At 63.1% G+C, this 55340-nt stretch carries 41 protein-coding genes and 1 pseudogene; 25 read left to right on the top strand and 17 right to left on the bottom strand.

The window, feature by feature from the left end:
* The 5 genes from O1Q03_RS32080 to tssF all read right to left on the bottom strand — a co-directional run.
* Positions 1 to 562: type VI lipase adapter Tla3 domain-containing protein (locus tag O1Q03_RS32080; protein ID WP_269508528.1), on the bottom strand; the 562-nt coding region annotated here is incomplete at its 3' end.
* Positions 559 to 2877, bottom strand: a complete 2319-nt coding sequence (locus tag O1Q03_RS32075; RefSeq protein ID WP_269508526.1) for a T6SS effector phospholipase Tle3 domain-containing protein — start codon at positions 2875 to 2877, stop codon at positions 559 to 561. The genes O1Q03_RS32075 and O1Q03_RS32080, both read right to left, overlap by 4 nt.
* Positions 2878 to 3135: 258 nt before the next feature.
* Positions 3136 to 3663: a hypothetical protein gene (locus tag O1Q03_RS32070; protein WP_269508525.1), complete on the bottom strand. Its 528-nt coding sequence runs from the start codon at positions 3661 to 3663 to the stop codon at positions 3136 to 3138.
* 3 nt (positions 3664 to 3666) lie between these two features.
* Positions 3667 to 6723 carry a type VI secretion system Vgr family protein gene (locus O1Q03_RS32065; protein ID WP_269508522.1) on the bottom strand — a complete coding sequence of 1019 codons (3057 nt, stop codon included), beginning with the start codon at positions 6721 to 6723 and terminating at the stop codon, positions 3667 to 3669.
* A gap of 91 nt (positions 6724 to 6814) precedes the next feature.
* On the bottom strand, positions 6815 to 8590 hold the full coding sequence (tssF, locus tag O1Q03_RS32060) for a type VI secretion system baseplate subunit TssF (RefSeq protein WP_269508520.1): 1776 nt from the start codon (positions 8588 to 8590) through the stop codon (positions 6815 to 6817).
* Between the two features lie 274 nt (positions 8591 to 8864).
* On the opposite strand from tssF, the gene O1Q03_RS40025 reads away from it, so the two are divergent.
* The 3 genes from O1Q03_RS40025 to O1Q03_RS32045 all read left to right on the top strand — a co-directional run bounded on the left by O1Q03_RS40025 (position 8865) and on the right by O1Q03_RS32045 (position 10878).
* A complete protein-coding gene (locus O1Q03_RS40025; RefSeq protein ID WP_332112561.1) occupies positions 8865 to 9542 on the top strand; it encodes a hypothetical protein in 678 nt (225 codons plus the stop codon).
* 104 nt (positions 9543 to 9646) lie between these two features.
* Complete coding sequence (locus O1Q03_RS32050) at positions 9647 to 10534, top strand: LysR family transcriptional regulator (protein ID WP_269508516.1); 888 nt, start codon at positions 9647 to 9649, stop codon at positions 10532 to 10534.
* 59 nt (positions 10535 to 10593) lie between these two features.
* On the top strand, positions 10594 to 10878 hold the full coding sequence (locus O1Q03_RS32045; protein ID WP_269508514.1) for a transcriptional regulator: 285 nt from the start codon (positions 10594 to 10596) through the stop codon (positions 10876 to 10878).
* 112 nt (positions 10879 to 10990) lie between these two features.
* On the opposite strand, the pseudogene O1Q03_RS32040 reads toward O1Q03_RS32045, so the two are convergent.
* From O1Q03_RS32040 to O1Q03_RS32025, 4 genes and pseudogenes are all read right to left on the bottom strand, one after another.
* Positions 10991 to 11107, bottom strand: a pseudogene (locus tag O1Q03_RS32040) (transporter); the annotation flags it as partial.
* Positions 11108 to 11174: 67 nt separating this feature from the next.
* Positions 11175 to 13943, bottom strand: coding sequence for a magnesium-translocating P-type ATPase (mgtA, locus tag O1Q03_RS32035; RefSeq protein ID WP_269508511.1), 2769 nt, complete (start codon positions 13941 to 13943; stop codon positions 11175 to 11177).
* 47 nt (positions 13944 to 13990) lie between these two features.
* Positions 13991 to 14149 (bottom strand): hypothetical protein, encoded by a 159-nt coding sequence (locus O1Q03_RS32030; RefSeq protein ID WP_269508508.1) that lies wholly within the window; start codon positions 14147 to 14149, stop codon positions 13991 to 13993.
* Between the two features lie 534 nt (positions 14150 to 14683).
* Positions 14684 to 16354 carry a S8 family peptidase gene (locus tag O1Q03_RS32025; protein ID WP_269508506.1) on the bottom strand — a complete coding sequence of 557 codons (1671 nt, stop codon included), beginning with the start codon at positions 16352 to 16354 and terminating at the stop codon, positions 14684 to 14686.
* 435 nt (positions 16355 to 16789) lie between these two features.
* Here O1Q03_RS32025 and O1Q03_RS32020 point away from each other — a divergent pair, with 435 nt between their 5' ends.
* Entirely contained in the window at positions 16790 to 17692 is a 903-nt protein-coding gene (locus tag O1Q03_RS32020) for a glutamate/aspartate ABC transporter substrate-binding protein (RefSeq protein WP_269508503.1), read from the top strand.
* 333 nt (positions 17693 to 18025) lie between these two features.
* Here the strand turns inward: O1Q03_RS32020 and O1Q03_RS32015 are convergent, their stop codons facing one another.
* Complete coding sequence (locus O1Q03_RS32015) at positions 18026 to 18163, bottom strand: hypothetical protein (RefSeq protein ID WP_269508501.1); 138 nt, start codon at positions 18161 to 18163, stop codon at positions 18026 to 18028.
* On the opposite strand from O1Q03_RS32015, the gene O1Q03_RS32010 reads away from it, so the two are divergent.
* The 4 genes from O1Q03_RS32010 (at position 18162) to O1Q03_RS31995 (ending at position 22409) form a co-directional block, all read left to right on the top strand.
* Positions 18162 to 19004 carry an ABC transporter substrate-binding protein gene (locus O1Q03_RS32010; RefSeq protein WP_269508499.1) on the top strand — a complete coding sequence of 281 codons (843 nt, stop codon included), beginning with the start codon at positions 18162 to 18164 and terminating at the stop codon, positions 19002 to 19004. The genes O1Q03_RS32015 and O1Q03_RS32010 overlap by 2 nt on opposite strands.
* Positions 19005 to 19082: 78 nt before the next feature.
* Complete coding sequence (locus tag O1Q03_RS32005; protein WP_269508497.1) at positions 19083 to 20585, top strand: amino acid ABC transporter permease/ATP-binding protein; 1503 nt, start codon at positions 19083 to 19085, stop codon at positions 20583 to 20585.
* A 23-nt stretch (positions 20586 to 20608) separates the two neighbouring features.
* Entirely contained in the window at positions 20609 to 21949 is a 1341-nt protein-coding gene (locus O1Q03_RS32000) for an amidase family protein (protein WP_269508495.1), read from the top strand.
* Positions 21950 to 22010: 61 nt separating this feature from the next.
* Positions 22011 to 22409 carry an ectoine synthase gene (locus tag O1Q03_RS31995; protein ID WP_269508493.1) on the top strand — a complete coding sequence of 133 codons (399 nt, stop codon included), beginning with the start codon at positions 22011 to 22013 and terminating at the stop codon, positions 22407 to 22409.
* 80 nt (positions 22410 to 22489) lie between these two features.
* Here the strand turns inward: O1Q03_RS31995 and O1Q03_RS31990 are convergent, their stop codons facing one another.
* From O1Q03_RS31990 to O1Q03_RS31980, 3 genes are all read right to left on the bottom strand, one after another.
* Positions 22490 to 23164 (bottom strand): GntR family transcriptional regulator, encoded by a 675-nt coding sequence (locus O1Q03_RS31990; RefSeq protein WP_269508491.1) that lies wholly within the window; start codon positions 23162 to 23164, stop codon positions 22490 to 22492.
* An 85-nt stretch (positions 23165 to 23249) separates the two neighbouring features.
* Complete coding sequence (locus O1Q03_RS31985; RefSeq protein WP_269508489.1) at positions 23250 to 24110, bottom strand: urea carboxylase-associated family protein; 861 nt, start codon at positions 24108 to 24110, stop codon at positions 23250 to 23252.
* Positions 24111 to 24441: 331 nt separating this feature from the next.
* Positions 24442 to 24960, bottom strand: a complete 519-nt coding sequence (locus O1Q03_RS31980; RefSeq protein ID WP_269508487.1) for a hypothetical protein — start codon at positions 24958 to 24960, stop codon at positions 24442 to 24444.
* A gap of 350 nt (positions 24961 to 25310) precedes the next feature.
* Between O1Q03_RS31980 and O1Q03_RS31975 the strand changes: the two genes are divergently transcribed.
* On the top strand, positions 25311 to 26558 hold the full coding sequence (locus O1Q03_RS31975) for a multidrug effflux MFS transporter (protein ID WP_269508485.1): 1248 nt from the start codon (positions 25311 to 25313) through the stop codon (positions 26556 to 26558).
* A gap of 3 nt (positions 26559 to 26561) precedes the next feature.
* On the opposite strand, the gene O1Q03_RS31970 is transcribed toward O1Q03_RS31975, so the two are convergent.
* The 3 genes from O1Q03_RS31970 to O1Q03_RS31960 all read right to left on the bottom strand — a co-directional run bounded on the left by O1Q03_RS31970 (position 26562) and on the right by O1Q03_RS31960 (position 35699).
* Positions 26562 to 27254, bottom strand: a complete 693-nt coding sequence (locus O1Q03_RS31970; protein ID WP_269508483.1) for a hypothetical protein — start codon at positions 27252 to 27254, stop codon at positions 26562 to 26564.
* Between the two features lie 146 nt (positions 27255 to 27400).
* Positions 27401 to 29650 carry a penicillin-binding protein 1C gene (pbpC, locus tag O1Q03_RS31965; protein ID WP_269508481.1) on the bottom strand — a complete coding sequence of 750 codons (2250 nt, stop codon included), beginning with the start codon at positions 29648 to 29650 and terminating at the stop codon, positions 27401 to 27403.
* A 7-nt stretch (positions 29651 to 29657) separates the two neighbouring features.
* On the bottom strand, positions 29658 to 35699 hold the full coding sequence (locus O1Q03_RS31960; protein WP_269508479.1) for an alpha-2-macroglobulin family protein: 6042 nt from the start codon (positions 35697 to 35699) through the stop codon (positions 29658 to 29660).
* A 303-nt stretch (positions 35700 to 36002) separates the two neighbouring features.
* On the opposite strand from O1Q03_RS31960, the gene O1Q03_RS31955 reads away from it, so the two are divergent.
* From O1Q03_RS31955 to O1Q03_RS31880, 15 genes are all read left to right on the top strand, one after another.
* On the top strand, positions 36003 to 36509 hold the full coding sequence (locus O1Q03_RS31955; protein WP_269508477.1) for a sugar dehydrogenase complex small subunit: 507 nt from the start codon (positions 36003 to 36005) through the stop codon (positions 36507 to 36509).
* The gene (locus O1Q03_RS31950) at positions 36509 to 38128 is read left to right on the top strand and encodes a GMC family oxidoreductase (protein WP_269508475.1); all 1620 of its coding nucleotides are present in this window, start codon (positions 36509 to 36511) and stop codon (positions 38126 to 38128) included. Before O1Q03_RS31955 ends, O1Q03_RS31950 begins: the two co-directional genes overlap by 1 nt.
* 2 nt (positions 38129 to 38130) lie before the next feature.
* Positions 38131 to 39408: a cytochrome c gene (locus tag O1Q03_RS31945; protein ID WP_269508473.1), complete on the top strand. Its 1278-nt coding sequence runs from the start codon at positions 38131 to 38133 to the stop codon at positions 39406 to 39408.
* A 173-nt stretch (positions 39409 to 39581) separates the two neighbouring features.
* Positions 39582 to 40001, top strand: a complete 420-nt coding sequence (locus O1Q03_RS31940; protein WP_269508471.1) for a DoxX family protein — start codon at positions 39582 to 39584, stop codon at positions 39999 to 40001.
* 63 nt (positions 40002 to 40064) lie between these two features.
* On the top strand, positions 40065 to 41171 hold the full coding sequence (locus tag O1Q03_RS31935) for a porin (protein ID WP_269508469.1): 1107 nt from the start codon (positions 40065 to 40067) through the stop codon (positions 41169 to 41171).
* A 763-nt stretch (positions 41172 to 41934) separates the two neighbouring features.
* Complete coding sequence (locus tag O1Q03_RS31930; RefSeq protein ID WP_269508467.1) at positions 41935 to 44439, top strand: type VI secretion system Vgr family protein; 2505 nt, start codon at positions 41935 to 41937, stop codon at positions 44437 to 44439.
* 61 nt (positions 44440 to 44500) lie between these two features.
* Complete coding sequence (locus tag O1Q03_RS31925; protein ID WP_269508465.1) at positions 44501 to 47503, top strand: glycoside hydrolase family 19 protein; 3003 nt, start codon at positions 44501 to 44503, stop codon at positions 47501 to 47503.
* The gene (locus tag O1Q03_RS31920; RefSeq protein ID WP_269508463.1) at positions 47496 to 48275 is read left to right on the top strand and encodes a hypothetical protein; all 780 of its coding nucleotides are present in this window, start codon (positions 47496 to 47498) and stop codon (positions 48273 to 48275) included. The genes O1Q03_RS31925 and O1Q03_RS31920 overlap by 8 nt, the downstream gene beginning before the upstream one ends.
* Positions 48276 to 48476: 201 nt before the next feature.
* On the top strand, positions 48477 to 49352 hold the full coding sequence (locus O1Q03_RS31910; protein WP_269508461.1) for a tetratricopeptide repeat protein: 876 nt from the start codon (positions 48477 to 48479) through the stop codon (positions 49350 to 49352).
* Positions 49353 to 49632: 280 nt separating this feature from the next.
* Complete coding sequence (locus O1Q03_RS31905) at positions 49633 to 50220, top strand: hypothetical protein (RefSeq protein ID WP_269508459.1); 588 nt, start codon at positions 49633 to 49635, stop codon at positions 50218 to 50220.
* Between the two features lie 104 nt (positions 50221 to 50324).
* Complete coding sequence (locus O1Q03_RS31900) at positions 50325 to 50546, top strand: PAAR domain-containing protein (protein ID WP_269508531.1); 222 nt, start codon at positions 50325 to 50327, stop codon at positions 50544 to 50546.
* A 288-nt stretch (positions 50547 to 50834) separates the two neighbouring features.
* Positions 50835 to 51704, top strand: a complete 870-nt coding sequence (locus O1Q03_RS31895; RefSeq protein WP_269508457.1) for a hypothetical protein — start codon at positions 50835 to 50837, stop codon at positions 51702 to 51704.
* 182 nt (positions 51705 to 51886) lie between these two features.
* The gene (locus O1Q03_RS31890; RefSeq protein WP_269508456.1) at positions 51887 to 52462 is read left to right on the top strand and encodes a lysozyme inhibitor LprI family protein; all 576 of its coding nucleotides are present in this window, start codon (positions 51887 to 51889) and stop codon (positions 52460 to 52462) included.
* 255 nt (positions 52463 to 52717) lie between these two features.
* Entirely contained in the window at positions 52718 to 53551 is an 834-nt protein-coding gene (locus tag O1Q03_RS31885) for a tetratricopeptide repeat protein (RefSeq protein WP_269508454.1), read from the top strand.
* Positions 53541 to 53795 (top strand): PAAR domain-containing protein, encoded by a 255-nt coding sequence (locus tag O1Q03_RS31880; RefSeq protein ID WP_269508452.1) that lies wholly within the window; start codon positions 53541 to 53543, stop codon positions 53793 to 53795. Before O1Q03_RS31885 ends, O1Q03_RS31880 begins: the two co-directional genes overlap by 11 nt.
* Positions 53796 to 53797: 2 nt before the next feature.
* On the opposite strand, the gene O1Q03_RS31875 is transcribed toward O1Q03_RS31880, so the two are convergent.
* Positions 53798 to 54772 (bottom strand): type VI secretion system baseplate subunit TssF, encoded by a 975-nt coding sequence (locus O1Q03_RS31875; RefSeq protein WP_269508450.1) that lies wholly within the window; start codon positions 54770 to 54772, stop codon positions 53798 to 53800.
* 28 nt (positions 54773 to 54800) lie between these two features.
* On the opposite strand from O1Q03_RS31875, the gene O1Q03_RS31870 reads away from it, so the two are divergent.
* A partial coding sequence (locus O1Q03_RS31870; RefSeq protein ID WP_269506794.1) for an IS30 family transposase occupies positions 54801 to 55340 on the top strand: 540 nt, incomplete at its 3' end.

Genomic DNA, 55340 nt, shown 5'->3' with positions numbered 1-55340 from the left:
GTGTATTGGCCATTCTATTCAACGATGTGGCAACCATGTCGGCTGGCGTACGCAGATTCTGGGCCTTGGGGTTATAGCTCCTCACGACTGACACCGTGGGAATCGGCCAGCGCTCAGGGAAGCCCTGCAAAGCCAATTCGAGCGCATTAGCCATGCGCTGCTCCCATGCCATGTCCTTGTCATCGGCATTCGTCGGGTAGTCCTTCGGGTCCATCGGTAAGGCTGTACCGACGTGCAACGAATTGTTTTGCAGCGCGTTCTGTTGTTGCAGCCGTGCCCACGCTTGGCCTTGGCGATACACGTCCAAGCTCAAGCCAACACGGACGATATCCAAGGTTGTCAGTTTGGGAGCGTTGGCGGCTGTTTGCTTTGAAGCGGACATGGATGTACCTGCTGCAGGAAGATCGTTCGGTGTAGGTGGCAGTGTGCGGATCAATTCGATGTTTGACAGTGGGCAGGCAAGTCGGCTCAACGGATCGTCGTCCGTCGGCGCCGCCATCGCAGGCATACTGACCGACATCCACATGGCCAGGCCGCTCAAGGCGATCCGAATTCGTTTCATCGTGCCCCCTTCACACCCGATTGCACTGGAATACCGTCACGGCGACCGGCAACAGTTTGATAGCGCACTGTGGTGAGCGGCTGGCTATGTGCATTCTTCGTGACCTCGGGAAGCACGCCCGAACCGATGTAGACATCGGTGGCGTCAATGAGGTCTACGTGTTCCTCGGCTTCAGCCTTGTACCATTGCATGATGGCCGGATCGGTTTCCTCTTTTGACTTGCGATCGGCTTCGCCTCGTTTGCCGACATATAGATCCCACCGCAACCGCCAATCCGCCACCCGACACAGATACGCGTAATAACTCTCATCATCGATGCTCTTCGCCTGCCCGATCGCGAGGTCATACGCCAGCGCCCGGCGGCTATGCTCCACGCTCATCGGAATGGCCGAATGGAACGAGATCGCCTCGTTCTCACCCAGCGGGGCACGCACCAGGCGCTCGCGCGCTTCATTCGGACTTTCCTCGAACGCCACCAGCAGCCCGGGCATCTGACGGTTCTCCGTCCAGCGGGCGACGCGATGCCAGGCCGCCGCCCACGCGTTGTTGCTGCCATCGAGATAGGGATTGCGCTGCGGGTCGTTGAGATCGGTCGCCGCCTCCTCCAGCGCGCGCTTCATCGCCGCGCCCGACACGCCGGGCGGCCGCTCCATCGCGCGCACCTCCTTGACCCGAATCGCGCCGTTGGTGATCGAGATCGACGCGTCGATCGGGTCGGTGCGGTGCCACACCGGCTTGATCCCGCTCGACCCCGGCCGGCCCAGCGTGCTGCCGCCTTCGCCGACGAAATCCGGGACGAACGGCACGGGCAACGCGGGCGCCTTGATCGTGACGGTTTGTTTTCTCGACAGGCCGGCATTGGCCGCGATCTTGCGGCTCCTGTCCATGTCGGTGCCTTCCCAGGTGGATTCGCCGGGGGCGCGCATCATGTAGTCGTAGCTCGGTGGCTTGCCCACGAGTTCGCCTTCGCCGTCACGCTCGCGCATCGCGAAGACTCGCTGCGCGTACTGGCCGCCAAGCGCGGACAAGGCCGGCAACGTAACGGTGCGGTGGGGCACCTGCCTCGCGGCGAACGGCGACGCGGTCGTCATGTTCCCGGAGGCCGGCTGAGGGTCCGGGCTCGAGTAGCTCACGGTGTCCGCCACGCCTTGCCAGCCGATGCCCTGTACGTTCCTCATGCCGACAGTCTGGTCCTGCGGCGAGAAATACAGGAAGGTACAGCCGCGGTTGTCGCGCTCGGCGAACTGCACGGTGTTTCCATCGATGGTGGTTTCGCAGGCCTCGCCGGTCCAGCGCAGGCCACCGATGCAGGTCGAGGCTTGGCTGGCGTCGGCGGTGTCGGCCAGCGACGGCGTGCTGTTTCGTCCCTCGCTGATGAACTGCGCGATATTGGCGAGTGTTTCGAGGCGGGCGGACGTGGTTTGCTGCGCGTTGCGCAACTCCATCCATTCGAACGTACTCTCCTCCAGGCTGTAGGGCGAGTGCATCATTACGAAGCCGTCGACGGGGCGCTGCCCTTCGTCGGCGAGCATGGCGTTCGCGAGCAGGGTGATCACGGTGCCCTGGCTGTGGCCCACCACGTTGATCGTGTCGTGTTCGCCGGTGGCGATGACCTGGCCGTCCACGACTTTCCGGTAGCGACGGATGATCTTGACCAGCATCGCCAGGCGTTGCGCGGCCAGCACCATGTAGGTGCGCTCGGGGCCCTTGAACAACGGATGGTCGGGGGAACCGAACAGCGGATTGGCCGGCAGGCCCATGACCTTGCCGGAGAAGCCGCTGCCGAACATGTCGGGGACGGTGGTGGTGGCGTTCGCGAATACGCCGCCTTCCTTGGTGCCGGCCTTGTCCAGCCGGTTGCCGTAGCGGTCCAGCCATTCTCCGTGCGGCGTGTTCTTCTGAATGCCTTTCTTCCCGGCGGGGTCTGCCTGTTCGGTTTCGCGGAACCCCCAGTAGAACGGAATCACCACGCTGCGCGACGCACCGCCGCGCTTGCCTGCGGTGGCGCGGCGGCGGTAATAGATCGCGTCGGGGTTCGGTTCGCTTGCACTGTCTTCGTCGGGCACGGAATAGGTGGCGGGGTTCAACGCGGCGGTGTTGGGTCGGCCGCGCTTCGTCGTCAACGGCTGGTCGAGGCGTTCGTTCAAGCCCTGGCAGATGCCGTCCTCCTGGACGGCATAGCTGCCGGCCAGATCGTTGACGCCGTGGATCAGGATCACGATGCAGGGTTTGGGCTGCTGTATTTGCGCGTAGGCGTCGCTGGCGCCGGGTGCGAGGACCGCTTTGGTCTGCCCGGTCAGCTTTATCGTGGACATGCGTTGCCCTCCATGATGGCCGGCTTGAACGGTCGGATGTTATTTCGGGGTCCTGCCGACTGTACCGGGCGACAAGACGCGGGTGTTGGCGGGAAGGGTTCTGTCGAAGCAGGCCCGGATGCTTTGATAAACGTCTTCATCGTGATCCCTCGGTCGGAAACAAGTGCATGGCTGCCGTACCGGCTTGGTGCGGTCGGCGCCTTGTTGCGATCGGTCGCTGGCGAGGCAGGCTGCCTTCGCCACCACGTTCGCGGCCGCTCATTGGCTGACTCCGGCATCATGCTTGGGGATGGCTTGCCGTTGCAGCCGATCCTCGCTGACTCGGCGCGCGGCGCATGCTGCCGGGGGCTGGAGATGCAGCCCGCCACCGGCCTGTACCAGGCAAAACTCGGTCACCGTGTTGTCTACCGTTTGCGCCTTCCGCCGGCCCCGTTCATGGAAATTCACGTAGAGCGCGTAGCTGCCGCCGGCGTACAGCGCCGAAGGGTTGTTTTTCAGGACCACTGCCTCGGGGGGCGCGGCATGGAATAGCGTCAGTTCTTGCCCCTGCCATCCGGAAGGAAGCCGGATGACCCAGACGTCCTCCACACATCGGCTGCCCGATTGTCGGCATACGGCAATCTTCGTGATCTCGCCGTCATTCGTTTCGCCAAGAAGGTTTCGAAAAGAAAAGACGATCTTTCCATCGGCAACGGAGACCTGTATCTCGGGAGGCACCTTCGAGGTCGCCCAGGATGACGCGCAAAGCACGAACGCCAATAGGCCCGCCAATACGTGTTTCTTCATGGGTCAGTAGCTCACTGGAAAGTTGCCAAGCACTGCTTTGAGTTTCTCGATCTCTGAACGATCCGCACGCTGTTTGGCCGCGAAGTAGTCTTTCGCGATATCTGCCTGCTGCTCGAGGTTGTAGTCCCCGAGCACTTTTCCGGGTTGCAGTTGATAGTTGTATTGGCCGCCGATGGTGAATTCCTTGACTTGTGTGTAGGCGCCTCTTGCAAGGACATTGATGCCCTGCTGGTGTTGCCAGACATGCATCATTTCGTGGATGAAATGAAGTTGCAGGTTACGATCCGCCGCCGTGGCAAAGTCGGGAATGCCGCGAAGTTGCTTGCCGAGGTACAGATGACCATTCGGCGTGATGGTGTAACTGTCGCCCTGCCAAGGCAGGAAGTTCTCTTCTCTGATGCGGACCTTCTGGTAGTCGATGGAGTCGGCGTAAATGATTTTCGCCAATTCAACCTCGTTGTCCGTTAAAGGCCGGCCGGCCGATGGGTCGGGCGGCAGCACGAGATTCCTCGCCAGCCCGATCGATGAGCCGGCCGCCACCGCCGCCGCTCCTGCGCCGGCCAGCTTCGTCACCAATGGCAGCAGTTCGAACGAGGCCATGTGCATCCCGTTTTCCTGCATCATCTGCGTGGCGCCTTGCTCATCGGTAACGCCAGCTACCTGCTGGCCATTGCTCAACGTAATTTTGTACGGGTGATTGGCCGCCGGGCGCTCGCCATCGGGCAGAGTCAGAACGAACCGCCGCTGGGTATCGCCCACGTCGAATTGCGGCAGCGTGGCCGCCTCGCTCGCGGCCCCCAGCCAGTTGTAGCCGCCTGCGTTGAAGGTCATGTCGCCCGGGCAGCCGAACTCGATCTTGCCGTCATGCAGCTTGATATAGGCCCCTTGGCAAAGCAGCGTGACGTGCTTGTCGGCCATGACGAGCACATGCTCGTTGCTTGCGCTGACTTCGACACTCTTGTCGGCCTGGATGCGAACCGTATCGTGCTGCGCCTGGACCAGCACCTGCCCTTGGTGGGCGATGTGTCGCAGGTCCCCGCCGTGCGCAAACTGGCTGATGCCTTGCCCGGCATTCATGACGATGGCCTGCCCGGCCGTGAGATGCTGGTTCTGCTCGGCCACGGCGTCCAGATGCTGGCCGGCGGCCAGGGTGATGGCGCGTGGGGTGCCGGCCGCGATGCCGGCGGGGCTGCTGATGGCGATCAGCGGCTGGCCGCCGCTCCCGGCGGGCTCGTCGTTTGCACCGTGCCCCAGATCCCGAACGGCTTCGGACAAGGTGGTTTGGGGCCCTGCGTCGTGCGACAGGTTCTGATGTTGCTCCGCGTAGCGCCCCAGGTTCCTGGCCAGTTCAAGCGCGCTTTCGAGGCATTGAATCAACGCTGCCCGGGAAAGCTGGCCTCCCTGGGCCTGCGGCTGCTCATCCGTGCTGAGCAGCAAGCCCTGCGCCGCGCGCAGCGCACCGTGCAGGTCGGTGCGCAGCTCGAAGCCTTCGCCGCGGGGTTGGCCGCCATCCGGGCGCGGATGGGTGAGGTAGCCCAGGTGCAAATGGCTGGCGCCGTGATCGTTCATCAGGGCCGCGCTGATTTCGGCGGTGGTGTCGTCCAGGCGCAATTCGCTGGCGCGCTGCCCTTTGTGCTCCTTGGTCTTGAGGGTGCTGAGCGTCTGGAATTTGGGCAGCTCGTAAGGGGCGGGGTTCGTCACCCGGTACATCCGGGACGCGATGAACGGCTGGTCCGGATCGCCATTCACGAAATCGACGATGACCTCCTGGCCGATGCGCGGCAGCGTGATGTGCCCCCAGCGCGTGCCGGCCAGGCTGCTGGCAGGGCGAATCCAGCACGTGTCCTGCGCGCTGTTGCGCCCCTCGCGTATCCAGGCAAACCGGACGCGGACCCGGCCGTGCTCGTCGACGTGATATTCCTCGTTCTCCGGCCCGACGACCGTGGCCTCCTGGGGGCCGGGGATGACCGGCCGCGGCCGCGGCTCCGGGCGCCACTCGATGTGGTCCGGGATGATCTCCGCGGTATAGCGGTAGTGCGTGCCTTGCCGCGCGGTGGCGCTCTCTTCGGCCTGGCTGGTGTACTGCGTGCCGTGATGTTCGATGCGGATCGGCCGCCACCCGTGGTTCCAGTTTTCACGGGGATGGTCGACGAGGTCGAACGCCACGCCGGGTACGAGGCGCGGGTCGTCGCCTTCGACCACAGCCATGCTTGCATCCCGGCGCAGGCCTCTCAGGCGATCGCGCGTGAAGGGGAGGCCCGCGGCGTCTTCCTTGTAGCGGCCCGGGTAGTCGTAGCGCTCATAACCGGGGCTCTGCCCCATGCCGTCGCCCGTCTGGAGGTGCTCCTGCTGATAGCGCGGATGTTTGAAGGTGTAGTCGCGCTGAGTCAGGCGGCTGGTGCGGACCTGCTCGCCATAGGTGAAGCGGCGCAGGCACGGTTCGGGCTGGTCGCCGCCCGGGGCGGGGTTGTAGCGTACCGGGCCGCCGTCGATTTCCCCGTGGATGTAGAGGCGATCGCCGTGAATGAGGGTGCTGCCTTCCGCGCTATGGTCGAAGCGATGGAAGATCCCTTCTTCGGCAGCCAGGCGCAGGACGAAATCCAGATCGGATTCCCCGGCCTGGACGCAATACTCGCGAGAGAGGTGGGGTTCGGTCAGACGCTGCTCGTAGTGGCGCAGGCCATGCGTGTCGAGCACGGTTTGCAGGATTTCGGGAACCGATTGCTGCTGGAAAATGCGCCAGTCCGAACACAGCGCGAGCCGGGCCAGCAGCGGTTCGACGACTGCGCGGTAGCGGGTCCGGCGGAAGCCGGTTTCCCCTTGAAAGAACGAGCTGATGCGGCCGGTGACATAGCGCATCGGCCGCTCGCGATGCCAGAGGGTGAAGCGTGCCGGCTGATCGACGACCCGCTCGAAATCCACGGCAGGGTTGCGACTGGCAAGCTCCAGTTCGAGACGGAAGGTTTCGGACAGCGCCTCGGTGAGATGGAATTCGACGACGTCGAATTCCTCGCCGCCTATCACGCCAAAGGTGAAACGCACGTGGGTTTGATGGCTCATCGGGCGTGCCTCTTGTCTCCGGGAGCGAAGCAAGCGGTGCAGGGGGCCGGCTCCTGCGCCGGGTGGGTGTCGGCACGCACCGTATCGCGGGCTACATCACGGGCTGCGCGCCAAATCGAATGGGCCATTCTTCGGGTTCCTGATTGGGGCCGGTGCTAACCGACAGGATGTGAAACGATTGCGTACTCGGGAACAGCGCCATGACATGGCTGAGCACGTTGAGGAACAGATACATCTCGCCCTCGCTGCCGAACCCGTCCGGGTCCAGCACCAGATGGCTCTTGCTCCCTCGCACCGGCATGTCACGGAACATGCGGTCGACCGGAACGGTGGTGATCGAGCGCATCGCATCCAGCTTGCGTTGCGTGGCCCGGGCCAGTGGGAGGTTGTGCAGGCCCGGTATGTCATACGCTCGCAGGAAGCTGGCGAGCGCGGCCGTGCTGTCGAGAATGAGCGGGTTGGGCGACAGGTTGGAGATCCATTGCCAGTGGACGCCGCCGTCCAGCACGGGCGGATAGGTCGGGCTGGGCATCGTGAGGTTGGTGAATTCGGCCGCACGGGTCGTGGTGCCCGTGGGGTGGCAGATATCTCCCGGCCGCAGCGCAAGCGGCAGCGCGCCCTGGGTGCAGGTCAGGCGCACCTGCGCGACTTCGTCGGCCGCCACGTAGGGCGTGCCATCGCCGTGCAGAAAGGCGAGGCGGTGAGCCACGCCTTCGGGTACCCATTGATTTTCGAGATGGTGAACATAGAACCCGACGCCGGCTTCGTTGGCGAGCGCGCCGCCCCGTCCGGCGGCGGCGCTATACGGGCGGAAGGCCTGGACGGGCTGGATACCCTCGCGGGAGACGGTGCGCCGGGAGCAGGAGACGGCATCGACGCTGAAGATGTCGCGGGGTTCGCCGCGAGCGTGCGAGGCGGGTGCGAGCGCGACGCTGGCTGTTTCATTGTCCAGGCTGATGGGGCCGGCCGTGTCCGGCAACAGATTGACCGCTGGCGTGCAGAACAACGACAGGTCACCCGTTTGAATGGACGTGCCCGGCGGCATCGGATGACGGAACCGCAGCGTGAGCCGGGCGCGTTGGCAGGGAGCGGGTGGCCAGGCTTGCCGCAGGCCGGTCACGCGAAAGAAGTGGAAGCGAGCCGGGTAGACGAAGTATTCCTGCAGGATGCGATAGCCGTCGAGTTTTTCCGCGGGTTGCGGAAGCAGGGCGTCGCCCGGGCTGAAACCGGAAAACTGAATGCAGGGGCGCGGCAGATCGCGAACCCGCTCGCCATGATGCAGCCGTGCCTGTTGCAGATAGCGTCCGAGCCAACAGTACAGCGTGAGCGCCGTGTGTTCGTCGCAACTCAGGTGGAATTCGAGGCTGTCGCAATCCAGCTCGTGCAGAGACGTACCCGATGCGGCCGCCAGATTCAGGTGGATGAGGGATTCCTGTTGGCTATGGCTGTCGCTGATGGACTCGATGGTCAACGGCAGCAAGGTGACATCGGTACAGGTGCGGAATTGGCAGCGCACGCCGTGCACCGGGCGCGACTGAACGACCGTCCCCTGCGGCAAATGCTGCGGCGCCGAGAGGCTCCCCTCCATCGGCGCGAAGCGCATGATGGTCATGCCGGGCGTGGGCCGAAGGCAGCTCGGGTCCAAGGCTTGCAGCAGCGGCTGAGTAAGTTCCGGAAAATCGTCCTCGATCTTCAGGCGCAACTTGGCGGTGAGGAACGCGAAGCCTTCCCGCAAGCGCTCTACGCCCGGATCGACGGCGGAGTCGCCGAGGAATCGCTCCAGGCCGGGGTTACTGCGGGCAAAGATCCCGCCCAACCGGCGCAGGTACTGGAGTTCCTCGACGAATTTATCTCTGAGCGACGCCACAACACTCCTCTGGTTGACGAGGTGCGCTCTGGCCGGCGAGGCGGGAGCCGAAGGCGTGACGCTACAACGGTGGCAAGCAGTGGGCGTCGGCAGAACGAACCTCTGTGATTCTCTGCGTGCGCCGGTATCAAGGGAAATAGGACCTGTATGAAAATCGGGTGCGCGGGTGGGCGATCGCGAACGAAAATGAGGTGTGCGGCTCTGCGCCCAGGGCAATCGCACGACACGTCGCAAACGGAGAGCGGTGGCGCGGTCGACATCGCTGGCGCCAGCCTTGCCGTCGATTCTTGAGGCCGGCGTGGGTAGCGGCATTCGGTTTGACGCACGCGGCAGGCAGATGCGTCGCACGATCGCAAAGTTCGGTGCGGCGTGTGAGTGGCGCGAGCCCGGCCTTGGTCTTGCTTCGCGAGCGCGCGCAGGACGGGCTGTCGCCTTGCGGTTCGACGGTGCCGCGGGTTCGGTGCGCGGGCGGCGGCGCATGACCACCGCGCCGTCAAGCCGCGCACGCATGAACGACGGCCGGCCCGGTCGTTCAGCCGCGTTGCGGCGGCGCGAAATGCGTGGGCGGTCAGCGGGTGCGGCATATTACAAGGTCGATCGCGCGGCGATGACGATGGATGCGCATGAAATCACGCGCGATATGACCGGATCCCTGAGTTTCTTTGCGGACGATCGAACGAGATCAGGCCGACGGAAGGGGGTCTGCGCCGCCACTCAGCGCGGCCAGTTCCGCCGCGACACGACCGCGAAACTGATCGCGATCGATCCCGTTGCCGGGCGCGACGGCGGATCGTTCAGCGCGTCGTCGAGCGCATCGCCGAAGCGCGGGCGGCGACCGCGTCCATCGGCGCGCGCGGCACGGCGCGCGGGCGTCGCTGTTTCGGGCACGGCAACGCAATCGTCGGCGACGATCGTGTCGCGCGACGTGTCGGACAGGCATTCGGACGCGTAATCGACGCACATGACAGTCAGTTCCGGGAGGGCGATATCCGTATTGAACGTCACGTCGTTCGATCAGTAAAATGAATGTTTTGATCGTTACGATTCCTTTGAAGAATGGAACTGAAACTGCTGCGAACGTTCCTGACGGTCACCGAGCTCAGTCATTTCAGCCGCGCGGCCGATACGCTGCACATGAGTCAGCCGGCGCTGAGCAAGCAGATCGGCGCGCTCGAGGCGAGCCTCGGCGGCAAGCTGTTCGAGCGCGGGCGGCATGGTGCGGAGCTGACGCCGTTCGGCGAACGCTTCCTGCCCGACGCGCAGGCGCTCGTGCGCGATGCCGACGAGATCCTCGCGCGGGCGAGGGAAGCGACCAGCGGGCAGCGCGGGCATTTGCGGCTCGGCATCTGCCTGTCGGTGCTGACGCTCGTGCCGAAGCTCGTCGCGGAATTCCGTCGCCGCAATCCGGGCATTGCCGTCACGCTGAGCGACCTGTCGTCGTCCGAGCAAACGCGCCGGCTCCGCGCGGGCAAGCTCGATGCCGGTTTCCTGCGCCTGCCGTCCGATGAAGGGTTGTCGTCGTTCAAGGTGATCGACGAGGCGCTCGCGCTCGCGGTGCCGCCGCATCTCGGCTTCAAGCGCGTGCCGGCCGAACTCGACGTGCTCAACGAGATCGGCTTCATCGCGCTGCAGCGTACGCGCGGCCCCGGGCTTGCCGCACAGATCGACCGATGGTGCGTCGAGCGGCGCTTCGTGCCGCACGTGACGCAGCAGGCGGAGGACGTGCAATCGGTGCTGACGTCGGTCGCGGCAGGCGTCGGCGTCGCGTTCATTCCGTCGCGCGCGCAGTACCTGCTGCGCGACGCGACCGTATTGCCGCTCGCCGGCCGAGACGCGAAGTGGCGCGTCGGGCTTGCGTGGCTGTCCGGCCGCGACGATCCCGTCACCGCGCGTTTCGTGTCGTTCATGCGCGACGCGATCAAGGGCGCGCAAGCGCGCGTATAGTGTTCGCGATGGCGTCTCTCCCGAACGCCGGCCCTGCGCCGGCTCACGAACCCGAACCGATGACTTCAGAATCCGACGACTCCCCGCTCGATCCCGCCCTCGTCGCGACGCTCGCGACGCTGAACGAGGCCGCGGCCGATCCGGCCGGCAAAACGTGGTCGCTGCCGAAGATCGCGAAGCGCGCGCAGTTGCCGATGAGCACGCTGCGCCGCGTGCTGACGCAGCTCGATGCCGCGGGCCTCAGCGCGACCACGCTGAACGAAGACGGCACCGGCAGCGCCGCATTGACCGACCAAGGGCGTTCGGTGTGCGCGCAACTGTTCGGCGCGAACGACGCGCAATAAGAAAGGCCGCTCGAAGCGGCCCTGCGTATTCCGGTTCGACATCCGACGCCGGCGCATCGCCCACGCATCACCACCGCGCCGTCAGTCCGCCCATGATCGAATGACGACAGGTTTGATCGTTCAGGCTGCCCTGCGTGCCCGTGTCGTCGCTGACGAGCGGATGGGGCGCGTGCGCGTCCAGCGGTGCGACGAGGGCGCTCGCGGCCGCGAGCGGGAGCATCCTTGTCATCACGTCACCTGCCGTGCGTCGTGGGCGGCCGGCCCGGGCGGGCCGGCACGCCATCGTCGGAACCGAATCAGAACCACTGCTTGTAGCGGCGCACGTAGAGCGTCTTCACGATCTGCGCGAGCAGGATGTAGCCGACCATCGTTGCCGCGAGCCACAGCCAGTAGGTGCCCGGCAGGTGCATGAAGCCGAGCGAATCTGCGAACGGCGAGAACGGCAGCCAGCAGCCGATCGCGATCGCGGTGAACGTCGACAGCAGCACCGGCAGCGCGGCCGTGCTCTGCAGGAACGGGATCTTCTGCGTGCGCAGCAGGTGCACGACGAGCGTCTGCGACACGAGGCTCTCGATGAACCAGCCCGAGTTCATCACGATCTGGCCGCCCGAACCGCCGTGCAGCTGATACATCGCGCCGGCGCCGAACACGGTCCACATCAGCACGTAGGTCGTGATGTCGAACACCGACGAGGTCGGCCCGACCCACAGCATGAAGCGGCCGATGTTGCCGGCCTCCCACTTGCGCGGCTTCTTCAGGAACTCCGGATCCATCTTGTCCCACGGCAGCAGCATCTGCGACGTGTCGTAGATCAGGTTCAGCACGAGCAGCTGCGTCGCGAGCATCGGCTCCCACGGCAGGAACGCGCTGGCGACGAGCACCGAGAACACGTTGCCGAAGTTCGAACTGGCAGTCATGTTCAGGTACTTCAGGATGTTGCCGAACGTCTCGCGGCCCTTGATCACGCCTTCTTCGAGCACCATCAGGCTCTTTTCGAGCAGGATGATGTCGGCGGTTTCCTTCGCGATGTCGGCGCCGCTGTCGACCGAAATGCCGACGTCGGCGTCGCGCAGCGCGGGCGCGTCGTTGATGCCGTCGCCGAGAAAGCCCACCGTGTGGCCGTTCGCCTGCAGCGCCTTCACGATGCGCGCCTTCTGCAGCGGCGTGAGCTTCGCGAACACCGTCGTGCGTTCGACGACCTGCGCGAGCGTCGCATCGTCGAGCGCGTCGATTTCCGCGCCTAGCATCGGCTTGCCCGGTTCGAGCCCGACCTGGCGGCACACCTTCATCGTGACGGTCGGGTTGTCGCCCGTCAGCACCTTCACGGCGACGCCGTTCTCGCGCAGCGCCGCGAGCGCCGGCGCGGCCGATTCCTTCGGCGGATCAAGGAAGGTCAGGAAGCCGCGCACGACGAGGTCGCGCTCGTCGGCGGTGCGGTACTGTGCGCGTTCGTCGCCGCGCGGGATCATGCGCGTCGCGAGCACCAGCACGCGGAAGCCGTCCTCGTTGTACGCGTTCGCCTGTTCGAGCAGCCGCTTGCGCGCGACGAAGTCGAGCGGGCGCACGCCTTCTTCGTCCTGCACGTGGGTCGACACCGCGAGCATTTCCTCGACCGCGCCCTTGCAGACGAGCAGGTGCGTGCCGCGTGAATCCTCGACGACGACCGACAGGCGCCGGCGCACGAAGTCGAACGGCAGTTCGTCGATCTTCTTGTAGCCTTGCGGCTTCACACGCTCGCCGATCTCGTCGGCACGCGCGACGACCGCGATGTCGATCAGGTTCTTCTGGCCGCTCTGGTGGAAGCTGTTCAGCCAGCCGAGCCGCAGGATGTCCTCGTTCTTGTGGCCGGACAGGTCCAGATGGTGTTCGAGGATGATCTTGTCCTGCGTGAGCGTGCCGGTCTTGTCGGTGCACAGCACGTCCATCGCGCCGAAGTTCTGCACCGAGTTCAGCCGCTTCACGACGACCTTGCGGCGGGCCATCGCGATCGCGCCGCGCGCGAGGTTCGCGCTGACGATCATCGGCAGCATTTCGGGCGTGAGACCGACGGCCACCGCGAGCGCGAACGTGAGTGCGCTCAGCCAGTCGCCCTTGGTCAGGCCGTTGATCATGAACACGATCGGCACCATCACGAACATGAACTTGATCAGCAGCCAGCTCACGCTCGCGACGCCGCGATCGAAGCTCGTCTCGATGCGCTTGTGGCTCACGACGTTGCGGGCCAGCGACCCGAAGTACGTGTCCTCGCCGGTCGCGACGACGACGGCCGTCGCCGTGCCGCTCACCACGTTGGTGCCCATGAAGCACACGTTCTCGAGATCGAGCAGCGACGACGTCGCATCGTTGGCCGCGCCGCCCGCGCCCGTATCCGTGTTCGCGGACTTGCCGGCCACCGCGCCGAGCGTGTCGTACTTCTCGACCGGCAGCGCCTCGCCGGTCAGCACGGCCTGGCTGATGAACAGGTCGCGCGACGCGATCAGGCGCACGTCCGCGGGGATCATGTCGCCGGCGGACAGGTGCACGATGTCGCCGACCACCACCTCGCGCATCGGCACTTCGCGACGCGCAGGCTCGGACGTGTCGGTCACGGCGCGCTGCACGGTGGCGGTGGTGCGGACCATCGCCTTGAGCTTCTCGGCCGCGCGCAGCGAACGGAATTCCTGCACGAAGCGCAGCAGCGCGCTGATCGTGACCATCGACAGCAGGATCGTCATGCCGACGAAGTCGCGATCGTCGGGCGCCGCGAAGTAGACGTCGGTGCAGAAGCTGATCGCGGCCAGCACGAGCAGCACGTAGACGAACGGATTATGGAACGCGTGCAGCAACTGGCGCGTCCAGTGCGGCGGCTTGTCGTGCGCGATTTCGTTGGGGCCGTTGTGCTGCAGTCGATCGGCGGCCTGGTCGTAGGTGAGGCCGCGCGAGCTGGTGCGCAGCGACTTGAAGGTTGCCTCGAGCGGGCGGGCCGCTTCCTGCGCGGCGCGCATGCTGTGCGGTGCGTTCTGCTGGCCGGTGCCTGCGTTGATGAAGCCGCGCTGTTTCTTTTGCGATGTATTGCGTTGTGTCATGAGTCGCTCCTTGCGCACGAGGCGGCGGGCGGGGAGCGACCGTGACGTCATCGACGCACGAGCGCTCCCCGCCGCGTCGCGACAGGCGCGATCGGCTGTGGATCGGTGAAGGGAGGAACGCTCGCCGGCGCACGGAGCGCGATCGGATGGACGATGCGCAGCGTCGCACCGGCGAGCGGTAATCGACTACTGTCGTCTGAGTTCATCTGCACTCCTGTCGGTTGCGAATAGTCGGCGCGGGCGATCGACGGCTGTGCACGCACGAGGGTGCGCGGCCGGACGGCACGCGAATGGAAGACGCACGCAACTCGCGCCGCGCGCAGCACGAACGCACGCGCGCGACACGCACGGTTGCGCAGCGCGGGCATTCGGCAATATCGAAAAAATGTGGGCGGGGATTCTGGCCGGTCAGGCCGGAAGGACGCCGCATCCTGCTTCCCGGGATGCGGCAGAAGACGAGGCTCTGCGCGGTTTCCTCAGGCAGCAGTCAAGTTGGTCGAGGACCAACTACAACTCGCATCGGTGTTCACAGAACGCTCCATGTAATTAGACGGGGCGATGGTAATGGGTCGTCATGCGAAGCGTCAACCTTTTTATGCCCTTTTTTCAGGCATTTTTTGCAGCACTTTCTTGCAGAACGTCAACGCGTCGATGCCGGCGCGCCGAATGGAAAACCGCGCGCATGCGACGTACGCATGCGCGCGGTCGGGCGAAGCCGTGCCGCGTTACTCGGTGCCGCGTTACTGCGACGATGCCGTGACGGCTGCGCCCGCATCGAGAATGCCGGAGCCGGCGGGTAGTGCCGTGCACGACGTGCTCGTCGGCAGGATCGCCGCGCGCGCGCCGCCTTGCAGCTTCTGCTGGATCTGCGCGGGCGTGAGGTTGCCGTTCACCGACAGCATCAGGGCGGCGACGCCTGCCACCTGCGGCGTCGCGAAGCTCGTGCCGTTCGCGGTGCCGTACGTATCCGCGCCCGGCGTCGTCATGCCGTCGTTGGCCGTCGACAGGATGTTGACGCCCGGGGCGCTCAGTGCGACGTCGGCGCCGAAGTTGCTGAACGCTGCACGGCGGCCGGTCGCATCGGTCGCGCCGACGCTGATCACGCCGCGACAGTTCGCGGGCTGGTCGAGCCCGGTCGACAGGCCGTCGTTGCCGGCGGCGACCACGACCGTCACGCCCTTCGCGTTCACGTCGTCGATCGCCTGCTGGAACGTCGCGCTGCACGCGCCGACGCCGCCGAGGCTCAGGTTGATGATCTTCGCGGGCGTCGGGTTCGTCGGGACGCCGTTGACCGGAATGCCGGCCGCCCAGCGCATGGCGTCGGCGATGTCGCTCGTCACGCCGCCGCACTTGCCGAGCACGCGCACCGGAAGGATGCGGCCGAGCCACGACACGCCGGCGATGCCCATGCCGTTGTTGGCCGTCGCGCCGATCACGCCCATCACGCGCGTGCCGTGCCAGCTGCTGGGGCTCGGCGCGCTCGCGCAGCGATAGTACGGGCCGCTTGCGTCGTCGAGCTCCTGCTGCGTGACCCAGTCGCCCGGATCGGTTGCGTCGCTGCTGCGGGTCCGGCCGTTGTTGCCGGTGTTGACGTTCGAGATGAAGTCGTAGCCGGGCAGCAGGTTGCCGACGAGGTCGGGGTGCGGCCGGTAGCCGGTGTCGAGCACCGCCGTGACGACGGTCGGCGAACCCTTGGTGCGCGTCCATGCGGGCGACGCGTCGATGCCGGCGGTCGGATCGAACAGGTTCCACTGCTGGCTGTAGTCGGGGTCGCTCGGCGTGTCGCGGATCCGCATCGGGTGATCCGGTTCCGCGTAGTCGACGTCGCTGTCGGCCGCGAACGCTTGAGCGAGCGCCGCGGCGTCGCTTGCCGCGATGCGCTGGCCGATCGACAGCACGGCTGCGCCGTTGGACAAGGTCCGCTCGACCTGGACCGCGAGCGGTGCCTGCGATGTCGTCGCGGCGTTCGCGGCGTTCGCGGCGGCATAGGCGCGGGCGGCGCCGCTTGCCGTCGGTGCGTTCCAGCGCGTCATCGAGCGCTGGATCACCGCGTCGAGCCGCGTGCCGGTGTCGATGGCCGCCATCGCATGGGTGGCCGTCGCCGTCTTTAGCTTGACGATCAGGTGATCGACCGGCGGCTCGGCCGGCGCGACGGTCTCGGCCGCCATCTGCACGGCGGCCTGCTGGGTCGCGCACGCGTTGCTGCCGCTCGTGGCGGGCGGCGTCGTCGGGCTTGGGCTCGGGGTCGGTGCGGGCGCCGGTGCGGCATTGGAAGACGACGGATTGCTGCCGTCGCCGCCGCCACCGCCGCAACCGGCGAGGGGAACGAGCACGGCGGCGGACAGCATGCCGGCGAGTACGTGCGTATGAGCGGCGCGGAGCAGCGCGGAATTGAAGCGTTTGGCTGTCATGCTGAAACGTGATCCTCGTGAATAACCGTCGTGCCGGCTGTAACGCGCGATCCGGTAAGTGCCGGACCTTGTGGTTTCGTCTGACGATCGGCGCAGGTTGCTGCGACGCGCCATGCAATGGGTAACGGCTGCCACGTCGGCTTCTTGAGCGCGTTCTGGCAGAAAAAAGGCGGTGGCCGCAACCGGTTACGTTGCCGCGATGCCGCATGCGTGAGGCGTTCTGAATCGACCGCCGGGAGCGCAGGGCGCGAGCGAATACGACCGGCCGGGCGAGACGCGCGGCGCACGGGCAACGAAGACGCATTTGCGCCGCACGGCATGCGTGCCGTGCGCGCACGTGCGTGCCGGATGGTTCCTTACGCTTTCCCCGATGCGACGCGGATTTTGTTTGGGCGTACGATCGCGGTTCGATCAACGTTTCGTCAGGAGAAAAGCATGGATCGTCGCTTCCGTTGGCTCGCCGTCGCGTTGACCTGCGCGCTCGCAGGCACCGGCACCGCGCATGCGCAGGCGCTCACCGGTACGCTGAAGAAGATCAAGGACACCGGCATCGTGTCGCTGGGTATCCGCGAATCGTCGGTGCCGTTCTCGTATTCGGACAACCAGCAGAAGAACATCGGCTACTCGCGGGACATCGCGGCGCGCATCATCGACCGGATCAGGACGGATCTGAAGCTGCCGAACCTCACGGTGAAGGAAATCCCGATCACGTCGCAGAACCGGATTCCGCTGGTGCAGAACGGCACGATCGATTTCGAGTGCGGCTCGACGACCAACACGCTCGAACGGCAGAAGCAGGCCGCGTTCTCGGACAGCATCTTCCTGTACGGGATCCGCTTCAGCACGCGCAAGGATTCGGGCGTGAAGGACTTCCCGGACCTGGCCGGCAAGACGGTCGCGACGACGGCCGGCACGTCGGACGAGCGTCTGCTGCGCAAGCTCAACGAGGAGAAGGGGATGAACATGACGATCATCAGCGCGAAGGACCACGCCGAAGCGTTCATGAACGTCACGACCGGGCGTGCGGTCGCGTTCGTGATGGATGAGCCGCTGCTGTACGGCGAGATCGCGAAGGACCGCAACCCGGGCGCGTACACGGTGACGGGCACGCCGCTCGTGCACGAAAATTACGCGTGCATGATGCGCAGGGACGATCCGGCGTTCAAGCACGTGGTCGACGACGTGATCGCGCAGATGCAGACGTCGGGCGAGGCCGAGAAGCTCTACGACCAGTGGTTCACGCGGCCGATTCCGCCGAAGGGCGTGAGCCTGAATTATCCGTTGTCGCCGGAGATGAAGCAGCTGTTCAGGAATCCGACGGATCAGGCGCAGTACTGATCGCGGCATCGTGCCCACGTGCGGGCCGGCACATTGAATGTGCCGGCCGGTGCGACTGAATCCCGTGATCTGATCCGCTGCTCCTTTCTCCGATGCCGCGCGCAGATGGCGGCCATGAACGTCATCCGCGCCTTCCGGGCAGGATGTTGCAACCCACACTCTAATCTCCGTGCGGCAGCGCCGCATCTCGACGGGCTCCGGCCGGGGCCGCGTTTTTCGCCATTCCTTTCCTTGCTTGCCTGATCCGTCCCGCACGTCGAACCGCGGTGCGCGCATGCGCGCCCGGTTCGCGCCCGGTGAATGTCGTTTGCCGTGTAAACCCGGATTCAGATTTCAATTTGAACTGGTCAGAATCGGCCGAAATTGTTCAACAATTTTCGGCGAAAAATCCCGGGAAGCCGCGCAGGGCGGCGTGCGGGAGGCGTTGTGATGTTTCAGCGCGAGCGCCGAATAACCCGGGAGCTTCGCCATGTCCGCTCGTTTTCCGTTTCGCCATTTCGTCCGCGGCGCGCTCGTGCCGCTGGCCTTCGCATGCTCGCTCGCATCGGCGGCTCCGCTGCAGACGGTGCGGTCCGGCACGCTGCTGGTGGGCTCCGACCTCACGTATCCGCCTTACGCATACCTGGATGCCGGCAAGCCCGCCGGCTTCGACGCCGAGTTCTCGCGGCTGCTGGCGCGCCACCTGAAGCTGGAGCCGGTGTTCCTCGACACCCGTTTCCCGGACCTGATCCTCGGGATGAAGGCGCGCCGCTTCGATGTCGTCGCGTCCGCGCTCTACGTGACGCCCGATCGCGTGAAGCAGGTCGATTTCGTGCCGTACCTGAAGACGGGCGCATCGCTGCTCGTCGCGAAGGGCAGCGCGTTCCAGCCGAAGACGCCGCAGGACCTGTGCGGCAAGCGGATCGGCTCGATCAAGGGCGCGTCGTGGACGCCGAAGTTGCGCACGGTGTCGCAGGACACGTGCAAGGCGGCCGGGCGCGCACAGATCTCGATCCTCGAGTTCCCGACGTCGCCGGAAGCGACGTCCGCGCTGATGTCGAAGGCGGTCGACGTCCAGATCGAGGATGCGGCCGTCGCGCAGGGGATTCCGAAGCAGACGAACGGGCGCGTCGAGATCAGCTCGACGACGCTGCTGTATCCGATCGTGATCGGCCTCGGCGTGACGAAGGGCGACAGCGGCCTGCAGGCTGCACTCGAGGGCGCGCTGAACGACGCGCGGCACAGCGGCGAATACGGCAGCCTCGTGAAGAAATACGGCTTGCAGGAGCCCACGCCGGCCGACGTTGCCAGCGCACTCGGTACTGCCAAGTAAGCCCCGGGGCAAGCACGATCCGACCACCGCGTGCCGCGCAGCGCGGCCGCATCACCCTCCGGGGTTGAGGAGTCTTCGATGCAGTTCGATTGGCACTATGCATTTCAGCTGTTGTGGGACAAGGATTTCTGGCGCGCGTGCGTCGTGGTCGTCGAACTCAGTGTTGCCGCGTGGGTGCTCGGCGTGGTGCTCGGCTTTCCGGTCGCGCTTGCGAGGCAGTCGCACCAGCCGCTGCTGAAGCGGGCGGCGGCCGTGTACATCTGGTTTTTCCGCAGCCTGCCGCTGCTCGTGCTGCTGGTCTTCATCTACAACCTGCCGCAGGTCTTTCCCGCGACCAGCGTGGTGCTGTCGGATCCGTTCACGGCCGGCCTGATCGCGATGGTGCTGAGCGAAACCGCGTATTTCGCGGAAATCCATCGTGGCGGGATCCTGTCGGTGCCGCGCGGGCAGCTCGAGGCCGGCCGCGCGCTCGGCATCCGCTTCACGGGCATCCAGCGGCTGATCGTGATGCCGCAGGCGATCCGCATTGCGCTGCCGGCGCTCGCAAACGAGTTCATCACGATCGTGAAGCTCACGTCGCTGGTGTCGGTGATTTCACTTGCCGAGATCCTGCTCGTCGGGCAACGGTTGTACACGCAGAACTTCCTCGTGTTCGAAACGATGCTGGCCGTCGCGTTCTATTACGTGCTGATCGTCACGGTGTTCAGCCGGCTGCTCGGCTATCTCGAGCGGCACCTCGACGTCAGCCGACGCACGCCCGTGCAGGCCGGCCATGCGGATCCCGAACTGCCGCTGTCGGTGCCCGCCGTCGCGCCGCGGCCGCGGGCGAACGCCGAGTTCGCGCTGCGCCTGAAAGGGCTGCACCAGCGCTACGGCCGCCACGAGGTGCTGAAGGACATTTGCCTCGACGTCGCGCCAGGGCAGGTCGTGTCGATCATCGGCCCGTCCGGATCCGGCAAGACGTCGCTGATCCGCACCATCAACGGCCTCGCGCCGGTGAACGCGGGCGGGGTCGACCTGTACGGCGAGTCGTTCATCCGTGCGTCCGGTTCGCATCCGCCGCGCGTGTCGAACGAGCGAATCCTGGATATCGGCATGGTGTTCCAGAGCTTCAACCTGTTCCCGCACCGCACCGCGCTGCAGAACGTGATGATGGCGCCGTGCTATCACCGGCAGGCCGATCAGGCAGCGATCCGGCTGCAGGCGTTGTCGCTGTTGTCCAAGGTCGGCATGCTCGAGCATGCGAACAAATACCCGCATCAATTGTCGGGTGGCCAGCAGCAGCGTGTCGCGATCGCGCGCGCGCTCGCGACGCGGCCATCGATCATGCTGTTCGACGAGCCGACGTCGGCGCTCGACCCCGAGCTTGTCGGCGAAGTGCTGAAGGTCGTCGAAACGCTGGCCAAGGAAGGGATGACGATGATCATCGTGACGCACGAGATGAATTTCGCGTTCAAGGTATCCGACCGGATCGTGTTCATGGAGAACGGCCGCATCCTGTACGACGTGCCGCCCGACCGGATCCGCGGCAGCGCGGACGCGCGCGTGAAGGATTTTCTGAAGCATGTTCACTTCGCATGACGAATCACGGAATGGGAGCACGCATGGACCCGATGGCTTTCCGGCTGGGCGACATGAACGCACACGCGTGCGCCGAGCGGCTGCGTGCATGTTTCGAGCGCGCCGGTGCGCATTCCGGCGACATCGGAACCGCGTGGCTCGCGCGTCGCGACGAAGCGGCGGCGGTCGAAGCGCAGGCCTGCGATACGTCGTTGCGCGACGGCACCGCCGATGCGCCGCTGGCCGGCACTGTACTTGCGGTGAAGGCCTGTTTCGATTGCGAAGGCTGGGTCACGCACGCCGGTTCGCGCGTACTGGCAGACGATCCGCCGGCGAGCACCGACGCCGCATCGGTGTCGGCGCTGCGTCGCGCTGGTGCCGTGCTGATCGCGCAGACGGCAATGACCGAGTTCGCGTACGGCGCGCTCGGCGTGAACCATGCCTACGGAACGCCGACGACACCGCTCGATGCACGTCGCGAGCGGGTCGCTGGCGGATCGAGTTCGGGCGCGGCGGTGTCGGTGGCGCTGGGCGCGGCTGACCTGTCGCTCGGCTCCGACACGAGCGGTTCCGCGCGCATTCCGGCGGCATTTTGCGGCGTGACCGGATTCAAGCCGTCGCGCGGACGCTACGCGACCGACGGCATGCAGTTCTTGTCGCCGAGCTTCGACGTACCGGGCTTGCTCGCCGCGACGGTCGACCTGTGCCGGCGCGCGGACGCCGTGCTGCACGGCCGCGACGTGCAGCGGCCGCGGCCTGCGACGGTGCGTGGCCTCGATTTCATCGTGCCCGAGCCGTTCGCGACCGACGACCTCGACCCGGACGTCGCACGCACATTCGACGCATGGCTGTCGCGGCTTTCGGCGCATGGTGCGCGCATCCGGCGCCGGCGGCTCGATTGCGTGGCGCAGGCAGGCGCGGTCGCGCGCGCGGGCGGCATCATCGCGGCCGAGGCGTTCATGCTGCATCGAACGCGACTGGCAACGGCGGCCGACCGCTACGATCCGCTCGTCGGCCGGCGCATCGCCGCGGGCGAGCAGGTGCGCGCACACGACTATGCGGCGGCGCTGCTGCGCCTGGCGGCACTGGCGGACACGTACCACACCGAACTCGGCGACGCGGATGCGGTGCTGACGCCGACGGTGCCGATGCTGCCGCCGCGCGTGGCCGATCTGGCGGACGAAACCGTGTACCTCGCACAGAACACGCGTGCATTCCGCCTGACCGAGTTCGCGAACCGGCTCGATCTGCCGAGCATCAGCGTGCCGGGCGACTTGCGGCACCGGCAGCCCGTCGGCTTGCTGATCACGGGACGGCGCGGCGCGGACGCGCAGTTGCTCGATGTCGCTGCACGGGTCGAACGCGCGCTGACCGACTCCGCATGACCTGGTTTCCGGCGGCAAGGCTTGCCTTGCCATTTTTCTTTACCACTATTCAGAGGTGCTTATGATCGTCGTAAGATCGGCCGATATCGCCAATACCGAGCGTCACGCGCGCGGCCCGGGCTGGGACAGCAAGCGGATGATCGTCCAGCAGGACGGCGTCGGTTATTCCGTCCACGAGACGCGCGTGCATGAAGGCGCGGAGCTGCATCTGCACTACAAGAATCACTTCGAAACCAACTACTGCGTGGCGGGAGAAGGCGAAGTCGTCGATACGGCGACCGGCGCCGTACACCGGATCACGCCGGGAACGATCTACGCGCTGAACCTCAACGACGCGCATATCCTGCGCGCGACGCGCGGCGACCTGCACCTCGTATGCGTGTTCAATCCACCGCTCACCGGGCGCGAGACACACCGGGAAGACGGCAGCTACGCGCTGCCGGCGGGGGAGCAAGCCTGACGATGCGCGATGCCGTGCCGTTGCGTGCCGCGACATGCGACGTGCAACGGCGACGTGCAACGGCGGCGCGGCGTGCGGACTCAGGCTGCTTCGCGATGGCTGCGCCTGATCGCCTCGACGAGCATGCGCTCGGAGTCGTCGAGATAGCGCGTGAGCGCGGTGACGGCTTCGCTGCGGCGACTTTGGGTGAGCAGGTTGTAGATCTGGTATTCGCGCTGGATCCAGTCGGGCGTCTGCACGCGCTTCTCGTCCGGATCGGCGGCGAACACGAGGCGCAGTTGCGCCGAGATGGTTCGGAAGAATTCGTCGAGCAGCGCCGACTTCTGCAGCGCGACGATGTGCTGATGAAACCGCAGGCTGTGCGTGCCGACGGCCTGCCAGTTTTCCTTCGCGAGTTCGCGCTCGGCCGCCCGAATGGCGGTCTGCATCTTTTCGAGCAGCGCCGGCTGCGCGAGTTCGGCCGTGTTCAGCGCATGCAGTTCGAGCGTGCGGCGTGCAACGTACAGATCGCGCACGTCCTGGCGATTGAGCGTGCGCACGACGACGCCCTTGTGCCGCACGAACGTGACGAGCCCTTCACGGCCGAGCTGATGCAGGACTTCGCGAAGCGAGTTGCGCGACGTATCGTACTCGGCGGCGAGGTCCATCTCGATCAGCGCCGTGCCCGGCGGCAGCTTGCCGCTGATGATGTGCTCGCGCAATTGATGGCTGATCCGGTCGGCGACCGATTGTCCTCTCGCTTTTTCGCTTGCCATTCCGTTCGTTCGCTCCTCTCCTGATCGTGTGCCGCCGGCGTGACCGGCCGGCGGCGTTTCGCCATTCTACGGGCTGCGGGCCCGGTCAAGCCGTTTTGCCGGATTGCCAGTCGGCCTGCGGCGGCTGCATGCCGTGCATGCCGCGATACGGCGCGACGGGTGGCGACGCCCAGCCTTCGAGCAGGCTCGGGTCGAGTCGGTACACCTCGACGCCGAGCGGCCGGCACACGTCGATCGGGTCGCGCGCGTCGGGGCCCCACATCGGCACCGACAGATCGCCGCCCGGGCAGGTCGACATCGCGCACAGCACGTCGATTTCCGCGAAGAACTCGAGATAGTCGCCGGGCTTCGCGGGGCAGGCCTTCATGAAGTATTTGTCGTCGTCGTTCAGCCCCGTGCACTGGAACACGTTGAGCACGTCGTGCACGTCGAACTCGGTCAGCCCGTACGGCGCGACCGCGCGCACGAGATTCGAGTGGCAATGGAAATGAAAATCCTCGCCGGTCAGCAGCTTGTTCACGTAAGGATCGCAGCGCGTGCCGAGCAGGTCGTGCACGCGGCCGCCGTCGCCGTCGACGCCGTAGCCGGCCAGCGTGTCGTCGGTGATCGTGACCAGCGGGCGCAGGTACGGCAGCGTCGACCAGAGCCGGTCGAACGTCGTCACGTGCGCGGCCTGCAGCTGGCGCGTGCGCGATGCCCACATGCGCTCGCGCGGATTGTGCAGGTTCCATATGTTGAAGTCGGCGACTTGCGGGCCTTCCAGCGTGACGATCCGGAATACGTGACCGGCCGGCACGGTCCACGCGAAGCCGCTGCGGATCGGCACGATGTGCGACGCGATGCGCTCGCGCGCGTCCTGGCGCTGGGCAATCGCGGAATAAAAGACCTTGTCGACGTTCAGGACGGAGCCCTTGGTGACCTGGTAGGCGGCGGGATAGTTCGACATGACGCGGTGCTCTCGGGGAAAGTTGGCAGATGCGGCGATCCGGCCAAAGTCCTTTGCCGTGGCCGGTCAGGCGTCAATTCCGGTGTTGGATTGTTCAACAATTTATTGGCGCTTCGGGGAGTATAGGGTGAGGGCGGGGAGGGGTGTCAATCGGTGGAAAGTACCGAGGGCGCGTGCAAGCCACGGGCTCATGCGTCGGGGTGACGACGCGGGCGGCGGGGCCGGTTGATCGGTGCGGGGCACGCGTGGGATCGCCAATAAAAAACCGCCGACAGATGCCGGCGGTTTCGGTTTTCGGCCTGGTCGCTCGCGCGACGCAGCCTGCTGACTGTCAGGCCTTGATTTCCGGCCCGCGTGCGGCCGGTCGGGCCGGCGCGGCCGGTGCCGGTGCCGGCGCGATCGACTGCGTAGGTTGCGCCGGCACGATCACGACGACCGGTTCCGGCATCGCCCACATCGGCATCGCGAAGCCGACCGGGTGCGGCATCGGCATCGCGAATGCGTCGCCGAACGCCACGTGCTGCAGCGCCATCGTCTGCTGCTGCATCGCGGCCATCAGCGCCTGGGCCGCCTGGATCTGCCGCAGCGCGGCCGCCGGCGGCATGCCGCCCGTCGAGGTCTGCATCTCGAAGCTGGCGCCGCCATGCGGGCTGTGCCAGCTCCACGTGCTGACCTTCATCGGGCCGGCCGCCGTCTGGACGACGCGCGTTTCGGCTTTCACGGGCACGGCGTGCCCGTCGACATTGACGAACATCGGTTGTGCGGCCGGCGCGGTGGCGGCCTGCCCGGCGACAGCGAGTACAGGCATCAGTGCCAGCGCGCCCACCGTCATATACGAACGGAATCGCATATTCGTATCTCCATCAAACGAAACAGATCGAATCAACAATGAACGAAACGTATGGCTCACGGATCGAGCCACCAATGAATATGCAAGTGCTGGCTTAAGTCAGGATTAAAACGGGCACACGCTTGCTGCAGGCGCCCGTCCCGTGCGGTCGCGCGCGTTCCGCCGCAGCCGCGGCGGGCCGCCTGGCCGGTTTCCGGCTGTGCCGCAATCGGCATTCAACCTCGCCCACGCCAGGGGATTCCTGTCGCGGCGTACAACAACAGGCACAATATGCAATTCGCCGCGCACCGCTGTTCGTCAATCGAACAAACTGGCGCGTGTTGCCGCCGTCCGAATCCTTCCCCGTCGTCATGACCGCCTCGCTCACTTCCGCGCGCGAATCGAATTCGCCGCGCTTCCTGCTGTTCCTGATCTGCCTGTTCGCGTCCGCCGGCCAGCTCGCGATCGACATCTACGTGCCCGCGCTACCCGACATGGCGCGCTCGTTCGCGACGACGCCGCAGGCGATCCAGTCGAGCGTGTCCGGCTACATGGCCGCCTATGCGCTCGGCCAACTGATCTTCGGCCCGATCGCCGATGCGCACGGGCGCAAGCGCGTGCTCGCGTTCGGGCTCGTGATCTACACGATCGGGTGCCTGCTGTCGCTCGGCGCGCCGAACCTCGAAACCTTCGTGCTGGCGCGCTGCCTGCAGGGCTTCGGGATCGCGACCACGAACCTGCTCGCGAAGGCGATCATCACCGATTCGTTTTCCGGCCAGGCGCTGATGCATGCGTTCACCTACATGTCGATCGCGTGGGGCCTCGCGCCGATCATCGCGCCGGTGATCGGTGCGCATCTGCAGGAATGGTTCGGCTGGCGCGCGTGCCTCGTGTTCCTGCTCGTGTATTCGCTCGTGATGTGGGCGCTGCTGTGGCACTACCGCGAGACCTTGCCGAAACCGGTGCGCCTCGAGCCGCGCACGCTGATCACGAACGCGGGCAAGGTGCTCGCGAGCCCGGTGTTCCAGAGCTGCTTCCTCGCGCAGGGCCTGTGCTACAGCATCCTGCTGGTGTTCAACATCGTCGGGCCGTTCATGGTGCAGACGACGCTGCACAAGCCGCCGACCTTCTTCGGCTATCTCGCGCTCGGGATCGGGCTGATGTATTTCCTCGGCGGGCTGTCGAACCGGATTCACGGGCGCGGGCTGCCGAGCGCCGAGCAGCGGCTGCGCATCGGCGCGCGCGTGATGGCGGGCGCCGCCGTCGCGATGCTCGTGCTGGCGCTGGTCGTCGGCCTGCGCGTGTGGACGCTCGCGACGCCGGTGCTCGTGATGGGCTTCTGCGCGGGCGCGATGTATCCGACGCTGATGGCCAAGGGCAACTCGCTGTTTCCGCATATCGCGGGGCTGACCAGCGCGATCCTCGGCTGCGCGCTGCTGCTCGTGTCGTCCGCGATGATGGGGCTCGCCGGCTTCGTGTCGATTCACGTGCTGACGCCGCTCGCGGTGTTCTTCGTCGCGCTGTCGTTCATCGTCGTGTGGATGGTGACGAAGCTGCTGCGGTATCTGTCGCAGCAGCAGGCCGCGACCGTCGCGTGCGGAAGCGGGGAGGCGGCGTAAGCGTTACTTGAATGGATGCGCGGCGCCGGCTTGTGCCAACAGCGAAACGGCACCCGGGTCCGGCATCCCGTTCGAATCGATCGCTCCAGCCTTGGCCAGCGCAACGAGATCGCTGTCGACGCCCGGTTGCCCGACCACGAACGACGTGGTCAGGAACGCCGGCGCGGCGAGCGTGACCGCATAGCGCTGCTGCAGGTTCGTCACCACGGCCGATTGCGCGGCCTGCACGGTGTCCGGGCTGTTCATTGCCCGCTGGTAGCGCAGGCTGCCCTGGAAGTTGCCGACCAGCCCGGCCGTGTCCGTGCCGAGTTGCGCGGCGAGGTAAACCAGCATCAGCTCGGTCTCGGGCGTCGTATTGAAGGTGCCGCCCGCGTAGGCAAGCGAGTGCAGGCTCGTGCCGCCGGACGCCACGGTGATGACGCAGGGCAACGCGGCGTTGAGCGTCACGCGGTAGTTGCCGCCGCCGTCCGTCAGCGTCGTTGCCGAGCCTACCGCGCAATTGACCGCCACCTGCGCGCTCGCGAGCGCATCGCCCGTCGCGGCCGTGCCCGACAGCGCGACGGTTTGCGTGTTGTCGTTGAAGCACGCGTCGACGCCGAAGCACGCCTCGCCGTTGCAAGCCTGGAGAGCGGCGAGCGTTGCAACGCACAACGCGCCCAGGGCTGGGCGGGTGAAGCGGGGCGGGCGAAGGTTCATGGTCGCGGGTGTCCGGGAAGGGCGCAGCCGGTGCGCGCTGCTGCTCATATTCTATGTCCCGATTCCACAAGATGCGCTTGCGTTTCATTGACGCAACGGCGGTGAGCCTGCATGTCGGCAGGAGGCGGCGCCGGCCTCCCGGCTCCTTACGGCTTGCGCGCGGCCGGTTTCGCGAACGCGCCGCGCACCTCGAAGCCGATCGCATCCGCGACGTTGCCGCGCGCGTCGACGAGTTCGAGCCGGTGCCGCCCCGGCCACGGCATCCAGGCGACGCGATCGGTGCGCCCGATCACCTTGTCGTCGAGCCGCCATGCGAACCGGCCGGCGCGTCCGGACGAGCGCTCGAACCAGATCCGCTGGTTCTTCGGCGGAATGTCGGGATCGATCGCGAAGATCGTGCCGTCGGTCGGCGTGCCGATCGTCAGCGGTGCGCGTGCGCCGTCCTTGCCCGGCGTGACGGGCGCGGCGAGCCGGATCGTGTCGAGCGCGGTGCCGGCGAGGAACCACTCGTTGCGCGACGGCTCGACGTCGCGTTCGAACGTGATGCGGCGCATCTCGACACCGGCAGGCGGGCGCGGTGCACGGCTCGGCAGGTCGCGGTGCAGATACCCGACGACGGCCGACCAGACCGGCGACGCGCCCGTCACGCCCGACACGTCCCACATCGGCGAGCCGTCCGCATTGCCGACCCATACGCCGACCGTATAGCGCGACGTGAAGCCGACGGTCCAGTTGTCGCGCATGTCCTTGCTCGTGCCGGTCTTTACCGCCGAGAAGAAGCGCGTCGCGAGCGGGTTGTCGAAGCCGAACGTACGCACACGCGCGTTGTTGTCGGAGAGGATGTCGGTGACGACGAAGCTGGCTGCTTCGCTGAACACGCGCGTGCCGTCGTCCGCGCGTATTCGTGCCGACGCACCGGGAGTTGGCGCGGGAGCGGGCACGTCGACGGTCTTGCGCGCGACGCCGCCGTTCGCGAGCGCGCGATACGCATTGGTCAGCGACAGCAGCGTGACGTCCGCGCTGCCGAGCGCGAGGCTGAAGCCGTAATAGTCGCCTTCCTGCGCGAGCGGCAACCCGAGTGCGGTCAGCGTGCGCGCGAAGCGATGCGGCGTGACGAGCACGAGCGTGCGCACGGCCGGCACGTTCAGCGAGCCGCCAAGCGCGCTGCGCACGCTCACCCAGCCCTTGAAGCCCTTGTCGTAGTTCTGCGGAATGTACAGGCCGCCGCCGGCGGCGAGGTTGATCGGCGCGTCGTCGAGCAGCGACGCGGCGGTCAGCCGTTTCTCGTCGATCGCCTGCGCATAGAGGAACGGCTTGAGCGTCGAGCCGGCCTGGCGCGGCGCGAGCACCGCGTCGACGTCGCGCGCGCTCGACAGCGCCCCCGACGAGCCGACCCACGCGCGAATCTCGCCGGTCGCGTTGTCGATCACGACGACCGCGCCATCCTGCACGTTGCGCCGGTGCGCGGGCGCGTTGAGCTCGGTCAGCGCGCGCGTGAGCGTGTCGCGCGCAAAGCGCTGCAGCGGCGCATCGAGTGTCGTGCGCACCTGCGCGCCGGCCTTCGGCCTGACCTCGGCCGCGATGCGTCGCGCGAAATGCGGGGCGAGCGCGGCGCCGTCCGCCGTGATGTCGTTACGCGCGGCGTTGGCCGGGCGCGCGGTCACGAGCTGCACGTAGCCGTCGAGCGACGCGCACGCCTGCTCCGCATGCATGTCGCGCAGGATCCGGCACGCGCGCTCGGCGACCTTCGCGGATGCCGCGTTGGGCGCGCGCACCAGCGCGGCGGCGACTGCGGCCTCGCGCGCGTCGAGGCCCGACGGCGCCTTGCCGAACAGCACCTGCGACAGCGCGGCGAGCCCGACCGTCTCGCCGCGAAACGGCACGAGATTCAGGTACGCCTCGAGGATCTGATCCTTGCGCCAGCCGCGTTCGAGCAGCAGCGCATTCATCGCCTGCGTGGCCTTCTGCGGCAGCGAGCGCTGGCCCGAGCGACGCGGCGAATCGCTGAGCAGCCCGGCGAGCTGCATCGTCACGGTCGACGCGCCGCGCGTGCGCGCGTTCCACAGGTTGCCCCATGCCGCGCCGGCAATGCCGCGCCAGTCGACGCCGCTGTGTTCGTAGAAGCGCTTGTCTTCCGACACGACGATCGCTTCGCGGAACGCGGGCGACACGTCGGCGAGCGACACCCAATCGCCGCGGCGTTCGGTGAGATCGACGCGCGTGCGCTCTAGCGGCGTGCCGTCGCGTGCGAGCAGCACCCAGTCGGAGCTGCGCCAGTTGCGGCGCACGTCGTCGTAGCCGGGCAGCGCATACGCGACGAGCGGCGCGGCGAGCACGACGGCGACGAATACGCGGCCGGCGAAACGCACCGGCCGCGGCGATACCAGATCGTTCATCGTGTGCTCACGACTTGTTCGCGTCGGCCGGCTTCACCGTCATCGGCGAGTTCGGCCACAGACCGTACACGGACGGCGCGTACAGCGCCTCGACACGCGTCGGCGGCAACCCGAACGTGCCGACGTTGTTCAGCCGCACCGTATATTCGACCGAGAATGTGCCCTTCGGCAAATAGTCGTAATACGCGCGGTAGCCGTCGAAGTCGCGTTCGATGAACGACGGCCACGCGCCGTCCGGCGTTTTCTCGCCCTGGGTCGCGGCTTCCGAATCGCGGCCGAGGCCCGAGCCGAGAATCGTCGCGCCGGACGGAATCGGATCGTTGACGACGACCCACGTCATGTCGCTCTGCGCATCGATGTCGAGATGCACGCGCACGACGTCGCCGCGCGTGAGCACGCCTTTGACGGCGGGCGACACGGGCGTGATCGTCTTCGTGATCCGGTAGCCGGCCGCGAACGGCGCGCGCAGCGGCACGGCCGCGAGGCTTTCGACGGTCGCCCACGGGCGGCCCGTGCCGTCCTGCATGACGGACAGCGTGGCCGGCCCCTGCGACGCCCGCGGCCACGGCAGCAGCACGCTGCGCGCGGCGGCGGCGCGGGTCGCGGGCGTGGCCGACGCGGGCGTATCGGCCGGCGCGGCCGATGCTGCCTGCGACCACGAGACCGCGCGCTCGTTGCCGCCGAGCGCGATCTTCGTCGAGCCGGTGACGGGCGTGCTCTCGTAAGTGCGCGAGAAGCGCTCGACCGCGAGCAGGCCGAGCGCGTTCGACGTCGTCGTCTGCCACGCGCCCTGACGTTGCAGCGCGAGCAGGCCGGCCGTCACGCGCGGCATCTCGTCCTTCCACGCCGGGTCGCCCGCGAATTCGAGCGCGAGACGTGCGGCGTTGGTCTCGTTGCTCGTCATCAGCCACCACAGGTCGTCGTCGCGCGCGGTCGAGAACACGAGCTGCGTGCCCTGGTACGTGAGGCGCGCCCGCAGGATCTGCTCGACCTGCGCGCGCTTCTCGTCGCGTTGCGGGATGTCCTTCACGCGCGCGAGGATCGCGTGATAGTCGATCACCGCCGACGTCGGCCACTGGTTCGGCGCGATCTCGATCGAGCCGAGCATGCGTCCTTGCGCTGCGCCATAACGCGACAGCGCCTCGATCGCGGCGAGCTTGCGCAGGTCGCGGTCCTGGCGCGGCGCCCAGGTGTTGCGCTCGATGCGGCCGTCGACGAAGCGCGCGAGCCCGGTTTCCAGCTGCGTGCGCAGGTCTTCCGGCAGCGCGAAGCGCGGGTCGAGACGGCTCGCTTCGTCGGACACCACGAGCAGGTACGACGACAGCGTCGGGCTGCCGGCGTGCGCGTCGTCGGACAACGGCGGGAAGTAGCTCGCGAGCCCGTCGCTGTCGAGATAGACGGGCATGCGCGACACCAGCGCCTGCCATTGCGCGGCATCATGCAGGCCGATCGCGCGCGACGTCTGCTGCTCGAGGCAGCGGTACGGATAGCGTTCGAACCAGCGATGTACGCCGGGGAGGCCATCCGCGAGCTTCGATTGCAGCGACACGGCGATGCCGCCGCGCGGCGTGCCCTGCGCGTTGTTGGCGGCGCCGGCCGGTGCCGCGATGGGCACCGTCAACGTGCCGTCGACCTGCGCGAGTGTCGCTTGCTGCACGGTTACCGGCAGCGCGGGCACGACCTTCTGCACAACGACCAGCGCATCGGACGCGCGCTTGCCGCCTTGCTCGGCCGCTTCGATGCGCCAGTTGAGCGCGGCGGCCGCGTCGAGCGCCTGCTCGGGCACGGTGATCGTCCACGCGACCTCGGTCGCCGCATTGGCCGCGAGCGACACGGTTTGCCGCGCGACGTCGAGACCCGTCACGCGCGGCGTCACGACGACCTGCATCGCGCGGTCGGTCGTGTTGCGCAGCGTGACCTGCGCGCGGAACGCATCGCCTTCGCGCACGAGCGGCGGCAGCCCGGAGATCAGTTGCAGATCCTGCGTGCTCCGGATCGACGTGCTGCCGGTGCCGAAGCGATCGGCGCCCACTGCCGCGATCGCGACGATCCGGAAGCGCGTGAGCGCATCGTTCAGCGGTACGTCGACGGTCGCGCTGCCGTTCGCGTCGAGCGTCACGCGCGGGTTCCACAGCAGCAGCGTGTCGAACAGTTCGCGCGTCGGCGCGCTGCCGCCTCCGCCGCCGGCCGGCACGGCCTTGCGGCCGAAGTGGCGGCGCCCGACGATTTCCATCTGCGCGGTGGCCGTCTCGACGCCGTATGCGCGGCGCTGCAGCATCGCGTCGAGCAGGTCCCAGCTGTTGTTCGGCATCAGTTCGAGCAGCGCCTCGTCGACGGCCGCGATGGCGATCTGCGTGCCGGCCGGTGCCGGCTGGCCGTTCGGCAGCGTGACCTTCACGTGCGCCTTTGCCTTGCTGCGCACGGTGTAGCGCGTCGCGTCGGTCGTCACGGTCACGCCGAGGCGATGCACGCCCGTGCCGACCTTGATCTCGCCGAGGCCATAGCGGAACGCCGGCTTCGACAGGTCGACGAACGCGGTCGGCGCTTCGTAGTGGCGGCCTTCGCGCCAGAATGCGCGCGCCCATTCGACGGGCGCCTTCCAGCCCCACGTGAAGAACGAGTACCACGGCACTTCGCGAATCCGGCCGCGCAGCGCAAGCACCGACACGTACACGTTCGGCCCCCACGATTCGCCGACCTTCAGGTCGACGGTCGGGTTCTTGCCGTTCAGCTGCACGATGTGCGTTTCCATCACGCCGCCGCGCTCGACCGCGACGAGGGCGGTCGCGTAGCGGAACGGCATGCGCACCTGGAAGCGCGCGGTTTCGCCCGGTTCGTACGAGGTCTTCTCCGGAATCACGTCGATCCGGTCGGTGTTGTCGCCGCCGAACCAGAGTTCGTCCTCGCGCGTGACCCACACCGACGTCGACGCGTTCGACGCGCGGCCGTCGCCGTCCTTCGCGACCGCGATCAGCTGCACGTTGCCGGCCTGCTCGAGCGTCGCGTCGCAGGCCATGCGGCCCTTGTCGTCGGTCTTGCCCGAGCACAGCACGCCGAGATCGAGCGTGTCGCTCTTGTTGTCGTACGCGTAGAAGCCGCCGACCATCCGCTTGCGCGACGACGTCGTGACGTGCGCGACGCCCTTGATCTCGACCGACACCGATGCGCGCGGCTTGCCCTGCAAGTCGACCGCGAGCGCCTGCACGGGCACGCGCTGGCCGACCGACACCCAATGGCCGGCCTTGATGCCGACCGCCACCGCGGCCGGCCACAGGATCGTGTCGCCGCGGATCGTCTGCACTTCGCCGTTCGGGTCTGCGAATGTCGCTTCGAGCGCGATGCGCTTCGGCGCGTCGACGTCGGGCAGCCCCTTGAGCGTGACGGCGCCCGCGCCGTTGCGGTCGAGCGTCAGCGGCAGCTTGTCCGCGATCAGCTTGGTCGCATCGGGATCGTTGTTCGACGCCGACGCGTTGTCGCCGTCCTGCGCATCGTCGTCGGCGTTGCCGTCGCTCCGCTCGGGACGATAAGGCGTGAAGCTGAAATCCTCGAAGCGATCCGCGAACGGCGGCGACGCCCACTTCATCAGCGCCGACACCTGCACCGGCAGGTTCGATGCGCCGCCGCCCGACACGTAGTCGATCTGCACGGCGAGCGGTGCTTCCTTCACCGCGACGAGCGGGCTCTTCTGCGCGTCGCGCGCGCTGATCGACCCTTTCAGCACCGGCAGGCGGAACGCCTCCACGCGGAAACTGCCGCCGTAGTAGCTGGTGGTCGGCGCATCGTCCGGGCCGCCTTCGAGCGACACGCTGTATTCGCCGAGCTTCGCCGCCGGCGGCAGCGCGAACTGCGTGTCGGCGCTATGGTCGGCCGTCCACGTGAGCGGCAGCTTGTACGTCTGGTCCGAGCCGAGATGACGGATCGTCACGCGCGTCGGGTATTGCGACGGGAACGCGAGGCTTTGCAGCGTCTCGGTGCGCAGGAAATGCTTCATCGACACGGTTTCGCCGGCGCGCAACAGCGTGCGGTCGAACACGGTATGCGCGCGCACCGTCGGCGCGCGGTCGGTGTCGGTCGGCACGTTGAAGCGCCACGCTTCGATCCCGCGGTTCCAGTTCGAGCTGACGAACGCCATGTCGGGGCCGGTCTTCGGATCGTCGACGCGTGCGGACACGAAGTAGTCGTAGAAGCGTTCCGACTCGTTGCATTCATGCTTCGGCTCGAACGGGCCGTCGATCTGCAGCAGGCCCTGCGCATCGGTCTTGCCGGCCGCGATTTCATCGCCGTTGCAATCCGATACGCGGATCTGTGCGTTCGGCACGGGCTTGCCCTGGTCGAGCGTCGTGACCCACACGAGATTGTTCTCGCGGCCCTGTTTCAGATGCACGCCGAGGTTCGTGACGAGCACCGTGGTGCGCACGTACATGCTCGATGGTTGCGCGAGCAACGAGCGACCGAGCGCGGGCGACGCGAGTTCGAGCACGTAGAAGCCGGGTTTGTCGATCGGCACGCCGACGACCTCGAACGGGCGCAGCGTTTTCGGGTCGGCCTTCGGCAGCGTCAGCGTTTGCGCGCCCGGCTCGCCGTTGAGCAGCGACAGCGAGCGCACGTCGATGCGCCGGTCCTGCGGCGCGGGCATCTTTTCGCCGGCCTGGAGCGGCACGTAGACGGGATGCTGGCCCTTGCGCCGCAGCAGGCCCGGGATTCGCTCGTCGATCGTGCCGGCCGTCATCGACCAGTTGTCGAAGCGATCGACGGTACGCATCCATTCGCGGATCGCGGTGTCGTTCTCGACCTTCAGGTTCGCGAACTGCGCGCCCCCCGCGTTGAGGCCCGCGATATGGAGATCGGCTTCGACGTTGCGCAGCGTGACCGGCACGAGCGCAGGCGTATCGGGTTCGGCGAAGCGCTCGACGATCCCGAAGGTGCCCGACGAGAATTTCGCGAGCGGCGGCATCGGCGCGGTGCGCGTCGCGAGCGGGAACAGGTCGGCGTTCGCGAGTGGTCGGTCGGTCACGTCGCGCAGCCCGGACGGCAGCTCGATCGTCAGGCTGGCCTGCGCGGGCAGCGGCGGGTTGAACGTGACGGTCGTCACTTCGTCGCTGTGGTCGTCCGCCGCGAAGGTCGGCGAAAGCGAACCGTCGGGACCGCGCAGCTTGATCGCGTCGGCGTTCTTGCGCGAGATCGGCGCATTGAACGACAGCGTCAGCGGACGCAGCGGCGTGCACGGCGCTTTCGCGTTCTCGCGCTCGCACGAGAAGCTCGCGGCGAACGGCGCGCGCACGGTGAAGTCGAAACGCCGCTCGGTGTCGTTCGCGATGCCGCTCGGGCTTGCGACGCCCTTGCCGTAGACGAGCTGCATCTTCGCGCTGGCCGGCAACGCCTGCGCGCACGACAGCGTGAGCACGCGCGCGGCGTCCTTCTTCAGCCCGAAGTGGTCGAGCAGTGCGGTACGGGTGGCGTCGTCGGCGGCCGTGACGGGGATGCGGTTGCCGATGCCGGCTGCTTCGCACCAGATGTTCGCGAGCGCGGAGCGCGGCTCGGCCGGGCCGTTCAGTTTCAGCACGAAGACCTGGCGTTCCTCGATCTCGCGCGAGCCGGGGCGTACCGTCACCGGGAACGGGCCACCCGTCTGAAACGTGAAGCGGCGCGGGCCGCTCACTGCATTGCCGGCGACCGAGCGCAGCGTGTCGTTGAGCGCGACCGAGCAGCGTACGCCCGGCGGCAGGTCGTTCTCGAAGTCGTAGACCCACGTCTTGTCGTCGAGCCAGTGCCCCTGGCCGCGTGCGGCGGCGGTATCGTTGCAGGTCATGCGCGCGGGACTCGGCGCGGACGCCGAGCCGAACGCGACCATCGCTTCGTCGAACTTGACGACGCTTTGCCGGACCTCGGTGACGGTGCCTTGCGGCGATACGCTCAGGGTGCGTGCGGCGCCCGCATGCAGCGACAGTGCGGCCGCGGCGCCGAGCGCCGCCACGGCGCCGATGCGCAGGAGCAGCTGGGTAGTGTGATGGGTGTGATTCGCTTTGTTGTGTTTGTCGCGCTGCTTCATCGCTCGATGCCCTCGGAGGGAAGCTTTCTGTTTGATTGCAGGCGATTCTAACCGACGGGCATGTGGGCGGATGACGGGATGCCATGTGTCGTTGCCTTGCGACACAGCGCATCCAGATGCAGAATTGTCGCGTCGACGACACAAAGATGCCGCGAAATGTCGATTGTCTCGGAATGCGGAACATTTAATGGACTATAAAGCCATTGTCCGTTCCGTTTTGTGCGCGTACATTTCAGGGCCGCGCCGATGTTTGAGAATTATCAAGCGTGGTTTTCCCGAATCCGGTGTTCGAGAGAAGGAAACATGCATAACGACAACACCCCCCACTCGCGTCGCGATGACGACGCAGCCGCCGGCGGCATCACGCGGCGTCAATGGTTGCAGGGCGCACTGGCGCTGGCGGCGGCGGGCCTCACGGGCTCGCTGGCGTTGCGGGCCCTGGCCGACAATCCCGGCACTGCGCCGCTCGATACGTTCATGACGCTCTCCGAAGCGCTGACAGGCAAGAAAGGGCTGAGCCGCGTGCTCGGCCAGCGCTTCCTGCAGCCGTTGCAGAAGGGCCCGTTCAAGACGACCGACGCGCTGTCCCAACTCGCCGGCGCACTCGCGTCCGGTTCGCTGAGCCCCGATCAGGAAGCCGCCGCGCTGACGATCCTCGAAGCGTGGTATCTCGGCATCATCGACAACGTCGTGATTACGTACGAGGAAGCATTAATGTTCAGCGTCGTGTCCGATACGCTCGTGATCCCTTCGTATTGCCCCAACAAACCCGGCTTCTGGGCCGAAAAACCGATCGAGAGGCAAGCCTGATGGCCGATACCGATACGCAAAAGGCCGACGTCGTCGTCGTCGGGTCCGGTGTCGCAGGCGCGATCGTCGCGCACCAGCTCGCGATGGCGGGCAAGTCGGTGATCCTGCTCGAAGCCGGCCCGCGCATGCCGCGCGGCGATATCGTCGAGCGCTTTCGGAACCAGCCCGACAAGACCGACTTCATGGCGCCGTACCCGTCGAGCCGGTGGGCGCCGCATCCGGAATACGGCCCGCCGAACGATTACCTGATCCTGAAGGGCGAGCACAAGTTCAACTCGCAGTACATCCGCGCGGTGGGCGGCACGACGTGGCACTGGGCCGCGTCGGCGTGGCGCTTCATCCCGAACGACTTCAAGATGAAGACGGTGTACGGCGTCGCCCGCGACTGGCCGATCCAGTACGACGATCTCGAGTCCTACTATCAGCGCGCCGAGGAAGAGCTCGGCGTGTGGGGCCCGGGCCCCGAGGAAGATCTGTATTCGCCGCGCAAGCAGCCGTACCCGATGCCGCCGCTGCCGTTGTCGTTCAACGAGCAGACGATCAAGAGCGCGCTCAACGGCTATGACCCGAAGTTCCACGTGGTGACCGAGCCGGTCGCGCGCAACAGCCGCCCGTACGACGGCCGGCCGACTTGTTGCGGGAACAACAATTGCATGCCGATCTGCCCGATCGGCGCGATGTACAACGGCATCGTGCACGTCGAGAAGGCCGAGCAGGCCGGCGCGAAGCTGATCGACAGCGCGGTCGTCTACAAGCTCGAGACGGGCCCCGACAAGCGCATCGTCGCCGCGGTCTACAAGGACAAGACGGGCGTCGACCATCGCGTCGAAGGCAAGTACTTCGTGGTGGCCGCGAACGGCATCGAGACGCCGAAGATCCTGCTGATGTCGGCGAACCGCGATTTCCCGAAAGGCGTCGCGAACAGCTCCGACATGGTCGGGCGCAACCTGATGGACCACCCGGGCACCGGCGTGTCGTTCTACGCGAGCGACAAGCTGTGGCCGGGCCGCGGCCCGCAGGAGATGACGTCGCTGATCGGTTTCCGCGACGGCCCGTTCCGCGCGACGGAAGCCGCGAAGAAGATTCACCTGTCGAACATGTCGCGCATCAACCAGGAGACGCAGAAGATCTTCAAGGCCGGCAAGCTGATGAAGCCCGACGAGCTCGACGCACAGATCCGCGACCGTTCCGCGCGCTACGTGCAGTTCGACTGCTTCCACGAAATCCTGCCGCAGCCCGAGAACCGCATCGTGCCGAGCAAGACGGCCACCGACGCGATCGGCATTCCGCGCCCGGAGATCACCTACGCGATCGACGACTACGTGAAGCGCGGCGCTGCGCATACGCGCGAGGTCTACGCGACGGCCGCGAAGGTGCTGGGCGGCACGGACGTCGTGTTCAACGACGAGTTCGCGCCGAACAATCACATCACGGGCGCGACGATCATGGGCGCGGATGCACGCGACTCGGTCGTCGACAAGGACTGCCGCACGTTCGACCATCCGAACCTGTTCATCTCGAGCAGCTCGACGATGCCGACCGTCGGTACGGTGAACGTGACGCTGACGATCGCGGCGCTTGCGCTGCGGATGTCGGACACGCTGAAGAAGGAAGTCTGACCGTGCGGAAATCTACTCTCACCTTCCTCGTCGCCGGGTGCCTCGCGCTGCCCTGCCTCGTGCGCGCGGCCGATTCGGCCGATCCCGCACAGATCAAGCGCGGCGAATATCTGGCGATCGCGGGCGACTGCATGGCGTGTCACACCGTGAAGGGCGGCAAGCCGTTCGCGGGCGGCCTCGCGATGCCGGTGCCGAAACTCGGCAAGATCTATACGAGCAACATCACGCCGGACCCGGACACCGGCATCGGCAAGTGGACGTTCGACGACTTCGAGCGCGCCGTGCGTCACGGCGTGTCGAAGAACGGCGACAACCTGTATCCGGCGATGCCGTACGTGTCGTACGCGAAGCTCAGCGACGACGACGTACAGGCGTTGTACGCGTACTTCATGCATGGCGTCGAGCCGGTGAAGCAGGCGCCGCCGAAGAACGAGATCCCCGCGCTGCTGAGCATGCGCTGGCCGCTGAAGATCTGGAACTGGCTGTTCCTGAAGGACGGCGCATACCAGCCGAAATCCGCGCAGAGCGCCGAGTGGAATCGCGGTGCGTACCTGGTGCAGGGCCTCGCGCACTGCAGCACGTGCCACACGCCGCGCGGCATCGCGATGCAGGAGAAGTCGCTCGACGAGACGGGCGGCAGCTTCCTGTCCGGTTCGGTGCTCGCGGGCTGGGACGGCTACAACATCACGTCCGACCCGAACGCGGGGATCGGCGGCTGGACGCAGCAGCAGCTCGTCCAGTACCTGCGCACCGGCAGCGTGCCCGGTGTCGCGCAGGCGGCCGGCCCGATGGCCGAGGCCGTCGAGCACAGCTTCTCGAAGATGACCGACGCCGACATCGGCGCGATCGCGACGTATATCCGCACCGTGCCGGCCGTGGCCGACAGCAGCGCGAAGCAGTCGCGTTCGTCGTGGGGCAAGCCGGCCGAGGACGGGCTGAAGCTGCGCGGCGTGGCGCTCGCGTCGTCGGGCATCGATCCGGCGCGGCTGTATCTCGGCAACTGCGCGACCTGTCACCAGATGCAGGGCAAGGGCACGCCGGACGGTTACTACCCGTCGCTGTTCCACAACTCGACGGTCGGTGCGTCGAACCCGGCGAACCTGGTCCAGGTGATCCTGAACGGCGTGCAGCGCAAGGCAGGCAGCGAGGATGTCGCGATGCCTGCGTTCCGCAACGAGCTGTCGGATGCGCAGATCGCCGCGCTGACGAACTACCTCACCGAGCAGTTCGGCAATCCGGCTGCGAAGGTGAGCGAACAAGACGTCGCGAAGGCGCGTTGACGCCGGGCGCGTGCGAGCACGGTAACACTGACAACAGGAGGCGCACAGCACATCGGGCGGGCCCCGATGCCGGTTGTTGCAGAGGAGAGGGCGAGCGGCACAGGCGGCCGCCCGTCCTGGTTCGTTGGCAATCCGATGCGCGCGCGTTGCGCATCGTTTTCGTTGATCACACCATGACACCGAATCAACCGTTTCTCGCGTCCCAGCGCGATGTGCTGCTGCTGCTGTCCCGAATCCTGCTCGTGATCCTGTTCGTGATGTTCGGCTGGAAGAAGATCATCGACTTCTCCGGTACGATCGCGTTCATGGGAAGCGAGGGCGCGCCCGCGCCGATCATTTCGGCGGCGATCTCCGTCGTGATGGAGTTGTTTGCCGGCATCGCGATCCTCGTCGGCTTCCAGACGCGGCCGCTTGCCCTTCTGCTTGCGCTGTATACGATCGGCACCGGCATCATCGGCCATCATTACTGGACGATGACGGGCGGCGAGCAGATCAACAACATGATTCATTTCTACAAGAACATCGCGATCTCGGGCGGCTTGCTCGCGCTCTGCGCGGCCGGCCCCGGACGTTTTTCCGTCGATCGCGGGTGAACGGGCCGCCGGCGCGCGCATGGGGTGCGCGCCGGACGGTCGAGACTCCGAGGGGGCATCATTTTGCGACTCAAACTTTTCGCATGGCTGATTGCGGCTGCCACGCCCGCAGCCGCATTCGCACAGACGAGCGTGACGCTGTACGGCCGGATCGACGGCGGCGTCGAATACCTGAACCACATCGCGACGCCGAACGGTGGCAGCGGGACGCGCTGGAGCGCGGAAAGCGGCGACTGGGGCACCAGCATGTTCGGCCTGAAGGGTGTCGAGGATCTCGGCGGCGGCATGTCTACCGTCTTCGACCTCGAAACCGCATTCCAGGTGATGAACGGGCAGACGGGCGGCGGGCGCATGTGGTCGCGCCGCGCGTATGTCGGGCTGAAGAGCGATACGTGGGGCCAATTGCAGGCCGGCCGCAACCTGTTCATCGACAGCGACGGCGTGTGGGAATTCGATCCGTTCGTCCAGCAGGCGTTTTCGTCCGCGTCGCTCGTGCGCGGCCGCAACTGGCAGCAGAGCAGCAACAACATCGAATATCACAGCCCGGTGATCGGCGGCTTCGACGTGCAGGCGCAATACGCGTTCGGCAACCAGTCGCGCGGTTTCAACTACGGCGCGGCCGACGACTTCGGCCGCTCGGACGGGATCATGATCTCGTATCACTCGCCGGTGCTCGACGTGCGCGGGATCTACGACGAGCTGCGCGACAACAACGGCAAGTTCAGCAACATCTTCACCGCATCGCGCGAGTATTTCGTCGGCGCCAACGTGAAGGTGGCGAAGTTCAAGATCCAGGGCGCGTATACGCACTACCAGGCGCCGGACAGCCCGGCCGGTGTTGCCGATCGTGCGGATCACTACTGGCTCGGCGCGACTTACACGGCGACGCCGCAGTGGGCCGTGACGGGCGGCGGGTACTACGTGAAGGTGGGTGATGGCGGTGGAGATGCGTCGCACGATCCGTCAGGCCACGCGATCATGTATGTGCTCGGCACGACGTACAACCTGTCGAAACGCACGTTCCTCTATGGGACGGTTGCGTACGTGCGTAATGGCGGGAATTCGAACTTCTCGCTGCTGGCGTCGCCGCGCGACGCGACGTCGGGGACGAGCCCGATGACGGGCGAGTCGCAGACGGGCGCGTATGTGGGGATGATGCATACGTTCTGAGCGTGGTGTAGTGCGGGTAAGGCACGGGTGAGGGTGGTCCCGTGCCTTGTTGCGTTTACGGGGCTTGCGACGAACATCGCGGGCGCACATCGGTGTCGGCGTGGGGGCGGGCGCATGGGGCGTGCCAGCGATGGCGGCCGTTATGTGGCGCGCTGCGCGTCGCTCGTTCGTCGTCGTCTCGTCACCAGCTCATGGCTGGCGGCGAGCATTGCGTTGCCGATAGCGTGCGCGTGCTGGGTTCACATTCTCTGACATTTTATCGATTGGAAATTCCAACGCGAATGGCGGTTACGCGATCTGTCGCTATCCGACTGATGTGAGCCATTCGATCCGCTCGGCCGACAGCACGGGCATGTGCATGCAGATATGCGCATCGGCGGCCAGTACCGCCCGAAAACCGAGGCCGGCGCTGGTGCTGCGTCTTCATCCTCGTAATCTCAATTTTGTCGACGCTGCCGAATGCAGCCACGCGACGAGCCGGGAGCCAATGCTTCCCTGCGACATCGTCGTGCTCAAAAGCATGACGTCCGGTGCGCCGCGATATTCAATGTGAGACACCCACCATCGGCGGACGAAGGGATGGATCGCGATTTAACATGACGAATTCCGGCTCGGCGCGATTCACCGGTTTGAATCGCGCCAGTGCCCAAAGGCTCGCAGCAACAGTCGGAATTCCGGGCTTTTCCCATCTGATGAGATACCGATCAGCCGCCCGGCGTTGCGCGACGGCCGTTTTTGTTACTACACGGTACGGGGTAGCCTGATGGTTTCCGATCTATTGAACAAGGCACTGCGCGCGCAATACGTGCAATACGGACGAATTGTCCGCCTTGATACGCCGCTTGGCGAAGACTGGCTGGTCCCGCTCTATGTCCGGGGGCGCGCATGCCTCGGGCGAGACTTCGAATTCACGATCGACGCAACATCGACGCGGCTCGAAACGATTCAGGCAAAGGCGTTGATCCGAGAATCCGTGACGCTGTGGATTCGGCAAACGAACGGCAGTGAAATGCCGATTCACGGCTACGTGACTGCGTTCAGTCGCTTGGGCGCCGACGGCGCGAACACCTATTACCAGCTTCGATTCAACTCGTTGCTCGCGCTCCTTCGGCTCGGTAGTGATCGGCGCGACTGGATCGAGACGCCTGCGCAGCAAACCGTATCCGACGTACTCGCAAAGTATCCGCAAGCATCCGGTAACGTTGCTTGGCAATTGCGCCAAGCGCTGCGCTCGTATTCTCAGCGGATGCAATGGGAGTCCGACTGGAATTACGTACACCGCACATTCGAGGAACTCGGTCTCTTTCCGCGTTTCGACATCGCGCGGGACGGCAAGTCTCACAAGGTCGTCATCATGGACGATCTGTTTTCAGTTCCGGAATTGAAGCACAAGACCATTTCGTTCAGCCGCTCGGTACAGGATGAAGAATTCGATGGTCTGAGTGAGTGGATCGATTCGCAAGAAATCCAGTCGGCCGAACTCGACACGGGCACGTTCGACTACAAGCGTCCCGATCTTCCCAAACACGTCACGATGCGTGCGTTCGATCTTGACGATGTTCCGGGCGTGGGCGAGCAGTACGAATACACCGGGTCACATACGTGGTCGGATCGCGAGATGGGCGAGACTCAGGCGAACCTTATCGCTGAGGAATGGCGCTCGCGCGCGCAGCGCTTCCACGGCGTGGGTGCATTGCGTTGCGCATGGCCCGGCCGCTATGGCGTGCTGACAGGGCATCCAGTGCACGATGCGCAACCGGAGCAGGATCGTGAAATGGCGATTCTTTCGGTGAGCTGGCTGATCCAGAACAACGTGCCGGGTCTCGAGAACCTGATGCGTTTTCGCAAGAGCCTGCGCGCTGAAGTCGAGCAGGCGCGCGCAAGCGGTGCGGGTTCGCCCGTGCGGCATGACGACGGCGGCGTGGGATTCTTCCACGTCGAAATCGAAGCGCAACGGCGTCGCGTCGCATTTCGGAGTCCGTTCGAACACAAGAAGCCCGTCATGCAGCTTCAGACCGGCATCGTCGGCGGCCCGGACAACGAAGAAATTTATACAGATGCGATGCTGCGAGCGAAGGTCCGGCTGACATCCGACCGACTCAATGACGGCGACCAGAACGTGTCGGCGTGGATACGGGCGGCGATGCCCGATGCGGGCCACAAGCGCGGTGGCATGTTTCCACTGCGCAAGAACGACGAAGTTTTGATCGGCTTCATTAACGGTGATTGTGATCGTCCCGTGATCCTGTCCAGAATGCACGGCGGCGAAAGCATGCCTGAATGGCACACGCACGGACTGACCTCGGGCTTGCTTTCGCGCGAATACGGCGGCGAAGGTTACAACCAGCTGATGATGGACGATGCGAGCGGGCAGAACCGCGTGCATTTGTACTCGACGAGTTATAGCTCTCACCTTCACCTGGGCTACTTGATCCAGCACTCGGGCAACACGCGCGGTGCGTTCATCGGCCACGGCTTCGACCTCAAGTCATTGGGTTACGGTGCGGTGCGGGCCGAACAAGGGCTTTACGTATCGACACAACCGGTAGCCACGCAACCGTTGAATGCGACGGCGGCATCGGAACAGCTTGCCGGCGCCGAAGCGATGCTGGAAACGACATCGAAGGCGAGCCAGAAGAATCGGGCCCAAAGCCAGCAACACGGCCACGACGCGCTGAAATCCTTCACGGACGCGACGCGGCATGCGGTCGCGGGCAGGAGCAACGGCGGTCGCACGGCGGGCGGCGGCACAGGCAATGCGAACGGCTTCGCGAAGCCGATCATGCTGCTGTCCAGTCCGGAAGGCATCGCCGCATCAACCCAAGGATCGGCACATATCACGGCAAACAAGCAAACCAACGTAGTCGCCGGAGAGGACATCAACCTCGCGGCCGGACGCGCGTTGCTCGCCAGTGTGCTGGAACAGATCAGCCTGTTTGCAGAAAAACTCGGGGTGAAAATCTACGCGGCGAGCGGCCCGATAGACCTGCAGGCGCAGAGTGATTCGATGAGCTTGGCTGCGTCGCAAGACGTGAAAATTACGGCGGGCAAGAAGATGTACCTTTCGGCCGACGAAATCTGGATTGGCGCGAATGGTTCGTACATCAAACTTACGGCGAACATGATCGAAAACGCAACGTCGGGCCAGATTGTCGAGAGGTGTGCGGATTGGGAGAAAGCAGGGGCGGCAAGCGGCACCTTGCAAAACCAGCTTCAATCGTCGCAGGTGTCGGTAGAGGGCGGCCGTTGCGCTGTGTTCTCCGGTTGAATCGCACGGCCGGCATCGTATCAACATAGACAATCCTGAAACCGAATCCGAGTCGGGAACCATGAGCAAGACAACGCCTAAAAAGAAACAACACTCAGCCGCCGCTCCGCAATCGACACCGAAGCCCGTCGGACCGGCCGATACGTCACTGAGCTGGGCTTATCCCTTCACGCCCGTGGGAAAGAGCGACGCGGCCGTCCCGATGACTTATTTCAGGGCGCTGGCGAAGTGTGACAGCGGCTTTTATCCGATGGGTGTCAGCGGAATGTGGCATGGGGGCGTGCATTTCGCTGAAGGCAGTGCCGAAATGTTGAAGCAGGACAGCGGCGTGCGCGCGATTGCGGATGGCCAGATTGTTGCGTACAGGTTGAACGCGCAATACGAAGAAACGACGTACCCGAACAACCTTGGTCTGGCGCACTACTCGACCGGCTTCGTACTGGTCCGGCATGAACTGAAACTGCCGCCGAAGCCGGCTTCGAAAGAACCGGCGAAGCCGGCTTCGGCGCCTGCATCTCCCGCGCCTGCATCGACTCACGCCGCACCGCCCACACCCGCGTCTGCTCCGGCCGATCACGCGCCGTCCAACAGCAAACCGGCGAACGACAAATCCCTCGTGTTCTTCAGCCTGTACATGCACACGATGGATTGGGCCAGCTATCAGAAGGCCATTGGACAAGCGAAAGCGAACCCGAAGCCTGACCCGACGCTTCCCAAGCCGATGTCGTATTGGGAGGGCGAGCGTTACTATCGGGTCGGCGACAAGGCCAAGGACAAGCAAGCCATTCCGAAGCCGAAGGCGCCTCAACCGTCCACGAAGCGGAACGATGGGGCCGACGATCTGCCGATTAACAACACTAATCGGAACGGACCGCCGCCTGCTGATAGCAATCAAGAAGTCGACCTACCGGCTCCCGAGACGGGATTGAAAATTCGCGACCTGCCAAACGGCAAAGTGATCGGTCTGCTGCCGAAAGGCGCCGAAGTAGTTGCAGGCGAAGGTGATCCTGCACACCCGGATTGGATCAAGATCAAGACCATTAAATCGGGCACCGTCTTGCCGGCTGTCGTCGGTCGGCCGGTATCGCCGCAAGCGCCTTGGGGCTACGTATTCAAAGACGAACTCGATGCGGTTGTCGATCCGAAGCCTTTTGATACGGTCGTCATCCTGAAGGAGCCGCAGCGTGTCAAGGCAGGCGAAGTCGTCGCCCACGTCGGCCAGTATCAATGGCCCAGGAACGCCAGCCCGATACCGCCCAAGCCGAGTTACCCGATGCTGCATCTCGAGGTGTTCGCAGGCCCGGACCTGAAGGACTTCATCGATCAAAGCCGCAATCGTGCGAAAGAGCTGAACGACAAAAACAAACCGCTGCTGGAAATCGAGCCGGGCGCCAAGTTGGTCGGCGACGTCCCCGCGCCCGATCAGAAGCTGACCCAAGCCGGATTGAAGCTTGTGCCGGTGGGCGATGCAAAAGGTTCGCGTTGGATCAAGGTGCAACCGAAGAGCGTGACAAATGTGCCCGCGAAAGGCACGCAGAAGGCCAAGCAAACCTTCGCGGACGTTGGGAAACCGATGTGGGTTGAAAGCAGTCTCGCGAACACGATCAGCACGGCAAATGTTCCGGGCTGGCAGAACTTTCCGCTGGAAGTTTCCAAAGCCACAGGGCCGGGCGCGGACTTCCGGGACGTGCTTCGTCGTGCCGAACTCGACAAGCTTGGCGCGGAAAACATCGCCATCGACGACAAAGGGCATCGTTGGTGGAATATCACGATTGGTTCGAAGGATGGGTCCGAACGGCAAGGTTGGGTGTGTGAAACCGACCACCCGCACGTACAGCTTCGTAGCCCTTGGGAATGGCCGGGCTTCGAATTGGTCGACAACGGCAGCGTCAGCCCTGCCGATATGTTCAAGCGCCATATACATACGACCGGGCAATATCTGGCGCACGAGGAAGGGACCGAGTTTATGGAGGCAGCGGCGAAGGTAAACGCCGGTGAACTCATCACGAAACTTGAAAAGGCGATCGATACGAACGACGACGGTAAGGTGACGGCGCAGGAACTGAAGCACGCGCTGGAAACGCGGTGGATGGCGGAAGCGGTTTCGCATCTCGTGGTGCGGAGTGAAACTGAATGGGGCGGTGGTCTCGGTAAGTGGGAAGAACTCAGCCCACTTATGCAGAAGCAGACCGCGATGTGGAAGACAGAACTTGATCGACTGGCGAAGCTTCAATGGTGGGAGCAAATCAAGGGTGTCGACGGCTTCCCGACTGACCTCTCGCCTTGGCACTTTCATCCGATTGGGTTGATCGGGAATTTTGCAGCAAAAAATCTCGTATGCAAGAAGTGCGGCGCAGTTGTCACTTTAACCAAGGAGTTTTTAAGGAAAGTCGCACCGACAGCTAATAGTGCTTTTGTTGACGAATTGATTGTTGCGTCAACTGATTTGTTTAAGAACTATGGGCTCGATAGTTGTAGGCAGATAAAGCACCTATTGGCTCAAGCCAAGGTGGAGACAACTCGCTTCACCTCATTTCGTGAGTCCCTCAATTATCAGAGCTACACCGGGAAGAGCTTATATAGAATGGCTCCGACAGCTATTGATGAAGGATTTTCGAGAAAAAATATGAAGTTCTCGTCCTCGGACGAAAAAATAAAGTGGATTCACGATAATTTAGTTGCAAATGATGCGGCCTATGCGGAGCATTGCTTTGGGACGAATGAGCAACCGGGGAAGGATTTTCGTGGCCGAGGACTTCTGCAGTTGACTTTTTATGGTGCATACCAGAAGTGTGCGAGGGCAATTGGTTATCCCATCGATAGTCAGCCTGAACTTGTTGAATCAGATAATCGTGTCATTATAGAAAGTGGTTTATGGTATTGGCATAGTAGAGGGATTGGCGCGATTGCGGACGACCCAGCTACTAGAGGTGAAGAAGGGGTCAGGAAGGTAACCAAACCAATTAATACGGCCTGTAAGGCGCTTGACGAGCGGCAGCATTTTCATCGCGAAATCTCCCTCGTATTTAATAAGTATTTTTCTTCCGGGTGCACGGATGACTAAAATCTTTTTTGGACTGGTGGCTATTCTTGTTTATGGGTTGGTATATGCCGGAAGTACATGTGGCGATATTCGAGGTCGGCAAAATTATCCACCGTTGAATATAACGACCGGTACTATTTGCTTTGTTCGAGAGCCCGTTCTCGACCAAAGGACTAGAGAGTCAATTGGTGCGGATGCCATTTCTTTGTACTATATTGCCAACGGGGGTATTCCCGTCAAGGCAGACGGGCGAGGGCTTCTGTATGATGACACGCCCGGAAAAATCATAGATGCGTTTGCATCGAGCATTGGTCATGGTCGCAATGAGAGTATATTTGTAATTCACTCAATAAATATTCGAAGTTCTCTTGTGGAACCGAATTCGTCCGGGGAATTTTATTCTGTTGCTGTTTTTGACTTGATCGACAATAAACTTCGCCGTGACGAGAGAGCATCCGGGTGGTTTGGGGCGGATTATAGTTGGTTGTCGAACGGGCGAAATATATTTTACAAATTTCCATATCAATCAAAATCAGATGTTTTGCGTGGAATTAATTCAGAATTTTCTTCGTTGATTGGTGATGGAAATAAAATTCCGGTAGTCGTCAACAGGAAAAGTTATCTATTTGAAGATTCGAGCATCAAAAGTAAGACTCGTAAATATCTAATAAAAGGGGATCGGGCCGTCGTTGAAGATGTTTCTGCCGGGTGGTGCCGGGTCAATTACTCATCTGGGAACACGCCGCTGCACATGTGGTTAATGTGTGGCACCCTTGATGCCGCGGCTCAATAAAGAAGGGGATTCGAGGATTATTGTTTACATCATCCAAATCGAGTGCGAGATATGTCAAACGACTTTATTCGCGTCGGCGATGATGTCTGCCGCGGCGGCAAAGTCCAAACCCATTCGTTAACCATGAAATTCGATGGTCCGTACGTCGCGCGCAAAGGCGAGACTGACGGCGCTGACAGTATCTTAAACGACGGCTAGATTATGAATCGAAAAATTGTATTGAGCATTATATTTTTTTACTTCTTTTTCTTAGAGGGCTCTGATGTTTGGGCGCTAGCAGATAAAAACCAAATAACCGGTGACTTTGAAGGTATTGGAAAGCCCGGGGTCTTTGCGTCTGCAATCACGCGCGATGGTCTAAGCATTCAGTATTACTCCCCTTCGTTACGGAAGACCCTTTCGTACAGGGTCGAGAAATTTGACGAATGTAGCATGATGGGTATGTACATAATTCCACACACGAATTTTCTGACCATTGATGGGAGTTGTGCCAGTCAAGGCGGGCAGATATATCGCTACATTTACAAATGGAGTGCCGGTAACAAGGATTGGTGTCTAATTCGTGAAATTAGTGGAGAAAAAACTGACGTCAGATCCGGGGCGGTGGTTCCTACTGAGGATGTGTCGCGAGTAAGTGGTTGTGCCACTATAGGGAAAAATGACTCGGTAACGTACGAATCAAAGGATCAGGTGCGTAAGGAAATTCATGATGAATTGGGTGATTTCAGAAAGACTGCTCGTAATCAATCATTGCTTGCGAGGTATATTGATGAAATTCCCCATTTTAGAGTGGCTGAGCTCGCGGCTTATATAGATGCTGATAATGTCGAGGACGTTAATAATTTCGCGTTTTATCTCAGCAAATACAAAAGAAGCTGTGATGCCGCGGAAGTGCTGCAATCTGTGGTCAAGATATTTCCGAATCGGACGGTGGCTAGATTGAATTTGGCTGATGCGTATTGGGATATTGGCGCCAAAGAGTTGGCGGCTCCTGAGTATCGAGAGTACAAGCGACAAATGAATAAAAAGGGGCTGTCTGCAATTATTCCGCCTAGGGTTTTAGATAGGGTAAGATAAGTTTTTAATGGTTTGATGAATGGAATCCGCATGAGATATATGCAATATAAGCGGGTCAATCGAGTTGACGTTGCTGCTGATCCAGATATGATATAAAGCGATTAGGCCGTAGCTACCGATTCATCTACATGGTTTTGGTGTTCTTGGCATATAAATGCATCGTCGGATGCGGCAATATGAGGGTAATTGCATCACGCATTAATATTGATTTTTTGGCTTTTGATCAGAGAAGGGCGATTGCCCAGCGAGCGCTTGAGTAAATTAATGGAGGAAGCCAACTATGCAAGCAGGAATGGCATTCTGCGCTAACAGGCGGGAGTGGGTGGTCAGAAAAATACTTGGCATGGCCGCAATTGTAATTGCCGTTATTTTCTTGCCGGCTCATGCAGCGGAGGCGGACAGCTCGCTCGACAATATTTCTGCCAGCTCGATTAAAAACGGATGTAATGTGGTTTTTCATAAAGAGTTTCGAGTTTTGTCAAATGATCCGCTAAGTACGCCGCCGTTTGATATATCAGCGAAATGGACTTGCCGAGATGGCGAGGGTGGTGACTTTGATAGGTATGGGATCAATGGAAGTAGTCCGAGCGTAGTAACGGTATTATTTTGGCGTGGGCGGTATATTATTGTTCTTGTGAAATGGGTGATAAATTCGGCTGCGTCTGATTATGTTGGTGATTTCTATGAGATTTATTCTTACAGGCGCCAGCAACTGGGCGAACGAATGGGCATCGTCAGGGACAGTACGATAGAGAGGCTCTTTTCGTCGGGGTGGGATGGCTACGCTAGAGATGGGTCAAACGTTAAATACCCGTTCAAAGATGCTGCGTCAATTAGGAGGGTATTGAGATCGAATGGAGTTAGATAGGGGCGTGAAATGATGTGCATTGAATGAAATCCGTTTATTGCAAGTTCGAATATCCGAGATGAGGTGAAGATGTGTCCGTTAATTTCGTTCGAATTGGCGATTCTATGGGCCGCGGCGGTAAAGTCGAAACTGGCTCGTCCTCGATGAAATTCGATGGCCGCTACGTCGCGCGCAAAGGCGACTGCGTATCGTGTCTGGAGCATCCCGACGTGTCACCGAACATCATCGAGGAAGGCGACGAATCGACGAAGGACAACGGCATTCCGATTGCACGACACGGCCATCGGGCGACATGCGGCTGTCATCTGATTTCTAGCCTTATGTAACGAACACTACAACGGTGGCGCGAGGCTCAGTCGCATCGGGCAGCGGACCTCACGGAGCTGACGTTCTTGACGGCACGAATAGTCTGATTTGGTCAACTTGCGTGCAGCACGTGCCAACAGTCCGAGAAACGGCGAAATTAGCTAACCCTAGTTGGATATTTGATTGTACTAGTCGGCGAGTGGAGATTATCCAACAGAAGGCATATCCGCGTCCACCGGTGAAGGGCGAAAAGCCGTCGCCAAGGGATAGTATTAATTTCAAACTACTTCGCGGGAAGGCGGAACAAAGTGTTTGCGCGCTATAAGATTTTTATATCGAAATTATTGCTTCTCATCACCATCGCTGTAGGCGTCACAAATTCAATGGCCGACGAGAAAGGACGTGGGGTCAAATGCGGCCCGGGAGATGAATGCACAACACTTGTTCCAAATGACGCTTTGGAGGCAAAAAGGCTATGCCCAAACTCACGAGTGCAGATGTCATGGAGTAGGAGAAGTGACTGGACATTGGTGTCGTGTTCATGCGATTGCTCCGAGCAAAATAATTTAAACTGGTTCGTTAGTCGCTCCGGTGCAGTAATCGGTTTGGCTGTTGGGCGCTATTTCCAAGGCTCATTTTTTTCACAAACACTGAGTCCGGCCGTGCCCGATATTGTGGCATCTCATTCGATGTGCAAACCGGCGGATCGAAAAATGATTCGGCGCAGTAAATTCATGTTGTTGGACAAAAAACCTTCATACGAAAAAGATCCATATTGTTATGATGTCATTTATGTCATCGATGGTGGTGGGGGTATTAACTTTATAGAGAACAATATTCTTCTCAAGAAAGATGGTCGTGATTATTTTCGAGTGGTTAGTGATTCTGAAGGAAGTGATCTACGATCGCTCACAAAAACGATATCTCCGTCTTGGACGGGAAGTATAGATAAAGTGGGCGAAGAAGATCTTGTAGTTACTGTCAAGCGTGCGTATCTGTATGACCAGCCATCACCCGAAGCGACGGGAAAGGCTTACTTGATTGATGGCGATAGGGTGAAGATGCTGGAGCCCGCCGAAAATGGATTCGTTAAATTTCGATACGTAGCGAAGAGAGGTATGGTGCTCGAAAAATGGCTAAAGTGCGAGGATGTAAATTATTGTCATCAAGCTTATTGAGCTTTATCTTATTTTTTGAATTAAGTTATGGTGAATTTGCTCGCATTGATGGTGGTTCGGCACGGTTAGGTGCCATGAAAGTACTGTGGGAAGGAGCCGGGAACGACGGCCTACTCAAACGGCGGGAGAAGGAGGCAGTTCTTTTCGAGAAAGGTATGATGTGTGACTGTTGGAGATAGGTTGTGACGAAAAATATTGCATTTTTTATGCTGATTCTTATTTCGAGCACCGTTTTTTCAAAGGTGATCTGCAATGGACAGGTAAACGCAGAATTAGCTGATTGTGCAGAGGAAAATTACGAAGCCGCAGACAGAATATTAAACAATAGCTACAATGAATTTATAAGAAAATCCAATCCTCCGGAGAAGAAAAATCTCATCGAAGCTCAAAGGGCATGGATTGAATATAAAGAGAGGTATTGTGATGCTGCTTTTGATGCTACCGCGCCGGGGGCGGAAGCATCTATCGATAAATGGGCTTGTTTGACGTCGCTGACAGAGGTGCGAACAAATGAAATTCGCTACTTGGAATCGTCTATCGGTATGGATGATTTTAGACGCTCGCTATCCGTCATGGCGAATCTTTACGAAAACGGAGACACCGCTAAGGTAATATCAAAGTTGATAAAAAGTACACCCGACAGAAGCAATCCAGATTGGGTTAAATATGTGCATCTGAATTGCAAGATGACCGCAGAAAGGTTACAGGAAGAGGGCAACGCTTGTACGGCCAGACTAAATTTCTTTAAAAACTGGTGATTTGGTCCTTCACTTCCCTTGGACACGCGCAGATGATCAAATTTGACGCGCGTTGGCGATGATAAAAGGCTTTCAAATTAAAGTATCCATATTGCAATGATGTTATTTATGTCGTCGAGAGTTGTGAAAATAGTGACAACGTGATGTGCGATTGGCCACGTGGCGCCCGTCCGGATTTTGAGTAACTTGCCAATATGTCTGCGTGAGCAGAGGGAAATTGTGGCTTCGGACCGTCGCCCCAACAAGGATTTTCCAATGAAATGGACTATTAATTTATCGAGTAGCGGATTATTCCTATTTGCGTGTATGTTCGCACATGCTGAGGCAACAGTAAAATTTTATGAAACACAGGGGGCGGATGCGGCTCTGGAAAAGGTTGATGATACGTACACGTTGAGGCTATCGGGCGGTGCTCAGCCTGCTGGAGCATCGACTTCCGCAGATTGTTATGTAAAGTCTAAGGGTCTAGCGCTAAAAAAAGATGTTCTTGATGGTGAGCTTGCTCCCATTCAGAATGGAATCGCGAATCTCATTGAAGACGATTTGGCAGGGCGCTATGTTTATGCAAGCCTGGATAATTCCGTGCTCGATGTACAGGAGGTAAATATGCAAGGGATTTGTGCGGACGACGTTGATTTAACTGGCCGCTATAGGGCGATAACGAGTGGTAATGAGTTCAAGAGCAAATATATCTATTATGTCAATATGGCGCATCAAGAAGCGCTTCTTTTTTTAAAGGACAAGAATCCTCGAGGCGCCATCATCACTCTCGCGCCATATGCCAAGTCGTATCAGGAGGGTTGGCTGCGCGATCGAAGCTCTCGCAATATCGTGATTTCGGCTCTGAACGATTACGCGTATGCCCTTCAATTGAATAATCAAAACGGAGAGGCGATTGCTATTTTGAGAGCCGTCATATCCGCTGCGCCAAATCGTGCGGCTGCATGGCTTAATATTGCTGACTCATATTGGAGCGAAGGTGATCTCGAAAAGGGGCGAGCAGCATATAGAAAATATATTGCCCTGATGACTAGCGCTGGAAACACAGCAAAGATTCCGTCGAGAGCGAACGAGAGATATGTCAATTAATATCATTCGTGTTGGAGATGCTACCGACCACGGCGGCAAAGTCGAAACTGGCTCATCATCGATGAAATTCGATGGCCGCTACGTCGCGCGCAAAGGCGACCGCGTATCGTGTCCGCAGCATCTCGACGTGTCACCGAACATCATCGAGGAAGGCGACGAATCGATGAAGGACAACGGCATTCCGATTGCGCGACACGGCCATCGAGCGTCATGCGGTTGTCACTTGATTTCGAGCCTCGTGTAACGCTACAACAGCGGCGCGAGGCCGGGTCGCATCGGGCACCGGACGATCACGGAGCCGTTGTTTTTCGACAGAACGACGAGCTGCGTAAAGCTGTTGGTGGGTGCGTAGCGCGACAGGTAAAGGTCGAGCTGAAGGATCAGCGCGCCCATGCTTTTTTCAGTGAACGCGTTTTCGTCCGCGGCCATCACAATTTCGAATCCTCTTACAAGGGCCCCATGCGGCTTCATCGCCAGTAATCGCTCGACGATGTTTCGTTTCACGAACGAAATTTCTCCAACGTGCTCGGTGTGTCGGTCATTCGGCGCAAGCTGGCGCAAGAGCTTCACGAAGTCGGACCATCCCTCACGCGTCAACTGCGTCAGGTTGGCGGTCGTCAGCGCGATCACGCGCCACTGCGCTTCCGTCTCGCGGGACGCGCTATAAGTGAGTGTCGGCTGTTTCAACAGGGTAATCCTGCAAGGCATCTGTTCGTTTTCGTTCTTTAAATCGCCCTTGGGCGAACCGATCCGCATCCGCGACGGCCAGTCGCGATTCGTGCACGTAAGATCGACATTCAATTGCAGCGGCATCTTCGCCGCCGCTGTCCCATCCGCGCGCAACAGCACGAGCGACGTTTCACGTCCGGGGTGATGGATTGCTGCGTGGGCATCGTGGCGTGCGATCCAGAATCGTTCGCCGGTCCCGGCTCCCCATGCATTCAGCGGCGGAATGACGGCCCCGTCCGACAGATCGCGAACCGCATCGATCGCGTAGATGCCGCGCAAGTTCGGTCGGCTCGGCTTCGGTACCAGGGGATAATCCGCGACGATATCGCCGCGTGACGACTTGACGCCCGTATGCTTGAACAGGTTGACGATTGGCGTGCAGAACAATCTGATGTTGTCCGCCGAGAGCGGTGCGAGCGCTTGCGCGACGCGCGAATCGGCGTGCACGCCGTCAATCGCCAAATGCAGGGCGGTCTCAAATCTGAAGTGCAACACTCTCGCCAGCCGGTAAATTCCGTGAATGGCAAAGAGAACGTACCAACAACTGCAACCTGAAGAACGTATGAGATTCGACTTCTGGCGGGATGAGGGATTGAGCTTGCGGGCGATCGCCCGCAAGCTCAATCGCGCACCCTCGACGTTGAGTCGCGAACTGGCCCGCAACACGCAGACCGACGGCCTGTACTGCCCACATGTAGCCCAAGCGTCCCGCAACATTCGACGGCAGGCCGCGCGCCCTGCGCTTAAGCTCGCTCCCGACTCGATTCTCTGGGGTGTCGTTTGCCAGCGCTTGCGCGAGCGACAGTGGTCCCCGCAGGAGATTGCAGCTACCCTGAAGCGCACCTTCCCCGACGATCCGAGCCTGCACGTGTCCCACGAAACGATTTACAACGCCATCTACGCCCAGCCCCGCGGCGAGCTGCGCCGCGAGCTGATTGCCTGCCTGCGCCAGCACCGCAACAAGCGCCTGCCGCGATCGCGCGGCACCGATCGGCGGGGGGCGATTCCCGACATGGTCAGCATTCACGTGCGACCGCCCGAGATCAACGACCGCCTCATG

The sequence above is a fragment of the Burkholderia sp. IMCC1007 genome, assembly GCF_027257875.1.
Taxonomy (GTDB): Bacteria; Pseudomonadota; Gammaproteobacteria; order Burkholderiales; family Burkholderiaceae; genus Burkholderia.
Note: the sequence above shows the minus strand (reverse complement) of the source record. Positions and strands in the feature narration are given on the sequence as shown.

Coding starts and splice junctions, on each gene's coding strand:
- O1Q03_RS31880 (WP_269508452.1), top strand. CDS start 53,541: ATGTCAATTAATATCATTCGTGTTGGAGATGCTACCGACCACGGCGGC.
- O1Q03_RS32030 (WP_269508508.1), bottom strand. CDS start 14,149: ATGAACTCAGACGACAGTAGTCGATTACCGCTCGCCGGTGCGACGCTG.
- O1Q03_RS31900 (WP_269508531.1), top strand. CDS start 50,325: ATGGGCCGCGGCGGTAAAGTCGAAACTGGCTCGTCCTCGATGAAATTC.
- O1Q03_RS31910 (WP_269508461.1), top strand. CDS start 48,477: ATGAATCGAAAAATTGTATTGAGCATTATATTTTTTTACTTCTTTTTC.
- O1Q03_RS31970 (WP_269508483.1), bottom strand. CDS start 27,254: ATGAACCTTCGCCCGCCCCGCTTCACCCGCCCAGCCCTGGGCGCGTTG.
- O1Q03_RS32000 (WP_269508495.1), top strand. CDS start 20,609: ATGGACCCGATGGCTTTCCGGCTGGGCGACATGAACGCACACGCGTGC.
- O1Q03_RS32050 (WP_269508516.1), top strand. CDS start 9,647: ATGGAACTGAAACTGCTGCGAACGTTCCTGACGGTCACCGAGCTCAGT.
- O1Q03_RS31975 (WP_269508485.1), top strand. CDS start 25,311: ATGACCGCCTCGCTCACTTCCGCGCGCGAATCGAATTCGCCGCGCTTC.
- O1Q03_RS31885 (WP_269508454.1), top strand. CDS start 52,718: ATGAAATGGACTATTAATTTATCGAGTAGCGGATTATTCCTATTTGCG.
- O1Q03_RS31930 (WP_269508467.1), top strand. CDS start 41,935: ATGGTTTCCGATCTATTGAACAAGGCACTGCGCGCGCAATACGTGCAA.
- O1Q03_RS31920 (WP_269508463.1), top strand. CDS start 47,496: ATGACTAAAATCTTTTTTGGACTGGTGGCTATTCTTGTTTATGGGTTG.
- O1Q03_RS31980 (WP_269508487.1), bottom strand. CDS start 24,960: ATGCGATTCCGTTCGTATATGACGGTGGGCGCGCTGGCACTGATGCCT.
- O1Q03_RS31995 (WP_269508493.1), top strand. CDS start 22,011: ATGATCGTCGTAAGATCGGCCGATATCGCCAATACCGAGCGTCACGCG.
- O1Q03_RS32015 (WP_269508501.1), bottom strand. CDS start 18,163: ATGGCGAAGCTCCCGGGTTATTCGGCGCTCGCGCTGAAACATCACAAC.
- O1Q03_RS32005 (WP_269508497.1), top strand. CDS start 19,083: ATGCAGTTCGATTGGCACTATGCATTTCAGCTGTTGTGGGACAAGGAT.
- pbpC (WP_269508481.1), bottom strand. CDS start 29,650: ATGAACGATCTGGTATCGCCGCGGCCGGTGCGTTTCGCCGGCCGCGTA.
- O1Q03_RS32070 (WP_269508525.1), bottom strand. CDS start 3,663: ATGAAGAAACACGTATTGGCGGGCCTATTGGCGTTCGTGCTTTGCGCG.
- O1Q03_RS31905 (WP_269508459.1), top strand. CDS start 49,633: ATGCAAGCAGGAATGGCATTCTGCGCTAACAGGCGGGAGTGGGTGGTC.
- O1Q03_RS31985 (WP_269508489.1), bottom strand. CDS start 24,110: ATGTCGAACTATCCCGCCGCCTACCAGGTCACCAAGGGCTCCGTCCTG.
- O1Q03_RS31950 (WP_269508475.1), top strand. CDS start 36,509: ATGGCCGATACCGATACGCAAAAGGCCGACGTCGTCGTCGTCGGGTCC.
- O1Q03_RS31940 (WP_269508471.1), top strand. CDS start 39,582: ATGACACCGAATCAACCGTTTCTCGCGTCCCAGCGCGATGTGCTGCTG.
- O1Q03_RS32075 (WP_269508526.1), bottom strand. CDS start 2,877: ATGTCCACGATAAAGCTGACCGGGCAGACCAAAGCGGTCCTCGCACCC.
- O1Q03_RS32065 (WP_269508522.1), bottom strand. CDS start 6,723: ATGAGCCATCAAACCCACGTGCGTTTCACCTTTGGCGTGATAGGCGGC.
- O1Q03_RS32045 (WP_269508514.1), top strand. CDS start 10,594: ATGACTTCAGAATCCGACGACTCCCCGCTCGATCCCGCCCTCGTCGCG.
- O1Q03_RS31955 (WP_269508477.1), top strand. CDS start 36,003: ATGCATAACGACAACACCCCCCACTCGCGTCGCGATGACGACGCAGCC.
- O1Q03_RS31960 (WP_269508479.1), bottom strand. CDS start 35,699: ATGAAGCAGCGCGACAAACACAACAAAGCGAATCACACCCATCACACT.
- O1Q03_RS32010 (WP_269508499.1), top strand. CDS start 18,162: ATGTCCGCTCGTTTTCCGTTTCGCCATTTCGTCCGCGGCGCGCTCGTG.
- O1Q03_RS31990 (WP_269508491.1), bottom strand. CDS start 23,164: ATGGCAAGCGAAAAAGCGAGAGGACAATCGGTCGCCGACCGGATCAGC.
- O1Q03_RS32025 (WP_269508506.1), bottom strand. CDS start 16,354: ATGACAGCCAAACGCTTCAATTCCGCGCTGCTCCGCGCCGCTCATACG.
- O1Q03_RS31925 (WP_269508465.1), top strand. CDS start 44,501: ATGAGCAAGACAACGCCTAAAAAGAAACAACACTCAGCCGCCGCTCCG.
- O1Q03_RS32020 (WP_269508503.1), top strand. CDS start 16,790: ATGGATCGTCGCTTCCGTTGGCTCGCCGTCGCGTTGACCTGCGCGCTC.
- mgtA (WP_269508511.1), bottom strand. CDS start 13,943: ATGACACAACGCAATACATCGCAAAAGAAACAGCGCGGCTTCATCAAC.